Origin of the sequence: Cupriavidus necator N-1, assembly GCF_000219215.1 — a bacterium.
GTDB classification, from domain to species: Bacteria; Pseudomonadota; Gammaproteobacteria; order Burkholderiales; family Burkholderiaceae; genus Cupriavidus; species Cupriavidus necator.
The window spans coordinates 345050-402720 of record NC_015724.1 but is presented as its reverse complement, the minus strand read 5'-3'; the positions used below and the strand labels follow the sequence as shown (position 1 = coordinate 402720).

Below are 57671 nucleotides of genomic sequence, written 5' to 3'. Positions count from 1 at the left end.
GCAGGGCAAGTCGCTGCGCAGACCGCGCAGACGATTCTGAATCGCAATCAGAACATTCGTCCAACGATCACCACCAAGCCCGGCCAGAAGCTACTGGTGCAGGTCAAGCACGATATCGTGCTGGAGCCATATCGTGATTAAGCCTAGTGCTGCCGTCCTGCTGGCACTCGCCATGAGCGGCGCCGGCGCACAGACCATCGAGGCGATGGTGAGCCCTACGGCGCTGGTCGTGAGTGACGCCGCGGGTGCACGCGTTGTGACGCTGACGGGAAAGCCCGTGCTCTTCTGCGGGCTGGACTCGTTCCTCGGCTGGTCCGCACGGTGGATTGGCGCGACGCTTCGCATGGAAGGAGGCCAGGCCCCCGCCGTGGTGGTGCAAGGGCAAGCCGTGCCGCTCACCGCGCTGCTGGCACGAGACGGCTGGCTGCGCCCGGAGCGCCTGGACGACGGTGCACAGGTGGCGCTGGTCGAGCGTCGCGGCGGCTGGGCCTGTGCGCCCAAAACCGAAGCCTTCGCGCAGATGAGCGAGAAGGTCGATCCCCGCATTCTGGCGGGCATCGCCATGAACGAATCGGCCTATCGCGGCCGTCCGTGGCCGTGGACGCTCAACGTCGCCGGCCGCGGCATGTTCTTCGCCACCCGCGAGGATGCGCACGCGACGATCGAACGGCTCCTGGCCGCCAAGCGCTGCGACTTCGACGTCGGGATCATGCAGATCAACTGGTGCTACCACGGCAAGCGCTTCGCGTCGGCGTGGGATGCCCTGAGCCCAGCGACCAATATCCGCGCCGCCGAAGCGATTCTCACGGACAACCTGCAACGCAGCGGCTCCCCGATGAAGGCGGTGGCCTGGTACCACAGCGCCGATCCGGCGCGCGGCGGGCCGTACTTTGCCCGATTCATGACTCACTTCCAGCAACTGAAGGCCCCTCAACCATGATGAAGCCGCTTCTGATCTCCGTGCTGGCCCTGGCGGCGAGCGGCGCTGCCGTCGCGGCGGATACCGATCCGCTCGATTTTGACTATCAGGTGGTGGCGCGCGCCAGCGAGCGCCCTGCGCTGATATTCAACGATGGCCAGTCCACCTACATCCAGCCGCGAGCCGGGCAGCTCGTGACGGCCGATGGCGCGCAGCAGAACGGCCCGTACTGGGTCATCGATGGGGTGCCGGACGTGGTGCGCTACAGCGTGAACGGCCAGAGCGTCATCGCCCGCTGGAAGCGCGCCAACGGCTTCACCGGCGAGCCGGCCAATCCGGTGGGCGACCTGCCCGGGAGCCTCGCCGGCTTCTCGGGACGCATTGCCTTGATCGGCCAGCATGGCGACCTCGCGCTGGTGCGCGCCGGGCGCTCGGTAATGCCGCTGGCCGCGATGGTGAAGTCGCTCGCGCCGGCCGGCTGGTCGGGCACGGCACAAAAGGACATTGCGCTCACCGAAGACGTGTCGCTGCAAAGAGCTGCTGGTGAAAACTGGCTGCAGGCGCTTGGGCGGGTACTCGAGCAGCGCAACCTGTACGCCGAAGTGGACTTCGAGCGCCAGCACGTGACCCTGCGCGCTACCGCGCCCAAGGCGTTTGCGGTGGATAGCCGTCGCCGCGCCGATGCCCCGGCCGCCTCGTCGCTGGCCGCCGCGCCCGCACCGGTGGCCGCCGAACTGGTGTCGACGTCCGTCCCGACATCGGCTACCGCTGCGTCCGCCACAACCCGCGCCGCAGCGCCAGCACCGGCCGTCGGCACTGCCGCCGAGCCGTTGACGCTTGCCACTGCCTTCGACGCCAATGCGATCCGCGATACCAAGACGGGTCGCATCGAGATTCGCTTCGACCAGAAGCCGGGCGAGCTGTTGTTCCACGATGGGGCGGGCAAGCGGCTCTCCACCGAGTGGCGCGACGAGGACAAGGCGCTGTCGCTCGCCACGGTGGACCGCTTCACCGTGCGCGGCGGCGGCAAGGCGGTAGAAGTGGCCCGCGTGCCGGGGATTCACTACCTGTTCGCGCAACAGAACGAGGCGGGCTTGTCGCGTGTGTTTGAGAAAGACGGCGCGACCTACCTGAGCTTCGACAAGTCGATGGGCAGCATTTCGGTGTTCGATGAGAGCCGGCGCGGCAGTGGCGAGCACAAGGATCGCTACTACAAGTTCAACGGCATTTCGACGCGCCTGACGGTCGTCGCAGACGGCAACGTGGTGCAGGTCGATCGTGTGCCGGAAGTGCGCTTCTACGAGCGGGCGGTGACGCAATGATCCGGCGCCTCGCGGCCGGTGTCGCCGCTCTCACGCTGTGCACGGCGGCCTCGGTGCTCGCGAGCGGAAACGCTTACGCCGATTGCCTGGACGACGCCGCAGCCTACCACCGGCTCAGCCCAGTGCTGCTTCGCACCATCGCCCGGCATGAATCGGGCATGCGCGCCAACGCGATCAATCGCAACACCAACGGCACCGAAGACATCGGGCTCATGCAGATCAATTCGGTGCATCTGCCGCGCCTGGCACGCTACGGCATCACGCGCGACAAGCTCTTCGATCCCTGCGTGAGTGCTTACGTAGGCGCGTGGATCCTGCGCGACTGCCTTGACCGCGTCGGCGCGACCTGGGCAGGCGTGGGTTGCTACAACGCCGGCGCCCACGATAAGCGGATGCGGTACGCGAACCGCATCTACCAGACCCTGCTCAGCACGCAGCCTAAGTAACGCGAAGCTTCCCGAATCCAGAAGGTACGACACCATGTTCCAGTCTCTCTTTCCTGCCCGGTTGAGCCGGACCCTCGTCGCGGCGAGCGCGCTGCCCCTCTGTGCCATGGCGCAGGCCGCTGTCCCTGCCAGCACGTCCGCCAGCGCCTCGCCCTTTGGCGTCGATGCCGCTGGCCAATTCGAGCCGGCCGCGCCCCTGGCCGGTGCCGGCTGGCAGTTGCTCGCCGCCAATGCGAAGCGCGTGGCAGACAAGCCGGCGGCCCCGAATGCCGCGCCGAGCGTTGCGGTGCCAGCCACCGACCGTACGGCGATTCCCGTTCCCGCCACGCCAGTTGCCACGGTCGCCGCAACACGCGCGGCCGCACCCGCAGCACCTGCCGCGCTCATCACATGGACGGTCTCGCCAGCCGATGCCAACTTCCGCCAGCTGATCGAGGCGTGGGCGTCGCGCGCCGGTTGGAGCGCCGCGCCGTGGGAGCTGGAGAAGGACGTGCCGATCGTTGGCAGCGACGTGTTCGATGGCGACTTCAAGGCCGCCGTGCGCCGCGTGCTGTCGTCTACCGAGATGACGGACTACATCATCAAGCCGTGCTTCTACTCCAACAACGTCGTCCGGGTCGTGAAGCTGACCACGAAGTGCGACCTCAGCCAGTGAGCCGATATCCCATGAAATTGAACCGACTCTTTCGCCCGACCGCTGGTGCGGTGCTGGTGTGCTCGACTCTGGCCGGTTGCGTGTCGCCGCAGCTACAGCGGGACATCCGCCAGGCCGCAGACGACGCACGCGCCGAACAGATGGCCCGTACCGAGAGTCTGTACGCGCAGATGCGGCGCGATCGCACGGCTGTCGAAGCTGAGCAGGAAGTCTTGAAGCCGTACCTCGTTGGGAAGCCCGTGCCGACCGCGCGCAACGTGACCCTGCCGCTCGCCCTGCGCAATAACGTGGACACCTGGGTCATGTTTCCAGAGCGGGTGATGCCGTTGGCCGTCGCTGCGCAGCGCATCACGATGGCGACCGGCATTCCGGTCAAGATCGAATCCGACGTGTACCTGCCGTCCAATCTACTGATGCCGCGCAGCCTGATGACGCAGGCTGGCGGTCAAGTGCGTAACCAGAATGGCACGGCCGGCGGCAACCCGCTTAGTACGACGGGCCTAGGCCCCGCACCCACCACGAACGGCCCCCTGCCGGGGGCGCTGCTTGCCGGCGGCGCCAACGCAACTGCCGCCAATCAGGCCACTCCGCTGATTGAGACGGCGCTCAACGTCGAGTTCAAGAACAGCGAGAAGATGCCGCTGGCGAACATGCTAGACCTGATCGCGACGCGCCTGGGGATCAACTGGGAGTACAACGCATCCAAGGGCGTAATTCGCTTCTACCGGCTAACCACCAAGATGTGGCAACTGCCGATGAAGGCGGGTACCAGTTCCTTCACCACCGAGTTCAAGCAGAGCGCACAGGGTGGCAGTAACGCCAACGTGGGTGGCGGCGGGCAGGCCACTCAGATCGATGCAGCCGTGAAGTCCGAGGCAAAGGAGCTGGACGACATGGACGGCATCCGCAAGAGCATCGAGCCTGCACTGACGATGGTCGGCCGCGCCGAGCTTAACCCGGCCACCGGCATTCTAACGCTGAAGGACACCAAGGAAGCGGTCGAGGCGGCCGATGAGATCGTACGCAAGCAAATTGCCATCTACTCGCGCATGGTGTACGTGAAGTTCCAGACCATCGACTTTACGGTTACTGACAATGGTGAAGCCGGTGCGGACTGGAACGCGGTGCTCACCAAGGCGCTGGAGCACATTCCGAGCTTCACATTCACGGCGCTCTCGCCCGCATCGCTAGTGTCGTCCAACGCCGGCAGTTTCGGTCTGGGTATCACGTCGGGCGGATGGAATGGCACGCAGGCGATTGTCAACGCGCTCAAGCAGTATGGCACGGTCACGACCTCCGTCACGATCCCGATGGCACTTCGCAATCGCCACGGTGCTCAATACAACAACCGCAGACAGTTCACCTATGTGTCGTCGACAACGCCAGCATCGACGACGGTTGGGGGCACGGGTGGCATTCCCGGCATAACTACTTCGACCGGGACAGTTGGTTTCAAGCTAACCCTGTTCCCAGACGCGACCACCCGCGACGACGTGAACCTCACGCTCGCCTTCGACCAGTCAGCTCTTGATGGTCCGATTGAGACCTTTACGTCTGGCTCGGGCATCAACCAGCAGTCTGTTCAGGTGCCGAAGATTGTGGCGAAGGGGATCCCAGCGCAGGACCTGATCGTGCGCAACGGCCAGACCGTGATCGTGACGGCATTTGATCAGACCGATTCGCAGTTCTCGCACCGCACGCTCGGGGAATACTTGCCGACCATTCTCGGCGGGTCGCTGACGGCCAGCAAGTCGCGCACCTTCACGCTAGTGCTAGCGACCGTGATGGTGCAGGACCAGGGCGAGGCGCAATGATTCTCGACATCCACGGCAAGAAGCTTGTCTTCGGCATGCAGTGGCGCACGCTGACGGGCAGCGATGCCCCGTCGGCGCTCGCGGCGAACATTGCCCGCGAGGTGCGGGCGGCGCGGATCTGGCACGAGGACCAGGCGCTGCACATGGGCTATCTGGATACGGCCGACGCGCAGGCGAAGATCAAGGACAAGCTGTACTCCGGCGCCGCAGCCATCGCGCGCGTGCCGGAACTGGTGCCCAATGCGCTATTCGTGTTCCGGCTCGAAGCACCGGGCCAGGCGCCGGTGTACCTGGTCTGCGGCATCGTGAAGGGGCGCCCCCGTGTGGGCTTTGACCAGGTCGTGCGCGACGAGAAGACGCTCGCCCAGCTGGCGGTGGATTTCCCCGCCAAGTGCGATGGCGAGTTCAAGCTGGTGGGCAACATGCCCGAGCTGCTGCCGTTGCTGCCGCCCGAACGTCATGTCATGCACGTGCCCTACACACTTGACATGCTCGTGGCACATGCCGGGCCGGCTGCGCTCCTTAAAAAACCCCGCACCACGAGCCAGCGCAAGCGCGTCCTGACGCTGGCGGTGCTGGCGGGCTCGGCGGCCGTGAGCTGGCCGTATGGCAAGGCGGAGTACGACGCCTACCAACGCCGCCTGCATCCGCCGCCGCCACAGAAGACACCGGCGGAGCGCTACGCGGACGATCTGGCCGCGCGAGCCGCCAGGCCGGTGGCGCTGACCGGCGTCGCGCTGCCCGCTTGGGCGCAGTGGTTCGCCAACGATGTGCCGCTGCAGGTTGGGGGCTGGTCGCTCGCCAGTATCCAGTGTGCAGATGTGGTGACGCCCAAGGCCAACTGTGCCCTGACCTACGAAATTCGGCAGGGCGCGAAGGGCCTGACCAACCAGACCTTTGTGGCGTCGCTGCCGGATGCCTTCCGAGCCCCGGTGTTTCAGGCCAACGACACCAAGGCGGTGGTGAGTGCGCAGGTCCCTGTGGGCGAGGTGCGCAATCTTGGTGCAGTGCTGGAACAGCCGCCCAAGGCGATGGCGCTGCGGGTGGGCTTCGGCTCTCAGTTGCAGACGCTGCGCCCGGTGGCCACCAAGGCGGAACTGAAGGAACTGTTGATTTTTGGCACGGTGCCGCCTGAAGGTCCAGCCTCGCTCCTTCATCCGGTGCTGTCGGCCACGTGGGAGATCTCCGGGCCGTTGCGCAATGTGACCGAGTTCGCGGCATTCCCCCCGAACGTCACGGTCAAGGCGCTCGACCTCGTGGTGAATCTGGACGCTGCGCCGGATATCAAGCAATCGAAATTCATGTTGACGGTCAAGGGCGATGCGTTCGCTCGCGACTGATAAGGACTCTCCCATGCGTGCAACCCCGTTCCCGCTTTCGTTTCCGTTGCGCCGCGCCGCTGTCGCCGCTTTCGCCTTGCTGGTGGCAGGCCCTGTGCTAGCCGACGATGACAAGTCGCTCACCCAAAAACTGATCGATGCCGACGCCAAAGTGGCGCTGCAAAAGCTCCAGCAGGAACTGGACAAGGGCGCGCCGCCGCCCGCCGTCTCGGCCGCGCCAACTGGCGCCGCGGCCAAGCCTGCGGCCGAGCGTGCGCCGCAGACCATCGCCCTCTACGGCGTGGACGGGCGCAGCGCGGGCGGTGGGATGACGCTGCGCAGCTACGTGCGCTGGGGCGACCAAGTATATCCGGCCAAGGTGGGCGCCAAATGGCGTGGCTATATCGTGTCAGCCATCACCGAGAGCGGTACCACGTTCACGCGCGGCAAGGCCCGTGTGTTTGCGCCGCTGGTACAGGACGACGCGGCGGTGCTGGTAGATACGCCGCAGACGGGTAGCGCCAGCACGGCTGCACGCACCGGCCCGCTGCCGAACCAGGGCATGCCGACCGGACAGGGAACGCCGCCGTTCTTCCCGTTGCCGCCGATAGGCCCCGCGCCGGGCGCCGCCTCGGTGCCCACGCCGCCGCCCACCTTGCCGCCTGTGTCGGTTTCAGCGATGGGTGCGCCGACGGCCCTCGCATCGCCGCCTGCCACGGTAGCCCAACGCTGAGCGCGGGCCATGGGACTCTTCAGCAAACGCGAGAAATCCGACGGCTTCGGTGGCGGCGGCTCCGGCGTCACGGTCGTGACAGGCGGCGCGGCAGCCTTCGTGCCGGGGACGCCCGGCGCGCCGGGCGGTCCGGCGGCTGCAAGACCGGTGCCGCAGGGGAGCGAGATCCGCACCGATGAGATCGCGACGGTCGACGACTTGCCGGAGTTCGTGCGCACGCTCTATGACGAGCTGGACATGGCGCCGTCGCTGCGCCACGTTATCTGCCCGGTGCTGGTCGAGGCTGCAGCCAGCGCCGACGGCCGGGGCCGGTTCGCCTTGATTCTCACGCGGGACATGGCCAATTCGGACGTCACCGAAGAGATCCTGCGCCAGTTGCGCCTGCGCTTCGACCCGGCCGCGCCTGTGATGCACCTGGCCGCGGCACAGGTGATGGTCGCACTCTCGCGCGGCAGTGTCGAGCCGACAGGTGGAAGCGACAAGCTGGCCGTCGGCGCGGGTCGCCGTCCGGCCAGCGCGCTGTGGCAGAACTTTGATGCGGTCGGCCGCTTCGCGCTGCGCGAGGGGGCTTCGGATCTGCATTGGGAGGTCGAGGACCAAGGTGGCTATTCGAAGGTGCGCCTGGCCATCGACGGTTATCTGGTCGATCCGCCCGAATTTCGCATGGAGACGGGGGTGATGCTGGATACGCTCTCCCACGTTTGGCAAAAGGGCAAGGGCGGCTCGCAGGGCGTCTTCAGTCGGGTGCTGCCGCAACAGACCAGCATCCGCGCCAAGATCGACGGCCAGCCGGTGGTGTTCCGCTGGGCCTCGATGCAGAGCGCGACCGGCCATGTGACGGTCATGCGGATGCACCGTGAGGAAGTTGCAACGAAGCGTGTCGACTTTGTGGACGACCTGGGCTACTTCGAGCAACAGGCGCAGCTGCTGGATCGCAACACGATGCAACTGGGCGGCGGGACCGTGCTGGTTGGCGTCGTCGGCTCGGGCAAGACCACCACCGCCCACGCGATCATGCAGCGCCTGCCGGCGTGGATGAACAAGATGGCGATCGAGGATCCAGTGGAGCTGCTGGCCGAGGGCACGCATCACTTCTCGGTGTCGCGCACGCTGGACGGCGCCAACCGCGACGAGGATCCGTTCATTGCTGCCAAGCGCCAAATCAAGCGGATGAACCCACACTTCGTGATGGTCGGCGAGCTGCGCGACCACGAATCGGCGGGGCTCTTCCGCGACGTGGCCGGCGCCGGCCTGCGGGCGCTGACCACGGTGCACGCGCCCAGCGCACTCACGGCGCCTGACCGGCTCTCGGATGGCGAGTTGCGCATCCCACGCAGCGTGCTGGCCACGCCCGGCTTTGTGAACCTCTACGTCTACCAGGCGCTGCTGCCCAAGACGTGCCCCTGCGGGCTGTGCGGCGCGGACATGAAGCGGATGCTCGGCGCCGACAAGCTGCGGCAGATCGAGCGGCTCTTCCAGTTCGACGTGGAAGGCATCCGGCTGCGCAACCCGCAAGGGTGCGACCTGTGCCGTCGGCCCAACCTGCCGGATCTGAACGGGGCGCGCGGGCGCACGGTGGTGGCTGAGATGTTCGAGCCTGACGAGCTGGACCTGAGCTTCATTCGCGACGCCAAGAACATCGAGCTGGCCGCCTACCAGCGCAGCAAGCGCCAAGTGGGCTTCGATGTGTCGGACAGCACCGGCAAGACCGTGTTCGAGGTCGCCATGTACAAGGTGTTCGCCGGCATCGTCGATCCGCGGGAGGCGGAAAAGCTCACGTCGCTGGACGCCTACGAGGCCCGGCGCCAGCGCGAACTGGCGCGTGCTACCAACACAATGGGGATTCACGCATGATGCAGAACCTGATCAAACGCTTCGCTGGCGTGTTCTCGCGCAAGGTGGGCACGCCTGCCCTGCGCGCCGGCGACCGCGTGTTTGCCGACAAGCTCTTTTGGGCCAAGTACCGGTTCCGCAGCATGCGGGCCACGTATTACTACGACCTCGCCAAGCGCATCCAGCACATGCCTGGCGAGCCGATCGCGAACCATTTCGCCAAGGACGCGGCACGCCGCGCTGGCGAGCCATTGGGAATTCTGGCCGCGCACTGGCTTTCGCGCTCCGAGGGCATCGACGGCCAGATGCAGCGCTCGCGCGTGACGGAAATCTTCCGGGGCACCGTCCCCGACGAGGATATCCCGATCCTGGCCGTTGCCGAGGACGGTGGGGACATTCGGGAAGGACTTGAGACGCTGGCGCGCAACCTGACGGCGTTGGGAGAGGCGCGGGCTGGTATTGCCCTGACTCTCGCTGGCGTTTTGATGACATTGGTCATCCTGCACGCCTATCTTGCAGCCATGGCCTTCCTCGTTGGCCCCAAGGTCGATGATTCGTTCCGCACCATGCTGGACGTGAGCCAGTACGGACCGATCGGCAAGACCTTCCACAACACCACGACCTTCCTGCGGCACTGGGGCTGGCTCGTGGTCCTCCTCGAAGTCGTCGCCTGCGTGTGGGTGCTGCGCGCCCTCAAGAGCTACGTCGGCCCTCACCGCGCTTGGCTGGATCGGAAAGTGCTGGTGTTCGACTTTTTCCGCCGCTTCCAAAGCGCCCAGTTCCTGGCGGGGCTGTCGGCCGTCACGAAGCGCTTCGGTGGTGATCTGCGCAGCCTGGCGGACGGCCTCACGTTGATGCGTGCCAACGCCTATCCGTACCTGTCGCACCACATCGAGCGCATGGAGCTCAACCTCGAATACAACCCCAACGAGGGCGGCAAGGTGTTCGACACGGGACTCTTTGACCGCGACACGAGTTACCGGATTCAGGACATTGCCGAGTATGAGAGTGACCTCTCGAAGATGCTGCACACGGTGGCCGATGACCTGCTGGTGACGACTCCCAAGCTGATGCTGCAGCGCGCCGCCCAGTTCAATCGCCGCGCGACGATCGTGCTCATCATCCTGATCACCGGCTTGGCCTTCATGCCTGCGTTTATGGCGCAGGAAATGAAGGTGCGCACGCAACTGGCCGGCATGGCTGGCAAACGGCCTGTGCAGCCTGCGCCGTCTACGCAACCCTGACGTTGGTTCCACCTAACCCTGACAACCCCCCCTTATTACCCCGATACCATCTGGAGAACCTGCAATGACCGACGCAACCAAGACCCTGACCGCCGATCAAGCCGCCCTGCACGTTGCGCCGGCGACCACTGGCCAGCCAGCGCTGATGAATCCCAAGACCGCGCCGGCTGGCCAGCGCAACCGCCGCACACGCAAGCAGTGGGGCGGCGGCGTGCTGGATGAATACGGCTTCTACCTGCTGCTGGCCGGTATCGCGCTGGTGGCGATTCTGGTGCTGTTCTCCCGCAACCAGACCGACTCGCAAGTGCAGCAGCTGACAACGGAGCTAAACGGCGTGGTCGGTAAGGTGAAGACAAGCTATCGCGGCCAGTACAACAAGGTGAGCATCGGGGCGCTCATCAATAACGGTGTGTTCAAGGATCTGACCACGATGACCGAAAGTGGAACCACCGTGATCCTGCAGCCGGGCGGCGGCGCGCTGACCGTCGCGCCGGCCCAGCTGTTGAGTGCTAACGACTCGCTGCAATGGACGATCCCGCAGCAGCCTGACGCCGCCTGCATCTCGATTGTGGCGTCGTACCAAGGCAGCGCCGGCAAGATCCTCGTGAACGGCACGACCATTAAGGCCGTCGGCGGCTCGGTCGATCCGAGCAAGGTGGCCTGCTCGGGCGGCAGCAACACGATTGACCTCTTCATCGCTTGAGTGAGGCTGGATGCCGATCTCCTCAACGAGCCCGCTTCCAGCAAAAGAGATAGCAAACTGCTGAGCTTTCGGTGGTCGGTACCGGCCTGATTTAAGGCAAAGTTCCAGTAAAACCCGCGCCCGGCCTCTGGCTGGGCGTTGCCATATACGGAGGTTACCTTGTTCCTCACGGAAGCCGCGTTCCAGCTCACCATTGCCGCCGCCGGGATGGCGGTGATGATCCACAACACGAACAACCTGGTCGATGACGCGCTGGCGATGGGCACCGGCCAGTACATGGCGAACGTCGCCAGCGCCGTCAACACCTACGTGTTTGACAACATGACGGTGCTTGCGGGCAGCCCGAGCGGGCCGACGACGATCGCGGCCGGCAGTGTGACCGCGACCGTCGCCAACCCGCTGCACCCAACCGTCCAGGATCTGATCAACCTGAAGCTGCTGCCGATTGGCTTCAGCGACGTAAGTCCGCTAGGCCTGACCTTCAGGGTCGATCTGACGCCGACCAACTGCAGCACGGGTCTGACCAATTGCACGATTCCAGGGGCGATGTATTCGACCACGGCATACCGGGACTCGGCCGGTCGCGTGCGCATCGACCAGTTGGCGAGCGTCATTGCCACAGCCGGCGTCGATGCGGGCATGTCCTATGCGGAAAGTCCGGCGGTGATTACCGGCATGGCGGCGAGCTGGTCTGCGCCCAATCCACTGGCCGGCAGCCAGCCGGGCGTGCTGATGATGCGCGTAGGCAATACTTCGTTGCTCGCACAGAGCATGAACCAGTTCTACAAACGCGACGGCTCGCTGAACCTGACCGGCCCCATGGATGCCAACAACCAGGGCATGAATCGGGTGGGGAACTTCCAGTCGAATGGCTCGGTGTCGGCGGCAGGGGATGTGGCTGCAGGCTCAAACGTGAGCGGAAATGGTGTCTATGGCAACTACATGCAGTCGAATGGCGACCTTCGGGCGATCGCCAACGTATCAGCCAATGGCGTGTATGGAAACTACGTGCAGTCGAACGGCTCTGCCTACGTAGCGGGATTGATTTCGTCAGGAAGTCAGATTTCCGCTGGTGGAAACGTGACAAGTGCTGGATCGGTGTTGTCCAGTGGATATCTGTATGCCGCCGGAGCCGTTGTGCCTTCCACCGGCGGCGGGCAGCAGGTCTGGGAAGGCTGGGGATGCGGTGACCCGCAAGGGGCCATTCGTAGCGACCCGAATGGCAAAATCCTTTCCTGCCAGAATGGCGTTTGGCGAAACTCGTCGGGTGGCGCGGGTCTCGTCGACTTTGCTTTCGTCACCGGCTGCGACGCAAATGGAAACTCCGGAGCGCTCTATCGTTTTTACTTCGCGAACGGCGCGACGAAAGACCTGTTTGCGCCGAATGGTGGGACCTGCGGTTCGGGGGGCGGCTGAGCCAGATGTAGAAAGGCCGGCATAGCCGGCCTTCTACTGCATCATTTAGCGCCCCAGAGAACGATGTTCAGAAATTGCTGGAGACCTTTCCTTCCTAGAGAGCAATCTTACTGACACTTCATTACTACGACCCCGGTGACATCGCCGCTGGAGGGAGTCGGCATTGCATAGCCGATTGCCAGATAAGGCTTGTTGGGATCATTGCCCATAACCTGCACGTGATGAAGCACGCCGGAGGCCTGCAGAACTCCAGAGATTGTCGTACCAGTAGCTGTCGATGCCGCATGTGCGTCTGCCCCGATATTGACGTCGATCATGAACGAATCCAGCGCCGGGCCATTGAGGTCGATCGTAGCCGTAGCGCTATTCACACTCCCCGGAGTGAAGTTTCCCGATACAGATGTAGGCCTTGTGCCCGACAGGTAGGTGCATGTCAGCTTAGCGGTAGGACCTGGGGTGCGGACGAGTGCCAGAGGCTTGCCGACCACGTAGTGAGCACCTTGATTGGCGGAAATGCTTCCGATACTGTTCGAACCGTTCGTCCAGCGTCCGATGGCGAAATCCCCATTGCCGGCCACGTCAGCTACGGTGCCACCATTGAGCGTAATGAGGCTGCTCGCGTCGATGCCGAGTTGGGTATAAGCGCCGTCATTCGGTGCCTTTTGGAACTGCGCGGGGAACGCGTTGGACGCGATCGATTGCAGGACAGACCGGGTGGACGTTTCCGTTTGGGGAACGAACACCACTGCTAGCGGATCGGCGCTCACCGCCGGCGCTGAGCCTTGCACAGTGATCGTTGGCGTCGGAGCGGAGGGCGGCGTCGTGGCCGGGGCACCAGCCGGCGTTTCGTCGCCACCGCCGCCGCCACCGCAGGCGGCAAGCGCGAGCAGGGTGGCGAGAGAGATCGCGGACAGACCAAGCTTCAGAGTTGTTTTCATTGTTGTGTTTCCTTCAAAGGATTAGGTTGGCGCGCTCATATCGGAGCGAGTAATTTCATCCTAACGGGCTGCGCGCAAAGTCAAGGGCGAATCGCGGGCGCATTGCCGGCCGTTCGACCACCTGAGAACGCGACAATCAAGGCAGACGGAATTAACGGCTGCGCGAAACGGAACTTGAGCCAGCCGCGTGTCAAGCCCGCTCACCGCACCTCGTTGGCAATGCAAGCACCTGCGTGGCGTTAGCTGTCGTACAGATATGAGCCGCAGTGGTTGCACAAATGCTGGTCTCGATTGGACAGCAGACCGCTGTTGCGCCACATCCTAATGCTCCCTGAATTGCAGTGGGCGCAGGCGATGCCGCGGTTGGTGCGGCAATGCGGGTACTTCGCCAAGTAGTCCTTCAATGACACGCGCTTCTGGCGGGCGACAAACACGAGCACAAAGGGCGTGAGGACAGTCAGCACGTATGCAAGTGCGCCCCAAATTCAGGGATTCCTGCCGCGACGGTGAGCAAGATAGGCCGTGAAGAGCATGCACAGGCCTTGAAAAATCCAAAATCCGTTGTCCAAGTGACCTCACTCTGAATGCTGTGGCGTGCCAAGGCACGCCCGGTGTGCAGGGTGTCAGCGCTTCTTGCGCGGCCGAGTCCGCCCGACCCGCCCCACGTTGGGGGACGAGAGTGTACCGCTACAGCACGGACACAGTACAGAATGAGCCAGGTCACCAATTGCCGTCACGTATGCGGTACCGCAGCTTCGGCATGTGCGTACGTCCAGCTCATGCTCGGTTGCCATCGAGCGCAACAAATGAAATGCGCGCTCTGCTGGGACCTTCGATTCGTCGCCAAACATGTGCTTGGCGATATTGACCGCTGCAATGAACGCTTCGGGAATAGAGGCGTCCGCCGACAAGGCCGAGCGAAACAGCCAAAGGTGGAAGGTCGACTGCAAACGCTTTCCTGCAGAATCCAGGTACCAGGCGCAAGAGGTTGGCGAATGGCCGGACGGAGAGGATTCACCATGGATGCGCAGATACATCTGGCGTACCGTTGTGACGTTCATGTTGAACAACGATGCTACGCCCTTGGCGCGGCACTTGAAGTAGACGAACGCCTCGGCATAGGCTTCCTGCAATGGACGTGCGATCCTTAGACCGCCCCATGCACCGGAGTGTGGAAGCTTGTCAGCTTTAACCGGAGACTGCACCATCAGGTAGTGCGCCATGAGCTCACTGGACATGCGACCACCGCTTGCTTCGGCCCAAAACACTGGATTGGCGAAGCGCCACTTGAACAACGGAATTGCCCGTGATGAGATCGCGAGTTCAACGCGGTGCTGCGGTACCGTGCGCAGGTAATCGGCCAATTCGTTGGAGATGCCGAGGAGCGGTGAGGCCAGTACAGACATATTCAGTACGTCGTACAGGGCGCCAATGTAGAGCCGGTTGTAGTGTTCCAACAGCATTTTGTCCACCGGCGTCAGCTCCGGGGTCATCCTCGCCAGCCTATCAAAGGTCAACGTGGAGGTGGAGCCTTCGGTAAAGCAAGCCCAATCTGCCGGAGTTTCCAACGTAGGCGCGAAGGCGAGAAACGGCGAGCCAAGAACAGTTGAAGACTGCTCTACGCTGTCACGCAAGGCCTGAACATCGTCCTTCTTTGCGCCAAATATCATCTCGAACATTGGCTTGACTGCGAGGGTATTGACCATCGCCGTGGAGAGACGAAGGTTCGCCGACAAAGTGCGATCCTGCACCCACGCGGGATGGAGAAACTGCTCGTGGAACTTCTTGGTGTGGCGTCGTGTCATGCTATGTCTCTCAAGCCGTCTTAGCTGCTGTGAGCAATTCTTGGTGGAAGGTAGCCACCGAAGCGGCCAGCGTCGAGATTGTGTTGCGATGGTCGCGCAGTTCGCGAGCTTGCCGGCACGATTGAAACTTGTCGCGCAGTGCGTCGAAGTCCGCGATGAGGCCATCCAGGCGCAGGCCGATGTGGCGTTCGGCTGGCGGAGTGGTGGATGCCGGAGCAGGCAATTCATTGGCGGCGACGGCCCCGCGTCTATTGGCAAGCTGGGCCTCGGACTCTTGAAGCTCTCTGGTTACTTGTTGCAGCCTGGCCTGGGCATCCTCGATGGCTTGTGTCACGGACGCATAGCGCTCCGGGACTACTGGCACCTCCTTGACCTCGACGCGGATCTTCATTTCCGAGATCTGGCGTTGCAGGTCGGCCTTCTCGCGGTTCACCATCTCGACTGCCGTCTGTAGGGCGTCCACGTTCGCGCTCTGTGAGGCAAGGGCGGTCTGCGCCTCGATCAGTGCCGCTTGCTGGGCTTCGGTGCTCCTTCCGGCGACGGCGATCTGCTCCTTCAAATACTTCAGTTCGAACTGGTTCTGATCCTGCTGCGCCATGCTGGCCGACAGCTCTTCCTCGGTGCCGGCAAGCTGGGTTTCGAGGGTCTCCATCTCTGCGGCCAACGCGCGGTAACGATCAATGAAGGGCAGGATCTCGTTCCGGCTGAACGTCTCGTTTGCCTTCTTGGCCTTGACAACAAGCGCAACTTCATCCGCCGTTATGTCATGCCGCTTGAGAATGTTCAGCTCGCCGACGTTCAGGAACGTCAGTGCGTCATTGTGGTGCATGAAGCGCTCGTAGATTTGCACGTAGCGCTTGGCCGACCACTTGGGGATCTTGAGCGAGTGATCCGCGAAGCGATAGAGCAGCATGCGCGCTTCATTTGCCGCCTGGGCCGGGTCTGAGCGGTGGGCGGTGAGCGACGTGCACATGATTTGCTGAATCTGCGTGAGCCGCGAGCCGATGATGACGTGCTCGGAGAAGATGCGCTCACGCGCAATGGCGATCTCTTCGCCAGCCTGAACGATCCGCGCGATGGCAGTTTGGTCAAAATGCGGCGCCAGTTGCTCGCGTGCCAGGTCCAGAATGGACGGCTGGCGGGGCGGTTCAGTCAGTTCAAATTTGCTGTTTTTGTCCATGTTTTTATTAGCGAAGAAGGCGGGCCAAAATTGAGTGAGCGAGACCCTCCGCCGAGCGGATAGCTGGCGATGTCAAGGCAACGCATAGCGGTGCGGCTGGCAGGGGATGGGAGTGGCAAGAGATTAGCGCCACTTTCCATTCAAATTACCGACGAAAGCTCACGTATTTCGTATCCTTTTCGAAGTCAAGGGGTGAAACGAGGCAGATTTCACCGCTCTTTTATCGGCTCCACGTGTCTAGGGTTAACACCTATACAACTTTAGTGGGGTGTGGCAGTCTGTCGCAGGCCCCAGTATTGAATGCCTTGAAGGTGAACAACATTGGCGCCGCAGCCGCGGGGGGGCGAGCACATGAGTCCACCCTATTAGTGATAAGAGGGTGCTTTTAGGATGCCTTATCGCAAATAGGGTGGACTCACGTGCTCGGGGTGAGGCGGGTCGCCACAACGCATGTCCTTCCCCTGCAAGCCCTTGCTGGCCATTGGGTTTCCGGCTACTATGGGCCCACTTCTCGCGTCCCCGACGCATCGACATCGACAAGCAGTGCCAGGCCCTCCCGGCTCGCTTCGTCTCCCGTATTTCGCTTCCATCGCGAATCCCCTTGCGTAGCGCTTTTGCTCGATGCCCAGGCATCCGGCAAGCGCGTTGCCGCTTCAAGGATTCCTTGCTCTCATGAGCATCGAATAATCGCCCGACCTGTTTGTCGGGAAATCCCATTTACTGTTTTCAAGAGAGAAAACCATGGAATCCTTGGCCAATCTGTTGCGTTCGCCTGTCCGCCTGTTCTTCACGCTGATGGCGATTTACGTGGCATCACAATCGGCTCTTTGCGCATTCTTCCTCGTGATCGTTGCGGGGTCGTGGTGCTATCACAAGCTCATCGGTCGTGGACACACTGTGCCGACGCCCCGAGATGTGGTAATGCCCAAGCCGCAAGCTGCTGTTGCAGAACCTGAGCAATCGAAAGCACCGCAAGTGCCTACGTATGCGAAGTCGCCTGTGGTTGTACCGTTGAAACGTCAGGACGCCGCCCGTCGCGCAGCCTGACCTGTCCCGCCCTCTCTGAGGGCGTCCCTATCCACCTGTCGTGGGAACCTTGTTCCCACCGACAGGTGGGCAATAGGGTTCCCGCTCGGAGAACCCTATGGAAATGAAACCCGCCGCTTGGCAACTCGATTTCTTCGGGGAAGCCGCGCCTGTAGCGAACGATCCCCCAAAGCGCGAACCGCTGCCCGATCCGATGTATTGGAGCGAGGCCGTGCGGGACCAGATGATTGACGCGCTTATCAGCCTGGCCTGCGACAGCCGTCGCGGGGATAACCTGCCCGAGTCCCTGGCGGACTGCGCAGATCTGATGCGTGCGCGCATGCACGACAAAGCTGTGGAGAAGGATGACTTCGACATGACGCTCGGCTGGATCTTTGGCTACTGGGACGGAGCATTGCCTTACGCCTATGTTTGCGCCGTCAGCGGTATCGATCCGGAGGTCCTGCAAGACATCATCCTCAATCACCCCCGCCTGAAGCGCGACCTGGAGGAAGTTCGCCGGATGCGCTGTGGCACGCTGCTGTAGGAGTCGCCATGGCATTCATCCAGCGATTCCTTGGCGCTCTGCAGGACGCTCTGCAGCCACGCCCGGCCGAAACCGCTCCCGCCGGCGCGCAAGCTGTCGGTACCGGTGCGCGCAATGAGGTTCACATCGAGATCGGCGGCGTGCCGAATCTCTTCCGCGACGAAGGCGAGCGAATCGTTCACTTCATTGCAGTCTTCGACCCGCGACCTACACCGACGCGATTCGGCCAGAAGCTGCTGCCTGATCCGGTTCCCTATTGGAGCGTGGCAGGGGAGCATCCCGGCGCAGAACTGTCCGGCGTCATCGCCACGGCAATCCGCGAGCACGCCCCGCCCGCGGTGCGCATGGAGATGCCCGGCGGCAATGGTGCTGCCCAGTCATCTCATGAAGCCCAGCCCGGCGCCCAGCGTGCGCCAGCCGCGACGCCTAAGGTATCGGAACGGCGCGACCACGCCTCCTCCGTGTATCGCGGAACGATCGCCTTCTGGGGCGAGGCAGAGTTCCCTGACCGCAAGCGTATCGGAGGAACCTACACTTCATTCGCACTGAAGCTGGAAACAGCGACAGGGGCGGTTGAAACACTGCAAGGTGAGGGGCTCAAGGACGCCATCGCAGAAGCCGGTTGCCAACTTGGCGACCGCGTCGAAGTGCGGCGGCTAAAGAAAGTAAAGGTTCCGGCCTTCCACCGCAAATCGGGGAAGCCAAAGCTCGATGACAACGGCCAGCAGGTCCTGTGGGACAAGTGGCTGTGGTCGATTGCCCGTTCACATTAACCGTTAATCAACAAGGAGATCTTCATGGCATCCGTCAACAAAGTCATTCTCGTTGGCAACCTCGGCGCCGACCCCGAAGTGCGCTATATGCCCAGCGGTGACGCGGTCGCCAACATTCGCATCGCGACCACCGACCGCTACAAGGACAAGCAGAGCGGCGAGATGAAGGAGGCCACCGAGTGGCACCGAATCTCGTTTTTCGGCAAGCTCGCGGAGATCGCGGGCCAGTACCTAAAGAAGGGCTCGTCGGTCTACATCGAGGGCCGCATCCGTACCCGCAAGTGGCAGGATCAGTCCGGCCAGGACAAGTACAGCACTGAGATCGTCGCCGATCAGATGCAGATGCTCGGGAGCCGCCAGGACGGCAATGCCGGTGATGACGATGGCTATGGCCAACGCTCGACGCGCCAGTCGCAAGGCCAGCAGCCGGCCCGCCAGTCGCAGGGAGAGCAGGGCGGCCAGCAGCGTCAGAGTGCGGCGCCCGGTCAACAGCCCGGATCGTCTGACGGATTCGACGAGGATTCGGACGATATTCCGTTCTAGGAGTTTTCCCGTCTAATCCCCACGCTGAATTGCAACTGCTGCCGGCTTGTGCCGGCGGCAGTGGTCCCTTTCTCTCCCAGCCCGATTCCGGGCCCGCCCATCCCCATCCCTACCGCGATGCGCCATGCTGAAACGACCCTCTGGCTCGGCCGGGGTGTCCTTTGAGCAAGCGAGTTTCCCCGCCTGTCTCAGGCATCGACCAACCTCTCCAACTCGGAGCCATCCCATGACTAGACTGAGTGTAATCGTGAAGCATTGGACGCCCGCTCAATGGGACGCCCTGATCATGCAGTACCTGCCGGCGAATGTCCTCACGGACAAGTTCTGGCGCGGCAGACCTGGTCCGTGCCCCATCTGCGGTGGGCAAGACCGATTTACCTACGACAACAAGCGCGGACGCGGCGACTGGGTCTGCCGTCATTGCAAAGACGGCGAGCCCATGGCCGGCGACGGCCTGGAGCTCATTCGCCGCTTGCGGGGCATGTCGTTCGCCGAACTGGCTAATGAGCTGGAAGGCAATCGGCCGCCGTGCCCGTTGCCGCAAGTAGCGCGGCCGGCTACACCGAAGGCCCCCATGTCGGACGAGGCGAAGGCAAAGCGAATCCAGCGAGTCTGGGCCAACGCCGCGCCGTTGGTGCCGGGCGATGCCGCGATGCGGTATCTCGCCGCTCGTGTGCCGGGACTGGTCGCTCCCCGCCCGAGTGCGTTGCGGCTCGCGACAATGGATTACTACCATGATGGCGAGCTGATGGGACGCTATCCCACAATCGTTGCGCAGTTCACGCTGCCCGATGGCCGCACGGCGACCGTGCATCGCACGGCGCTGGACCCGGCCAAACCGGCCAAGGCGTATATCGTAACCGCGGACGGAGAAATCCTGCCGGCCAAGCGCAATGACGTCTCCGCACTCCCCACCGCAGGCGGGGCAGTACGGCTCATGTCGCCGCGCGATGGGGTTCTGGGTGTGGCTGAGGGTCTGGAAACTGCCTACGCCGCGCACATGCTGTTCGGCGTTCCGACCTGGTATTGCCTGAATCGGGTACTGCTCAACCGCTTCGTGGTGCCGCAAGGCATGGGAATCCATACGCTGCACATCTTTGCTGACTTCGACGAGATTGATCCGAAGACAGGAAAGTCGCCTGGCATGGCGGATGCGTTGGCTCTGGCCAAGCGCGTGCGCAACGAAGGGCTGACCGTTCACCTACATCGTCCGATGGTGCGTGGCACGGACTTCTGCGACCAGTGGCTGACCGCCAACCGATTGCAGGGCATTGCTGGGCAGCGCGCTGCCTGCGCTTGACCCAGTCGCTGTGAATGCTGCCCGTCGGGGCGGTACCTCTTTCTCATTCTGCCCCGCGGGTTCTGCCCGCAGGGGAGAACCCTTGCGGCAGCTCACTCTTGGAGTTCTGCTATGTCGTTCAAAGGGTTCAGTGTCATTGTCGGTCGTCTTCAAATCCGCGCCATGCGACAAATGGCATCCGGCACGGTTCCGGCCTGTCAATCGGATGCCGAGACCTACCATGTCTACCGTCGCAATGCCGATGGCTCCACCCAGCTTCAGCACATGGAAGCGGATTTCGATGCCGCCTTTACGTACTGCGCCGGAAAGCAACGACCGACGTTGCACTGAGCGCACCTGTCCCATCAAGAAAGCCCGGCGATCTGCCGGGTTTTTTTTTGCCGATCACTTTCTTCGGAGAGCATTGACCAGTCTCAGCGCTGCTTCCCACAGGCAGAAGCCAATGCCGAATGCCAGCAAAAACTTGAAGAAGCGAATGATTTCGTATTCCGTCATCTCGTTTGACCCCTCGGGATTCGTTGCAGTGAATTCTACTTTAACCGTGGTGTCGGGAAATCAAGGGCGCGGTGATGCCTAACCAGTTGCCCGGCAGTATGTTTCCCCCCAGCCGACCTGAGCATGAGCAACGAGCGCTGCGGTAGCATTAGCCAGTCCTTCCAGATTGGCTCCCACCATGAGCGGAAGCTTCCCCGATTGTCGGGGAGCTTCCATCAGGCGAGTTGTGCTTACTTGGCTGCCCGCCCTGAAGTAGGCCGGCCCTTCGGCGTTGGCGCAGCAGCTTTGCGCTTGGAAGCGAGGCTGGGGGACATTTTCTTCGAAGTGGCCTTTGGCGCCGTCGTCGTCCGGGTAGTCGTTGGGGCCGCCGCTGGCAGGGAAGAAGCAGGACCAAGCGGATTGATGCCGGCCTCGAGCGCTCGCTCGGTCAGAAGCTTCACCACGAGAGCGCGGTCGCGGGCACCGGGGGCGCATCCAAGTACGCGAGCAGACGCGGCGCCGTGCACCTGGTTGAAATCTTTCGAGCTTCTCCATATTGGCTTCTAGTCCTCGAGTTCAAACAAATCTTTCCATCGCATCGTTCAGCGCGCCGACGTCCAGTACTGCGAACTGATCCGAAGTATCCATGGTTAAGGGACTCGCCTCCGGTGATGCAATGGACGTGTCTGCTAAAGCTGGCACGAGCGGGGCAATCGCGCCTTGCTCGTCTCCCGTGGCGCGAACGTTGCCAACGGTCGCAAGTGGGGTAGTCGCCGGGGGGGAAATTGAGGATAGCAGACCCGCGGGTGCGGGTAGCAATCCGTCGGTACCCGCATTGCCAAGGGATCTCAAACCGCGCTGTGCCAGGAGTCTGAATACGAAAGCGCGCTCGCGAGCGCCAGGTATCTGTCCCAGGTACGCCAGCAGATCGGGCGCGGCTTCGCGGGACAGCGTGAGCGTTATCTGAAGCTTGTCCATACTCAGCAGTATCACGAGGATTTCGACATCTGGCGTGCAGACCCAATCGTGTAGAAGCCACGGACATTGGCGAAGCATGGCGCGTCCATCACCTGGACCGTATTGCGCGGAAAGGCCGCTTTAATAGCCGGGGCATACAAGTTCGCTCCACCGCCGGTCAGGATGATTGCGCGGATGTCCTCAGTACGACCGACGCGCGCCTGGACTTCCTTCACGGATGCCCGAGACACGGCAATAGCCTCCTCAAGGAAGGGGCGCACATCCAGGTCCTTGTTAAAGAAGAGCATAGGTTTTACTTCGCGGATTGCCTTATCGATTCGCTCGATGCTGTCCACGGGTTCGCCCTCCGCTTTTGCGATGAGGCTTGCCACCTGTTGATAAATACTCGACGCACCACCCGGAACCCCGCCGCTTCGCGAATCGTCCATCGTGTATCCGCGTGCGACCACCCAATCGGTTGTGAAATAGCCGACGTCGATCACGAGATAGGAATTATCTGGGTCGTATTGCTTGCCGCTTTGCTGGATGAAAGTGATCAATGTTCCGAGGGGCTGAGGCAGTGGCAGCACGCTACGCACGTGAATAGGACCCCAACCAAACTCCAGCTCGCCGCTAAACCGATCTTTCAGGTAGCCGGCGTACTTCTGGGTGTTGTGCACGGGAAGGCCCAGCACCAAGCGATCAATCTCCGTCGCCTTGGAATAGTGGAGTGCTCCTGCCAGCAGGGCTGCGTAGTTCGCTGTCGTGACAAAGTCCTCGGACAATGACCGGCCGGTGTTCCCACGTGGTGCGCTGAGGGAGACCTCCGGTCCCACCTCGTAACGTGCACCGTCCACCAATACATTGACGACGTCGCGGGAACGGAGGATGGAGCCGCTGTGCGGCGTCAGGGATGTCGTCGAAGCGATAGGCGCCAACGATGGAAACATGTTGGTTGCAATGTCAGAGCCGAGCGGGAACGCCGATTTGGTGTTGCCGTAGCCGACATCAATTGCGACGGTCGAGAGTTTCATGATCAGTACTCCTTGATGACTTCGTGTAGGGGAGGTGCGCGGATGCCACGAGGAAGAAGTACTTCCAGATCGCGACCAACCAAGAAGGAGTTGGGCCGACCAAGTGGCACTTGGGCCGACCAAGTGGCACTTGGGCCGAGCATTGGGCGATCCAACTTGTCTGACTTGATAGGACTTGGTCCGTCTAGCGCTGGTCATGTCCCACTTCGTGGCACGTCGACGGATCAACTCTACAGATAGATTCTCCAAGTCAAGCAGCCGAAAGCTCTCGAATGTCATGCACGTTTCGCGTCTTCGTGGGGTTGCGCAGGGAGGTCGGCCTCGTTATCCTTAACGTACTTCTCGCGTCCCCGACGCATCGACCCTGCCGCCATGTTGGCGGCCATCCCAAAGCACCGACACCGCCTGAAATGGGTCCTCGGTCGCCACGCTGTCCACGCCGCACACTGTCGCGGTATTTTTTTCTTTCGCCACAAGTACATACTGGCCCACACTGAGGACACCGGACACGGCGATGCCGCTTGGTTTAGTGGGTTGTCTGGAAGAATTGGACGTGATGAGGACATGTGGAAACCGGGCACCCGGACACATTGCCGCCTCCGATACCTAACCACGCCTGACAGCGAGATGCGGGGTAGACGAACACTGCGGGCCCAATACACGGCGGTCCAGATGTCGACACCTGGGGGGCGGGGGATTGCATGGCGCAAGGCCATGAACTCTCTGGAACGATACGAGCACGGTGAGCGCGACCGTCACAAGAAACAGCGCAACAAGAGTTACACGGGTGGCGAAGGCGGGTGCGAATGCACTGGTCGGCGTTCATGTCGGGAGCGATCCTGGCAACCGGGTAGCCCGAACTCTGCCGGCCACATTGCGCGCAGCGCGACTGGTGGCGAGGGAGCGGGACGGTCATGACACGGACTTCCACGTGTGGGGCCGACCAGTAAGGGGATCGCTAAAGGATCGGAAGGCAGGACCGTGGCCGACGGCAAACGGCATCACAACACGTGCAAGAGAGGGGATACGCGCAGCGCGTCACGGGGGATGCGGGCGCAGGTTCGGCGCGCAACGCAACGCGAGAAAGAGGAACAACGGGATGCGGCAGGCAATAGCGCTTGACGTACGTGGCTTGCTGGCCAGGTATGACATGCCAACGAGGATGAAGGCTGAGATCGAGGTTGCGGTCGCAGGCAACGTGAAGAGGATCCTCAGCCAAACACGGATCAGCCACAAGAACGCGTCGATCAAGACGCAGGAGCGGCGGATGTACACGGTATGTCGCTCGTTCGTGGAATTGCGCGCATGCGGGTTCCACATTGAGAGCCCGTACTCGCTGCGGCACAAGCATGTGCAGGCGCTGGTGGACTATTGGGTGTCGCAGAAGCAGTCAGGCGGGACGATCGAGAACAAGCTGTCGCACCTGAAGGCCTTCTGTCAGTGGATCGGCAAGCACAACCTGATCCGAACAATTGGCGACTACGTTGATCGCAAGGAACACGGCCTGGTGCGCAGCTACGTGACGACGACTGACAAATCCTGGTCGGGAAACGGCATCGATGCCACGGCCAAGATTGCCGAGATCGGCGCCGAGCACCCTCGCGTCGCAATACAGCTGAAGCTGCAGGCGGCATTCGGCCTGCGCATCGAGGAAAGCTTCTCGCTGAAGGTCAGTACGGCGTTGCGCAACCTGGACACGATGCGTGTCGTCGACGGTACGAAGGGCGGGCGCGCGCGCGAGGTACCGGTGCAGCTGCGGCTCGCGGTACTGGGGGAGGCGGCGGCGCTTGTGGATCCCTCGAGCGGTTCGACAACACCTGCCTCCTACTCCATCAATGAGTGGCGGTCGCACTACAACGGCGTTCTGCGCAAGTACGGAATCTACAAGAAGGGGCTGGGCGTGACCAGCCACGGGCTGCGGCATCAGTGGCTTCAGGAGTACTACAAGACGTTGACCGGTGTGGACGCGCCGGTCAAGGGCGGGAAGGCGCTAGACCTGGAAGCGCACCGGCAGGCGATCCAGGCGGTCGTCGAAGCTGCGGGGCATAGCAAGGCGTCGAAGACCGGCGCTTACCTCTCGACTTTCTCTGCCATGGCGCGAAAGGATAAGCCACAGGTCAATCCGGATCAGGCTAAGGAGGCACTGGTCGCCGCCGGAGGCAACAAGGCTAAGGCCGCGCAGGCCTTGGGCATCTCGCGGCAGGCGCTGTACCGACTGTTGGACCGGCATCAGGCCGGGGGAAAATCGGTGTAACTATGATTGGATGGCAAGCATGCTTATCGACAGAATCTATTCGGACAAAGAGATTAGGGTGATAGTCGAACGTGGTCTCGATGCGGCAGCTGTCGCTGAATGGCCATGGGTAGCACTTCCGGATTACGTTATCGCCGTGGCGCGTGTGAATTGTATGGAGGACAAGCACGATCCATACGTTCAGGAAGACCTGGAGGAGGCGACTCGCTTGCGGCGTGGCCTGCGTACGCACTGGGGACTTTTGGTGGTGGACCAGAAAGAGGATGAAGAAGGGCTGATTACCGCGGTAATCGGGTATCTGGCAGCCGATCCGTATGTGGAGCTTTCGCGGTTGAGGCGCAATGGAGACACGGCCGGCATATTCCTGAGCGACCTTGTGAGCTTTGAGTTCACCAAGGCTGTTGGAGGAGTACTTGATGGCGGAGGGTGGGATTGGGCTGATAACGATGGTACAGGCCAGTTCCTCTCCGTGATGTGGTTTCAGGAAGTCGGGGAGGGGTGGGAAGGCGCGCCGAACGCGTATTCCATGGGCTCTGCAATACTGAGGGCGGACGTTACAGAAATCTCGCTTCGGTGCCAACAGCCCAGGTATCTTGCTGATTTGCGGGATGGAATCGGTGCCGGGCGGCACGTTACACGGGCAGTGCTGAACTGAACGTGATCAGGTCGCAATAGGTCTGGTCGGATCCAACAGGAGGCCGGTAGCCGAGGGGCGCGATCAACCGGTTAAACGCGCTCCTCGGGCATTCAGCGTAGGAAGTTCGGCAGCCACGGATCGTTATCAAAGTGCCCGGTTGCGCCCCACCAGCACAGGAACAGCACAAAGGCGACGACGCCCGCGGTTTGGAGGCGCGCTTCCTTGTCGGTGCGCAGGACGTGGATAATTTGCTTGATGCGATCCATGCTGTTTCCTGGTCAGTTGTGGTTAAGGACGGCGCGGACGAAAGGCAGGACGCTGGAATGCCGCGGCTCCTGCGCAACGGACTGGTCCGGCCTCTCAACGGCAGTGGACGTGAGCGTGGCGAGGCTGACCTTGCGGCCCGTCTTCTCGCCCGGGTGCGGCGTCGGTGCCAACAGCGCCATCGGTGAATCCCGGTAGGACTTATCCAGGCGCGGGAACGGGTCGACGCCTGCGAAGCTGGCCAGCTCGGCGATGCTCAAGACCGAATACTGGGGCGTCGCGTCGTTGCGAGCCACGTAGGCGGCGGCCCCGACGCCGGGCACAAAAACCGCCTTCCACATATAGGTAGAGATAGAAATGCGGCCGTTGAGGCGGGCAGCCTGGGCGGGATCGAAGGCCGGGCCGGTGACCACGAAGGCTTGGCCGTATTCGCGCACCATGCGGCGAGTCGAGGTTTCGATGTGGCTCCACAGTCGACGGTTGCTGGCGGCAGCCTGCGGCACGATATTCGCGAGGCTAAAGCTCTCGGCTTGGGAAGCCAGGTCGGGGAAGTCTCCTGATGGCGAGAGGTGGCCGCGATCGAGGCCGGTACCACGTCCGTAGTCGGAGAGGCGGGCACGGTCGGCCGCGGGGATCTCGGCTTCCTCGTAGAAGTCGCTGCCACGCGGGACGGAACGGGCAGCCAACACCGCCGGGGCGGTGAGATTTTCGGCCGACCACAGCGCGGTTCGGGTAGTGGCCGACGTTTGCACGGCATATCCGCGGAAGCACAGGAACTGGGTGCGGCTGGCTGAGGCACTGCTGGCGACGCGTGGCTTGCCGTTGGTGCCGAAAATGTGCGGACAATCGGTCGCCGGGCCTTTGGCGTAGGCGGCAGTGCTGACCGCGGTGCTGATCGTGCTGCCGACAAAGGTTGCGGCGATGGCTGCGGCAAGGAACAGGGGCTTCTGCATGGTTGCTTTTCTGAGAGGCGATGCACCTATCTTGCCAAGGCTCACCCAAAGTCAAGGCTTCGGCTGCATCCCCTGCGGCGACGCAACGCCCTCGCCGGCGTCCGGCGTGGTATCCAGTACGCGCGCCAAAAACTCCTCCAGGATGATCGTGCCGCCGAACAGCTCCTCGGAGACCGTTGCGGGCAGTGCGTCGATCGGTTCGATGCGAACCCAGGGTCGGCCGTCGATGTGGATCAGCTTGGCGCGGCGCATGAGTTTGCGGTAGCGGCTGGCATCCTTGAGCAAGGCCTCCGCCGGTACAAGCTCCTGCAGGAAGGGTTCGGGCTGCAATAGCTTTTCGGCCATGGCGGCGAAAAGCGGCCCACGCGTCTCCCAGTCATCCTCGTTGCGGGCGATGAGTGCGAGGACGGTGCCAAGGTCGGAGCTGGACAACTCCTTACGCACGATGGCGGATAGCTCGTGCTGCTCGGGTGGCCGTGGGGTCAGGCGGGTATTCCAGATGCCGCGCAGGACGGTGTGAGCCTGGTCGTGGCCAGCCTCAAGGGATTCGGGCGGGGTGGTAATGCCACAGCCGGTACAGGTGATGACGGCCTCGAAACGGTTGGCGATGAAGCGGGGCTGGCTGCCGCAGTGGGCGCAGATGAGAAGGTCGTCGGCCATGGATGGGCGGGTTGGCGGGAATCTGGCGCGCATTATGCCAAGATCCGCGGCCTGGCCCGCCGCCGCAAGGGCGACTCGCTCAGCTGGCGTTGCAAGGAAGCTGCAAATACTGCTCGGTCTTGGCGAGCAAATCGGCGATGGCTCGGTGCATGTCAGAAGTGGCTGTCGGCAGGCATTGGCTCATCCTTAAATCATTCCGGGTAGAGTCCATCGATGTCGCCAGCGGCTCGCTCCAGCGCAGCGACATGGTCTTGCAGGTGCGCTGTGGCGTCGCCGACCAGCCGCTGCAACGGCTCGATCGCCTCGTGCATCGCGTCGGCTGCATTGCGGACGAGGTGGCCGACCTCCCAGAACTCGGAAAGCCATGAGCCATTAGGAGGCCGGGGCCCGCCCTGGCGGCCAATTGCAATGGCGCCGCGGATCGCCAGCATTGTTTCGGGTTGGGGGTAGTCATCGTCGGGAAGGGGATTCATGGTCAGATTGGTTCAGGGGGCGTGCTATTGGCAGCCGCCGGCCTGCAAGTAGTTCTGCAGGGCGTGCTTTTCGCCAAGCGAGCGGATGGTGTCGGGGTCGAGTGGGCCTTTGGCGCTCCGGGCCAGGACCTCGGCGACGAAGCCGTGCAGGGACTTCAACTCGTTGGCCAGCGGTTCGGGTGTGTAGATATAGAGGCCGGACAGCATCGGCCGCACGAACGTGGTTTCACGGGCCATGCGGGCCAGCAGCCGCCGCGCGGCGTCAGAGCCGATGCGTAGGTGACGCTGGACCAGCGGGACAGAGGCCGCGCGATGGGCGTGTACCAGGCTGATAGCCTTGGCATAGGCGGCATCGAACGCCTCGGGCGTCGTCAGCTGGTGGTCGCGTGGCATGGCTTGGCCTTCTATCACTTGGCCTCCTGCGGTGCATCGCTGACTGGCGGCGTGATCGCAGCTGTACGTTGCTCCAGGGCATGGGCAAGGTGTCGGGCGTAGGTGGACACCGCGCGCCAGTAGGCTGCCATCGGACCCTTGCGCCGGTGCCATGCCTGCTCCGCTTCCGTGTTCGCCTGGTCGCGCAGGTCGCGCAGGTCGCGCAGGTCGCGCAGCACGAGGGCAACCGCACGGCGCTGGGGCTCGGATAGTCCCTTGAGTCGCTGGGCCGCTGGGAGGCGCAAAAGTGGATTGATGTATCCCATCATTCGCATCCCGTTTTGGCAGCAGGTGCCGCGAAGCTCGTCTCGGCTTTGGCGAAGGAGCGGGCGGCAGAGGGCGTGGCGAGTCGAGACATATTTCTTGGAGCAGAGTGCTGTTAGGTGCGGCTCCGAGGTGCGATACCTTCCTGAAGCAACTGAACCAGCGTAGCGTCCCAACACGGAAGTCAAGTCGCGCCGCGGTCGCGGCCTACCGCGGGCCTCGAAGCGCGGGCGGCAACGTGAAGTCGTCGAGCGGCTGCGCGCTAGGAACCCATTCAACGAGAGGGATGCCAGCCTGCCGGTAGTAGGCGCGCTTCTCAGCCATGCGCCGGTCGAACTTCGGGTTGCCGTTCAGACCAAGTACCTCGATCACGGTCGACGGCGCGGTGTCCGTGAGCCGGAAATCGGGAGCACAGGCGCGCTATCGACGTGACGCAGCGGCTTCTCGAAGGCACGTTCTCCGGCGATCAGGCGGTCAGCCATCGCCACCTCGTAGGAGGAATCGCAGGGGAGGAACTGCAGTCCTCCCGTCCAATGCCGGCAATCGCCATCTGGTACCTGCGCTGGAACTGCTCGTACAGGTCTTTGGATAGGAAGTACCAGTGACGGGCCTGCCGCAGCTTGAGGCGTCCGCCATGGGGGCTCGGCTGTAGCGAATCGATCTCCCCGATGATGAGACCGCGCTGGTAGCCGTCCTTGCTCGCACTTGCGCGGTCGTGGAACGCCTCGAGTTCGGCGGACTGTTCGGCCGTGCGGGCCTCATCCCACCTTTCCATCACATGAAGGACCTCGCTGCCGGGGCGGCCATTGATCTTGCACTCGGCGAGCTCGGCCACTACCCGCGACCAGCACGCATTCCAGCCGCGCCGGCCATAGCCCGGCCACACGTGCAAGCCGGCCGACTGCCAGGCGTACTGCAGGAACGCCAACAGCGGGGCGGCGCGGCGCTGGCTGCGGGAGGCGGACTCGGGCCGCTCGCGCTTGCTCGTGGTCTGTCCGCCGGCGGCAACCTTCAGAGATACATCAAGCCGCACGTCGTGTGTGCCGTCGGCAGACCGGAACGCGTCGTGCTCGGTGGCGGCGCCGTTTAACCGGCTAAACCGTTCGAGGAAGGGGCACCCTTTGAGGTGTGGGCGCGGATCGTCGGGCCAACGGGCGAGGATGAAGATTTTGCCGTGGCGGCGGATCACCAGCTTCGGGCGCGGCGAGACCATGTTGCAGCCGCATTCGGCGTAGCCTTGGTGAGTCTTGGCGCGGTCCAGCTCGCGGGCGTAGTCCGCGGGTGAATCCAGCACACGATCCAGGTCGTGCTCCTCGCTGCCAATACGAACTTTGAACATCCGGTTTCCTCTCCAATCTGGGTAGTCAGACACGACAGAAGTCATACACAGGAAGGTGTTCTGGCCAGCGCAGGCGGTATGCCTTGACCTTTACCGGGGCGCCAGCGGTAACTGCGGCCAGCGCCTCATATCAGATAGCCAACTGTTCCTGCACTGGCTGCGCGGTGTGCGCGCTGCGCGTGCTGCCGCATCGCGGTCACGGCAGTCTGCAAGGCGGCGTGCCTGATTGCCGCTCTCCACGTCGACCATCCAAGCGAAGTAGGTCGAGGTGGTCGGGCCGACCCAAGCAGACCATTTGGCGCGGATGACTGCGCGCACGGCCTCCGACTGGGCAAAATAGATCCTGCGTGCGTCGCGCCAACTGCGGGCATAGTAGTCGCGCATCCCTTGCTCGAAGGAATCAGCGCGCACCGTGCGCCGTGCAATCTCTTCGTCCACCGAATGCTGCTCGGCGGCCACGTGGTCGGCCAACAACGGATAGCGCTCGCGTTCACGTGCCTGCTTGCGTGCGAAAGCGGCCTGGCGGCGGGCGTTGAAGTCGATCGGGTTGTGGCGTTCGTAGCGGGTGAAACGCATGCTCTGGCTCTATGGGATGCTGAATGAATCCAGCTTACGCGGCCCAGCGCAAAGTCAAGGCAGCAGGCGGACCCATTGCGGCAGTCACCATTTTCGGGGCGAATCGAGCCAACCGACTTGGCGAATGACGTATGATTTCGGCTCTCTTTCGCCGGATGACCGGCAAATCCGTCTCTGAAACGCCATGAAGGAAATCGACCTCGGCAGCCGGCCCCGCGACGAGCGGGCATTCGCCGCTCCCGGTGAGCAGTACTACCGGGAGTTGGCCACCATCGCGGCGCTGGCCTATCGACGGATGTTGGACCGGGTGTTCTGGCACCCGCCGGCAGACGTCCTGCGATTCGAGGTCCGCGCAATCCCGGCCAGTAATGGCACCGAATACACGGTCACCGCGATCCTGGATGGCATTGGGGAGGTCTGGTTCGACTACGATTCCCTCCCCGCGCGTTGGGATTCCATCGCGGTGTTCGAGGTGTCCTGGTCGCTCTCGCAGCTGCATGCCGCAGAGCATGGGATGGAATGCGTGAGTTTTGAGAAGCCCGGCGGCAGGCCAGGCAATGAACTCATGCCGGATTACTCATCCACGCAAGATCCGGCCGAAGCGGCGCGTGATCGCTGGAAAGTACTCAATCGGCTGCGCAAAGCAACCGAAAGGCTGGGGTAGGGCGGGCGCAGTCTTTATCTGCCTCGGCCTTTGCGGTATTTTTAGGCTACTTCCGCGTCTGCTATGAGAAACGTGCGCAACTGTGCGCGCCATTTCCTTCCCGCCCCGAGGCTCCTTGCTGGCCGACCTCGTCCCTGACGGACGTAACTTTCCCGCCTGCGATCGGCGACATGCCTCTCGCAGTGCGATTCGTTGCCGAATCACTCGCCACGGGTAGCGCAGTTTCGGTTGCGAGCCGTTCAAGGTTGATCGCTGCGTTGTGATCGCGGTCATGACTCATGCCGCAGGCCGGGCACACGACGCGACGCTCGCTAAGCGTAAGTTTGTCGAGCTTATGGCCACAGCAGGACATCAGCTTGCTCGACGGAAACCAGCGATCGGCAAACACAAGGTGCGTGCCGTATCGCTTCGCCTTGTATTCCATTTGCCGGCGAAACTCACCCAGCCCCATGTCCGAGAGTGAGCGGGCAAGACGATCATTCCTGAGCATACCGCGGACGTTGAGATCCTCCAGGCCAATCACTTGGTTTTCGCGGCATAGCCTGGTGGTTGCCTTGTGCAGGAAATCCTGCCTGATATTAGCGACGCGGGCGTGCAGGCGCGCCAGCCGTGCGGCACTGTCGATCTGGCCGGAAGACCGCGCCGGTCGTGGTTTAGTGTTCGGACGTCGCGGCCCAACGAAATCTCGGCTGAATGCCGCGCGCCCTGGCTTCGCCATCTCAACCTTCCGGGAAAGGCGTCGAGACCGAATCCGCAGGCGCCGTAGTGCTGCTTTCAACGGCTTGGGGCCCTCGAACGTTTCCCCCGTCGAAAGTGTGACGGCCGAATTGATCCCAAGGTCCACGCCAACCACGCCATTGCCAGTGCGCGGGACGAACGCCACGTCGTCCGCCACCTCTACCTGCACCGAGATGAACCAACGATCAGCTCGTCGGCTCACGGCGGCGCCAATTACTCGCCCGGGGAACCGCAGCGCCTCCCGCATGGCAACCCGTCCAATCAATGGCAGCACAACTGACTGTCCGTCAAACCTTACCTTATCATTGGCGACGTAGAATCCGTCCTTGCATTGACCTTTCTTCTTGAACCTGGGGGCGTGCGCTTTTATCCCCGACTTAATGTCAGAGAAGAATTTCGACCATGCCTTTGATAGATTGGCGAATGGTTGGGCGTGCGCGTCACGATGGATGTCGGCCATCCACGGATACTGCTGATACTTAATGGCGTTAAAGGACTTCTTCAGCGCCATTGCGCTCGGCTTACCGCCTCCTGCGCGTTGGCGGTTCCATTCTGCTAGCGCCCAGTTCCATACGAAACGCGCGCACCCAGCCGCCCTCACGAAGTAATCGACTTCGCGCTGGCTGGTGACAAGTTCAATCGTATCGGCTAGCAGCATTGGCAGCGGCCTTTGTGTTCCATTTCGCGGCTCATAATCATGCACCGGGCGTGGACGATTATGCACTACTATCGAGGCGGTGCAACTTGCGGTCGAGGCGGCTGGATTTGAAGGACCGTCATGGAGGGAGCTCCCATCCGAAGCGCTCCAAGTGGCTCTCATTAACCCGCCGTCTTCAAATCATCTCGAGTCGCCGCTCCTGAAGCCCCCCACAACTGCATCTTCTGGGTTACAGCTTAGCGTCAATGGAAATGAGGTCGCATATAGGGCAATCAAGATCGCCACATGCAGGGATCATCGCCTTGCAGCGCTCCCGTGCCGATTTTGAACTGATTGCCACCCTGGCGAGGACGGCGCGAAGTACGTCTCTCGGTATGTAATCCCGAGCCCCGGCGCCGAAGTAGAAGCGCTTTCCGTAGGGCTGCGCCTGCCAGAATTCGTCGCTATCGGCCCAGCGTTGTAGACAGTCGCGCAGTGCAAGAAGATTTGTTGTTATCGTTGTTTCGGCGTCGGAGGATGGGAGGGGAGTGTTCGCGTCGCTATGCATGGTGGCTTTGTAAGGAGTAGTGGCCCAGGCGGAGGCTGTCTGAGCTAGGTGAAGGCTAAGCGCCATTGCTCGGCGCCAGTTCCACCCTACGCTCAAATTTGTGAATTCAAGGCAGGTCAGGAAAATGCTGGGCCGAGCCGAAAACGACAGCATGCGCACTTTGCGGAGCGACGGTAGGCACGGCGCGGGAAGCTTCAGTAGGCACCGCGTGGCCCCGCACTGAATGACGGCCATCGCGGGCGGCAGTTCGAGGGGCCCGATACAGAACATCCCCGCAACACAACCGGCCGGGTCATCGGTCACGGCGCGTCCTTCAACGGTGCCGCAAGGCGTGTGGGCGCGTGTTCGACCTGCCAGCGAGCGCTTTCCGGCAGGAAGGGCGGAGGGCGCACCTCCATTGCAGTGTTCGCGCGCTTCCGCATGCGAGCCAGCGATTTCGTGCGGCAAACCGTATCGGATCTGACCCAAGCGCTGCCCACGCTGGAGCTGCAGACCGAGGATCGGCTCTATGGCGAGCCGTGGCTCGGCCACCAGTTGCTGGACGACCAAGGTCCGGCCATCACGCGCCCGGTGACCTCGCAGAAACGGGTACGCATCTCGCATGACGGCCGCCGCATCGTGCTTGGATTCGACTGCGGGTTCGTCGAGGCGATGGTGCTCAACCGCTTGCTGGAGCGCCGCATCGTGTCGCTGGAAGGCCAGCGCCTGCCGCGTGGCTTTCGTTACGCAGGCACTGGCCGGCTGGATCTGGAGGCCTATCTGGTCCAGCCCGATCCGATCGGGGCATTGGGCGAGCTCGTCGGTATGGTGAAGGCCGCCGGCGGTGAGCCGGAGTTTGCACAGGGCTTCCTCGAGCACTTCCGCCAACGACTACGTCGGAGCATGCGGCAGGCGTTGCCCTTGCGCCACGCGGTCTGGACGACGGGCGTTTGCGCCGCCGATACCATCGTCGGTACGGCGACGAAAACGCATCTGGTCGATTCGTCGGTATGGGGCGGCCCGGTCATCAAGGCTGGCCAGGCGGTACGCTTCGATCGGCAGTCCGATGGCCGCTACCAGTACCAGGTACGCGACAAGAGCTACGTCGTCTCGTTGGACGAGATCACTACCCGCTACAGCGTCGAGAAATCGGCGCAGGCATGGGAAATCGTGCACGAGGGCCTGGCCACGCGCTATCCCGGGCAGGCCAGCCGGCTGCGCAAGCGGCTGCTCGCGCTGGGGATCGATCGATGGCTGGACTGGGAATTCCAACAGGAGGACCTGGTCGAGTTGCTGCTCAAGCCCAACGGTGCGGTAGCGGCGTGGGAGCAGGGCTGCGGCAAGTCGCGTCTCGCGGCAGGCCTGATCCTGCTGTCCGGCGTCAAGCACGGCCTGATCGTTGTCGAGGCACGCCTGATCGCCGAGATGGGCGCCGAGCTGGAGCAGGTCATGCCAGCGTCGGACGTGCAAGTGATTCAGTCGCCTGAGGACCTGGTGCGGCTCGGTCGCATCAACCTGATCGCCTATGAGCGCTTGCGCATGCCCGTCGACCGGCAGGCTTCGCGCCGCATCACCTACGCGCACCGGCTGCGCCGTCGCATCGGACTGCTGGTGGCCGACGAGGGTGAGCGCCTGTCCAACCCGGCAAGCGACCAGAGCCGCGCGCTCTGGCAGCTATCGGCGAAGCGGCGCTATATCCTGACCGGCAGCCCGATTGCCAACTACCCACGCGACATCTTCGGACTGATCGCGTTTACGGGCGGTGATGGCACGGCGGCCCAGCCGTATGGCTACCGGCGCGGCTATTTGGAAGCGAACTGGCTTGCCTCGGTGCAGCATGCCGAACGCGGCATCGACCGCTTTCGCAGCGACTTCGTGGTCCTGGAGTGGGTGACCTGGGAATTTGCCGAAAGCCTGCAGGATGGGGCCAAGCGCGAAGTGCCCAAGATCGGCAACCTGCCTCGGTACCGGCAGATGCTGGCGCCGCACGTTAAGCGCCGGTTGGTGTGCGAGCCTGATGTGGCGCGCTATATCCGCATCGAGCAGCCCACGGTCGAGATTGTCGAGACGTCCTGGGACCCAGCGCATCTGTCGCTGTACCTCAGCACCGCCGACGAGTTTGCCCAGTGGTACCGGGAGATCCGCAAGGATGGCCGGCCGAACAACCTGATTGCCATTCTGGCCCGTATCCGTGCCGTCCACTTCGCCGCCAACTACCCGCAGCATGGGGTGGATGGTGTCGGCGGGCTGGCGCAACTCACCAGCAAGCAGCGTGCGGTGATCGAGCGGCTGGAGGCTATCGCCGGGGAAGGGAAGCAGGCCATCCTGTTCGCCGAGAACCCGGGTGTCGTCAACCTCATCGCCAGCCAGTTGAAGGCGAAGGGGGTGGAGACAGTGCCGTTCCACGGCGGGATTCCGATTGCGAAACGCGTGGCCGATAAGGACAAGCGGTTCGTGGGCGGTAATGCCACGGGGCTCCTCTGCACCAAGGCGTCAGGCCGGGCGGGCTACAACCTACCAAACGCTGACTATGTCCTCTTCTACGACCGCTCGTGGACGTGGCGGATCGAGTATCAGGCGATGCGGCGCGCGCTGCGGTGGAACCGGAAGGGGCAGTTGAAGGTGGTGTACTTCCACCTGCCGGGCAGTATTGACACCTACCAGGACCAGATGGTTGCGCACAAACGGGACGCCATGGAGGCGGGCCTGGACTGGGCGACACCGGAACTGGAAGACGAAGCGTTCCTGCACATGGACACGCTGTTGGATGAATTTGTGGACGATCTCGCCAAGCTGCATGGCCGCGAGGCCCGGGATCAACGTGAACTGCTCAAGGAGGCAGCATGAAAACTGAAGATTGCACGCTCGCCATTGGCGAGGGCGTGGCCACCGTGAAACGCCGCGGTACCCGCGGCACGACCGTGGCAAACATCCTCGGCACCGTCGAAGCGAACGGCATCGAGGTGATCTGCCTGGATCGGCTTGTCCACGGCATCTTTGAGGACAAGCTGGATGGCTGGTGCGCTGGTGGCGCGGTGACCACGCTGTTGTCGCGCCCAATCGGGCCGCGCCAGCCGACAAGCTGCTAGCCGCCCCCCTGATCGCCACGCGCGGTCGTGGGGGTACCATTGCCGACTGCGGGCCAGAAGCCTGTGTCCTTTCCTGTACTGTCCGCCCTCCGATGTTTGGAGGGCTTTTTTCTTTGGCCCTTTGCCAATCTGCGAGGTGTGAGGGGCCAATGCAGCCCGGGTTACGGTGTGCAGCGTAAGGGTATATCCGACGGCTGAGTTCGGGTGGCGATCACGTTGAGCCGCGACGAGTGTTCATTGAGTCTAATGCGTTCCCACCTTGTCAAACTCGGCTTGGATACTACAGTTCTGTACGGAACCGGAATTCGTGAGACTAGGTGCTTTTCCGTGAGACTAGAAATTTGGAATTAGTGCGACTGGCGCGTGCTTGCCTTGAGTCCAGGCGGGCTGCGCGCTAGGAGCGCGAAACCCGATTCCCTACGTCCCGTACTTGTGGGGAAGCACTGACCGGGGCGCATTGACTGCTGTCGGCCAATTACAGCCGCGGCTTGCGCTCGGCGTTGGACGTCCGAACGTCCGCTTCACCCAAACAACGACCCAAGCGTAGCTACCATCGCCGACACCTCGTCGGCCTTGCGGCTATTGGTCTGCGGGCCTGTCAATGGTCACTACGAGATGAGCAACCGACGTCGGGCGGCTTCGTTAGAATGGCGGCGCTGAGCGCTTTGTGACGGGTGTGAGCAACGCGGCGCGGTTATGAACAATAGCGATTCCGTAGCCGCTGGTCAGTTCCGCCCGCCTGGAAGAACGCCTCATTCCGATTCATCAAATCTATGAGCTATCTCTAGCAGTTGCTCCACTGTAACTTGTGGCGGCGTATTGACTTGGAACGACAATGGGATCGAGAAGCTCAACGGTGCCTTTAACTGATCGGCATGAACGGTTACGTCGGCGTGTGAGAGGCTTGCCGGTGGGTGACTGAAATATAAGTCAACGGTCGTTCGACGGTCCCCCGCATGAATTTTCCCGAGCCAAATTGTCGCAGTGAGGGTGTCCGCATTTGACGAAATCTCGACTGACGGATCTACAGTACCCGACCATCGGTGCGACCTGACCGCGTCCCAATGAGTACGCGGTGTACGCTCGAGATCATCACCAGCCATCAACTGGAATCCCTCTGATGCGGGTACACGAAAGGTTAGTTTAACGTCATCTGCATACGCGTCACCAAGGTTCTCAATCAACAGGCCGAACTTTACTAGACCCTCCCTCTGCCTTATGTACGCAGCAACTTGACGAAAATAATCTTCGTTCATGAAATGGTCCGTAAGGCCGAACCTGCTCGCTGGGCTTGTATCAACGTGATCGGGGATTTCGCTTGCCTCAGGGATCCGCAAATCATTAACCACCGCGGCCAAACTTTCACTTGCCGATACTTCGCCATCTGCGCCAAATATTCTCATCGATAAACGAGGGCGGTGAGCCTGTACAGCGGCAGCTCCCATCTTTGCGATTTCATCAGGTTTAGCTAATGCCGTGGCAGATCCGCGGCGTACGTATACTGCTTCTGCCGCAACTTTGCCGAAGTCTCTAACGGAAAAAAATGGTCGATCCTGCAAAGGGATGGTATAGATACCTATAGTTGTTCCCTTATACAGAAGCGATCGATAGTGGAATCGAATGGGGCGATTTACCTTGCCGTTGATAAACTGCTGAAGCCGAGAGTCGTCAATATCCTTGTCCAATCCCACCACTTCGCGAGCGTCATTTACACCGATGACGATATATGCGGTTGTGTCACGCCACGCGTTTGCGAACGCAAGGATATCTTTGAGTAGCTCGGACTTGTGGTTATCGTCAGCGCCTTCAAACGCATATTGCATTTTTTTGAAATCGAGCGCATCGCCTTCGCCGCGGTAGAGCAGGCTGTCAAGGAGTGCTTCGTCTTCCATAGTCGTCGCCTCGCCTATTTGATCTTGGTTACGTCTATGATTGTAACGGTAAACCGGACCTCGTTCTGCCGACGGTATAGCAGTCTCGACTGGAGAAAGTTGCCATTTGCGAGGACTGACAACCCCGTTGTCGCCTTTGCTATTTGCCGCGTGTTGATCGATCCTCTAATTTAAGCCTGCTAAGGCTGGCCCGTTGCCGGCCGCCGAAATGGGGCGGACGAGCGTTCTTACCGCCAAAGCTGCCGTTGAGTGCGGGCCGGATTGAGGGGCCGAAGCGGGTCGCAAAGAGACAGTGAGCGACCGGTGCGGGGCAGTCCAACGAATTCGCGCTTCAATTCAGGTCAGTCTCGGTATTTCCGGTTCTCATCCGAACGAGCGCGGACCGAATTGGACGCTAAGTCGTTGATTTTTCGGAGAACGCAGTCTCGAGAATTCCGATTCCTCGCAGTTCTGTAGGAAACCGGAATTAGCCGGACTACGTGCGCTTTTGCTGGACTGGAAATCCGGAATTAGGCGGACTGGCGTGAAATCCCGTGACGCTGAGCCCGGACCCAACGGTCAGGTTCACCGTCACCCTTAGGTTGACGTAAGCAGTGGATGGGTCAAGAAATCAGCGAGGCGGCCGTCAATACGGGACTCCCACTTCCTTGTCTGCGCCATGCGTTACATCCCGATCCGAGACCAGCACCTCGCTATCCTAGCCCGCGACCGCGATGCCTGGAGGGATCGGGCGGAACGACGCGTTGACGTCGAAAGTCTCATTTGGGCATGCGTTCCGGATGCCGCCACTTGCGATCCAAGCGTTGTGGCCGACGCGATCCGGGAGTGGTTCGATAGTTTCGATTACGGTCGGCATGGCGTCACGCTGACCCATTGACCTCCCTTCCGAGTGCAGTCGCTATGACGACCGCGTCTTCGCTAACGGAACAGGACTTCTAGTGGCCCGGTGCCATTGCATCCATCTGAGCAGAGAGTAACGACTGGAATTCCTCCGCCAACACCATCGGAACGGCACCTTCCGGCCGCAGGCAGGCGTACTGCGATTGCAGCAGTTCGTCGAGCGGCCTTTGCACCGTGCGCGTATCGCCGTGCGGAGAGGGTGCCCATGCCGATACCAAGCCAATGCCGGCGCCTTCCGCCACCAACGCGCACACCAGAGGCGATGTCGGCGTCTCTGCAACGACGTCCGGCACGATGCTTTGGCGGTTGAAGGCGTCATCAATCTGGTAGCGCAGATAGCTTTGCGGTGATGGCAGCACAAGCCGTTCTCCGGCCAAATCACGCAGGCTGACTTTCTCTCGGGCCGCTAGGCGGTGTTCGAAGGGCAACACCGCCACGATGGGCGAGGGTGGCAAGTTCCGCACGCTTACGCCGGATCTGGACATCGGCAATTCGACAACGCCGAGGTCGAACTGCCTTGTCGCGACTAGTTCGGCGATTTGCGTCGAAGGTAGCGTCTGCACAAAGATGCGAACCTGAGGCCGGGCTTCTAAGAACTTGGCAAGCACCGCCGGGATTAGCCATTGCGCCAGCGCGGGCAGGCTGGCCAGCCGTAGTGCTCCCGCGCGATGGTATCGGATGTCGTAAGCAACCTGCGTTATCCGATCTATGCCCACATAGAGATGCTCAACCTCGCGGTACAACGCCTCTGCCTCCGAGGTGGGCACGAGTCGCCGGCCTTTGCGCTGGAACAACGCATAGCCTAGACGCATCTCGAGCAGCGCAATTGTGCGGCTGACTCCGGGCTGCGTCACGTTGAGCAGCTTGGCGGCTCCCACCACGCTGCCAGAAATCATGACAGCTCGGAAAGCCTCAATGTGGCGCATGTTCATGTCGACTTTCATAAATACCTATTAGGCATAAGCAGACGAAGAATTGTTACTGTATCAGCGCCCCGGCATTCTATAGCATTCACCTCAAATCCCGTGGCCTCAAGGCCTGTAAGACGGCAAAGCCACTTAGAGGAGGTTGACAAAGTTATATGCCAAAAGGTAATGAGCATCAGGCTTCCACAGACATGAAGCCCAGCAACAGCCGTGACATCGGTCTACACTTGGGTCGCTATGTTGCCGATCTGGACGCCCGTACCATCGATGCACGCACCCAGGAGACGGTATTGCGCTGTGTGCTTGACGCGCTAGCGAGCGCGGCGTCCGCGCTAGAGCAGCCCGGGGTGAAGGCGGCGCAGCAAGCGGCACAGACGATGTATGGCGCCGGTGGTTCACCGATGTGGTTCACAGGGCGCACTGCTACTGATGCCGGCGCGCTGTTTGCCAATAGCGCCGCGACCGCCGCACTGGACCTAGATGATGGATACCGCAAGGCCAGGGGCCATCCAGGGGCGGCCACAATTCCTGCGGCGATGGCGCTGGTCCATGCTCGTCCCGATATAGCTGTTCAGGACTTCATGGCCGCAGTGGTGGCGGGATATGAAGTGGGCATCCGGATGGCCATGGCACGCCCCGGCTATGCGCCGTCCGGGACCTGGTCGGGATTCGCGGTTGTGGCGACCTGCGGCAGGATGCTAGGCGCCAGTGCTGAGATCATCGCCCAGGCACTGGCTATCGCCGCCCAGACGGCACCCGCGCTACCCGCACTGGCTGGGCTTGTCGGCTCGGACGTGAAGGAAGGCATAGCTGCAGGCGCTGTCTCTGGCTGGGCCGCTCTAGAATTGGCGATGGCCGGCTATGCCGGTCCTGCCGCCGTACTCGAGGATGGCCGGCTCTTCGACTCGGATACGGCACTGCGTGACCTTGGTGGCCAGCCGCTGATAAACGGCACTTATTTCAAGCCGTTCGGCTGCTGTCGCCATATCCATGCACCGTTGGATGCGCTTCTTCATCTCCAGAGGCTTCATGGCTTGGCGGCGCGCGACATCGAACGCATGGAGGTGCACACGTATCGCGCCACCTTCAACCTGAGCAACAAGCCCGTTCCCGAGACACTGGTGGAGGCACAGTATAGCGTTCCGTACTGCTTGGCCTTGTGCGCGTTGCATGGCGCCGATGCTCTGCTCCCTCTGGATACGCGTCGCCTCTATGACGCGGAGGTGAGTGACCTGGCGAAGCGGATCACGGTGGTGCATGACGCCGCCATTGAATCTCTGTTCCCCGCACGCTCACCAGCGTGGGTCGCCGTGACTTTGTCAAACGGACAGCTGCTTGAGTCGCCGCTGACGGATCCACGCGGCGATCCCGATCACCCTTTGTCTTGGGAGGATCTCGAACGCAAGCTTCAGGTCGCGACCCGGGCCACCCTATCGCCAGCGAGCCAGCAAGGTGTGCTTGAGGGCATGGCCGGACTGCGAGCGGGCGCATGGGATCCGCTGCTGCTTGCCCTGAGCGCTCCGGCGCGCACGACATGAGGCCGTCTGCGTCGATCGCCATTAGGAGGCATTCGACGTGGCGGTGGCCGGCGCCGTCGGCATAGATGAGCAGCTTCTTTATGTTGCTTCTCCTGCGGCTTTACTCCCGTAGGAAGAAGGCTCTGCAGACCTCAATGCTTAATAGATAGAGGGCTGTGTTTCTGTACTAGGTATCGAGGCCTAAATCATGAACTTAATGGCAATTCACTCCAAATTGAGCCGGCGGGCTTTACTGTCCGCAGCAGTTTTAGCGACCGCTGTGTTGGCGACGGGATCCGTCTTGGCTGAGACCTTCCCGGCCAAGCCGATCAGGCTCATCATTCCCGCGCCGCCAGGCGGAGGAACCGACGGAATGGCGCGTTTGACGGCCAACGCCTTGACGGAATCCGTCAATTGGGCGTTCGTGCCGGAGAACCTTCCGGGCGCCGGCGGCAATATCGGCTTCGACCAGACATTCAAGGCGCCGCGCGACGGGTATACGTTGGCGATGGGTGAGTCAAGCAATATGGTGGTAAACCAGTTCCTATACCGACGCATTCCCTTCGATATCGAGAAGGATATGCTGCCCATCGCGCTAATTGCCAAGGTCCCCCTGGTGTTGATCGTCTCCGCCAGTGGTCCCCATGCCAATGTCGGCACACTGGTGGCCGCGGGTAAGAAGGCTTCGCTTTCCTTTGCCTCCTCGGGCAACGGCACTCTGGCTCATTTGGTTGGAGAGATGTGGAAGCGCAAGGCCGGAATCAATATGCAGCACATCCCCTACCGCGGTGCGGCCCAAGCGATGACGGACCTGATAGGCGGTCAGGTTGACCTGTTCTTCGCATCGATCCCGGTAGCACTTCCGATGATCCAAGGTGGCAAGGTGCGGGCCCTTGCAGTAACGGCGGACAAGCGCGTGCCGGTGCTCAAGGACGTGCCGACCATGGCCGAGGTAGGCTACAAGGATATAGAGGCAAGTGTGGTGTTCGGTCTGGTTGGACCGGCGGGGATTCCCAGCACAGTCGTTAGCCGGATCAATGCGGAGGTCAACAAGGCGCTAGTGCGGCCAGCGGTGGCGCAGCAACTCGCAGCCATGGGCGTGGAGCGGACGGCCGGCTCCTTCGGAGGCAACCCCGAGTCGCTCGGCAGGCTGCTGCGCGAAGAGCGGGCAAAGTGGGCGCCAGTCATCAAAACATCCGGCGCCACGGTCGACTAGCAAGGAATCCGCGAAGGCGATGCTACCGGGAGTCACTACGACTGCCCCGCAGCGCTTCACATTATCGTAATGGACCACTAGCCATGCATCCCCAGCTATCTAATCATTCCGCTCACCGTAAGCCTTATCAGCGCGCCCGAACGATCCTGATTGCGGCCTTGATCGCAGCACCTTCATGGGCCGGCGCAGGCATGCCGGCCGATAAGATCCTGGATATGGGCCTTGCCGAATTGCGATCGGCACTGGACAGCGGCGCAATTACTTCTGCTGAACTGGTCGGCGCCTACTTGAAGCAGATCGAGACCTACGACCGTCCTGCCGACGGCATCCATGCGGTGCTGGCCATTAACGAAAAGGCTATGGAACAGGCGACTGCGTGGGATGCCCGGCGGGCCCAACATGGCGCGAACCAGCGTAACGCGCCACTGGCCGGCATACCGTTCCTTGCGAAGGACAATTTTGACGTAGCGGGAATGCCCAACACTGGCGGCTCGCTCGCACTCAATGGCTCGATACCGGCTACCAATGCCTTCGTCGTGCAGAAGCTCCTGGATCAGGGTGCCATCTTGCTTGGCAAGACCAATATGTCGGAGTTGGCAGCATCCTACGGGTGGTACGGTTACAGCTCAGTGGGTGGACAGACGCTCAATCCGTTCAATCCCTTGCGGACAGCAGACGGCTCCAGCAGCGGCTCGGCAGCCGCTGTAGCGGCCAAGTTTGCGCCTTTTGCTCTGGGCACCGATACCACGGGCTCCATTCGTTCCCCGGCCAGCGTTACCGGCACTGTAGGCATGCGGACGACTCTCGGGCTGGTCAGCCGCTCGGGAATCATACCGATGTCGCTAACCGCCGATGTTGCTGGCGCCATCACGCGGACCGTTGAGGACCAGGCCATTGTTCTCGATGTCATTCAGGGCCAGGATAAGAGCGATGCTGCAACCGAAGACGTGGCGCGCCCGCAAGAATCGCTGACGACGGGATTGGGCATTGAAAGTCTCGCCGGCAAGACCATCGCGGTAGTTGACAACTTCGACGGCGCGAACCACGAGGTCGACGACATTAAGCGGCGCTCCGTGGCGGCAATGGAGAAGGCAGGGGCACGCATCGTCCATGTCCGTTTGCCTCAAGTGTATGAAACGCTGCAGCCCGCCCTTCTTGGCCCCATCGGTGCTGCCGAGTTCCGGCCTCAATTTGAGGCGTACTTAGCCGGCCTGCCGGGTGGCCAGCCGCGGGATCTGCGGGAGTTCATGCGCCGGCTCGACGGTTACACGGACAAGGGTACCCGAACGATCAACCCCGGCCGATACAAAGGTTTGGTTGAGAACCTGGAGACGGGGGCGACCAATTCGCCTGCGTACATACGGATGTTGAGTGTTGTCATTCCGTCGTTGAGGCGGGAACTGGTGGAACTGATGGCCCAGGGGCGCTATGACGCTCTCTTCTTTCCGACGATTGGTTGCAGCGCTCCGGTCGTACCTGGCAAGACCGACCCGACCTTTGTCTGCAAGTCATACGCTTACGCCGCTGCGAAGATCGCCTCAGCCACCGGTTTCTCGGAGATCACCGTAAACGGTGGTAGATCAGCCAGCAACATTCCGGTAGGCGTGTCATTTCTCGGCAAGGCAGGAGACGATGCAAAGATTCTGAAGATCGGAGCTGCTTTTGAGCGGATCCGCCGAAGCGAAAGGAAGCATTGATATACGTGTCCCTTTGAAAAGGAGGCAAGCCTGAGACATCCGTTTGCACGACCCGTTCGTCAACATAGGAGGAATGTTCACATCACCAAGCGCCGTATGGACAAGCTTATCGGCTGCAGCGCGGCACCCCGGAAAACCGTGAAGTGAAGCGAGCCAAAGAGCGCGAGGACAGCAATCCGCGATGCCGCCGTGCGTCCTCCGCAAGGTGGCGTAACAGTGCGGTAGCATCAGCGATTGCAAGCATGCAGTGTGTTGAGGGGGACTGGGTCGACTCGCCTGGTCACACGCATGCGAAATCTGCCTTCATCTACGCGACCGTGCTTGAAGGGGAGATTCGTAGCCAGGTCAACGACGGGCCGGTAACGACCTACAAGACTGGACAGAACTTCTCCGAACTGCCGGGCGATCGCCATAAGGTCAGCGCCAATGGCAGCGAGACGAAACCGGCCAAGCTCTTGGCGGTGTTCGTGGTTGACACGAACGAGACGGACCTGACGACCCCATTCGGAAACTGATATTTTCGCCTTTCGTGCGGAGATATTGGCGCTCGCAAAGGGCAAGGTGCTATCGTCGCTTCGACGTCCGGATTTCTTCCCTTAGATCCTTTGCGAAGGCCTCTGCCAATAACAGACGAGCGCCTGGGTAGGGAAAAATAATCGCTGATCGCGAGGTCAATTCATCCCTTACTGGCCGTACCACCACGTCAGCTGTCGAAAAGGCCTCCGCAGCCCATCTAGAGACCAGTGTTATGCCTGCGCCCGCGGCAACTAGTCCACATGCGACCAACGAATGAGGCGTCTCAAGCATCGCATCAGCAGATACACCATACTTCGAGAACGCATCGTCAATTTGGTGGCGTAAGAAGCTATGTTGCGAAAGCAGGATCATCCGCTCACCAGCCAAATCCCTGATCGAAACGTGTCGCTTAGCCGCAAGACGGTGACCAACCGGAATTACGGCCATAGCTGGGGTCGGCTCCAACGGTTCGATGGAAATAGCGGGGCGCGACAACGGCAACTCGATGAGTCCGATATCGAACTGCCGCGTAGCAACTAAGTCCGCAATCTGCCGTGATGGCAGGCTTTGCACATACACGGACACCTTCGGTCGAGTTGATAGAAACCGCGCTATTGCTCTTGGCAGAAGCGACTGCGAGACAGATGGTAGGGTCGCAATACGGAGCGCACCCGCTCGCTGGTGCCGAATGTCCTCTGCCACCAGGGCGATGCGATCCAGACTGCCGTAGACCGGCTCAACCTCTCGGTAAAGTGCATCGCCTTCTGGGGTGGCCACCAGCTTGCGCCCTCGACGCTCGAAGAGCTTATAACCGACTCGGATTTCCAATAACCCTATAGCTCTGCTAACGGCTGGCTGCGTAACGTTCATTAGTTGGGCTGCCCCAACAACCGTGCCTGTACGCATCACCGCGTAGAACGACTCAATCTGCCTAAGGTTCAGCTTTGGTTTCATACATAACATCCATGCATAAGAAGCCTGCTTGTTTTGATTTGTTGTACAGAAGGTGTAGGCCTAATATCAACGTGCTCGCCACCAAACGCCCCAACCTCTGAGGTGAGGGGCTGGTAAGGCAGCGAGGGCCGCAGATAACATTTGAACATAACAACGTCCGAAAAGTGATCGAACGTCGGGACCGATCGGGGTTACAAACTTCCCGTGTAGCGGCGCGGCGCCCCCTGTACCAATGAGGATTGAACAAATGAGACGAACACTGCCTGCCGAGCGTTCCTGGACGTGGCCTTTTTCTGTGGTCGCAGAACTACGCAGCAAGCGCGTACTTCGATTGGCTCGCTCACTTGCCGTAGCTGGCTTCACTGTAAGCGCAGTACTCGGAGCGACTTGCGTCAATGCGGAGCCCCACTCCTATCCTACTCGTCCTATCAAACTGGTCGTCGGATTTCCTCCAGGTGGATCTTCCGATGCCACAGCAAGGTTACTAGCCGCCGCACTCAGCGTGAAGCTAGGCCAGCAAGTCGTGGTCGAGAATAAGGCAGGAGCTAATTCGATCATTGCGACACAGTATGTACGCAGCCAGGCGGCGGACGGATATACCCTCCTCTCCGTCTCCTCCTCATTTGCCATCAACCCTGCGCTACAAAAGCTCAACTACAACATCTACAAAGACTTCGCTCCCGTGGCACTGCTCGGTGTCATCCCCTTATGGCTGGTGACGCCCAATACGGTGCCGGTGAAATCTGTGCAGGACCTGGTGTCGCTGGCGAAGGCTCAGCCCGGCAAGCTGCCATATGCTAGTTACGGTCCCGGCAGTGCAGGACATCTGGCGTCTGAACTTCTCTTGTCCCTGACAGGAACTAGCATGGTTCATGTGCCATACAAAGGTTCGGGCCCAGCGTTGGTCGACGTAATGAGCGGTCAGGTCACGATGATGATGCCAACAGTAGCCTCGTCTATTAGCTTGGTAAGGGAAGGAAAGCTGCGAGCGATCGCCGTCTCAAGCAAGAACCGAGTCGCTGCCGTCCCTGACATCCCGACGATATCCGAGTCCGGCGTTCCCGGCTTCGAACTGGTTGCTTGGGAGTCAATCCAGGCTCCTGCGGGAACCCCGACGGAGATCGTCGCCAAGCTCAATACTGCGATACGCGACATCATTGCGACGCCGACGTTTCGAGAAAAGCTGATCAAACTTGGCATCGAACCCCAATCTTCAAAAGATCCAGCCGAAGTAGCGAAGTTCATCCGCGGTGAGGCAGAGAAGTTCGCCAAGATCGTTCGTGAACGCGACATTAAGCCGGAGTGATGAGAGTGGGCGTGCATTGTTTCGAGGCCGCTGTGACGAGCGGCAAAACTTCGCGAGCGTCAATCTTGCAGGTTGATAGCACTCATGACATTCCTCGGCTGGGAAACAAAGAAATGACGAGTCGCCATATTGATACCCTGGTGATCGGTGGAGGCGTGGTGGGCATGTCCGTCGCCTACGGCTTCGCGAGGGCCGGCGACTCGGTCTGTGTGCTTGATGGAAGCGACGACGCCTTCAGGGCTTCGCGCGGCAATTTTGGCTTGGTCTGGGTCCAGAACAAGGGACTCGGCCGCCCAGCGTATGCACGTTGGACCATGTTGGCGGCTCGCATGTGGCCGTCTTTGGCCACCGAGTTGGCAGAGCTAACCGGTGTTGATGTCGAACTCCATCAGCCCGGCGGGCTGAGCATGAGCTTCGACGAAAAGACCCTGACCGCGTCCAGCGAAAAGCTGAATGCGCTGGCAAAGGATCTAGGCATCACCTATCCCTACGAAGTGCTGGACGCCTCTGGTCTGCGCAAGTTGACTCCGCAGATCGGCCCTGAGGTTGTGGGGGCAATCTACTGCGAGCTGGACGGCCATGTTAGCCCACTACGAACCCTGCGGGCTTTAGTACATGGCTTCAAGGCGCGGGGCGGGCAGCTCGTTTCCAACGTCAGCGTCGACAAGATCGAGCACAAACTCGGTGAGTTTCGCGTGACAGTCGGAGCTGAGACTTTTACTTCGGGGCGCGTCGTATTGGCCGCTGGCTTAGGAAATGGCGAGTTAGCCCCGCAGGTAGGCTTGGCGGCGCCTGTACGACCGATACGGGGCCAGATCCTAGTGACTGAACGCGTTGAGCCGTTTCTTCGCTACCCGTGCCACTTCGTCCGGCAGACTGGTGAGGGCACTGTGCAGATCGGTGACTCAAAGGAAGACGTCGGCATGGATGACGGCACTACCCTCCCTGAACTCGCGCGCATTGCGGCGCGCGCGGTGCGTTGCTTTCCGATGCTGGCAGATGTCAACCTCGTGCGCACATGGGGCGCGCTGCGAGTGATGAGCCCCGACGGCTATCCGATCTACGACGCCTCGACAGAGTGTCCCGGCGCATTCGTCGTGACGTGCCACAGCGGCATCACGCTCGCCCCTGCTCACGCCGGCCCTTTGGTCGACTGGATGCGTACCGGCATTGAGCCGGCGGATCTCCTGGATTTCAAAGCGAAACGTTTTCATGTTCAAGCAAATTAGTCTTCCCCGTGCAGATCAGCCGCAGACCGTCCTCATCAACGTGGACGGGCGCGAGATCAGCGTGACTGTTGGCCAATCTCTCGCGATGGCGCTGCTGGGGGCAGGGATTAGTCCATTTCGCCACACAGCTGTGTCAGGCGCTCCCCGGGCTCCGCTTTGTCTGATGGGGGTGTGTTTCGACTGCCTGGTCGAAGTCGATGGATCGCAAAACGTCCAGTCCTGCATGGTCGAGGTTCGCGAAGGCATGCGTGTGCGACTCCCTTCGGGTTCGCGACGCGTGGGAGCCCAAACATGAAAGCACCTCGCAACGTTGATCACACCGCGGGCGCGAATGTGGGTGGTGGCTTTACCCATGACCTCGTCATCATTGGCGCAGGCCCGGCCGGTATGACAGCGGCCGCCACGGCGTCCGCTTACGGCCTCCGAACCGTGTTGCTCGATGAGCAGCGACGTCCTGGTGGCCAAATTTACCGGAACGTTACCGCTGCACCGGCCGCGGTTGCTGAGCTACTGGGGCCGGACTACCGTCATGGCACCAAACTCGCGCAGCGCTTCGCTGCGTCTGGTGTCGAGGTACATCACAACACGCTCGTCTGGGATGTGGAGAACGATCTGACGGTGTACGCCCAGCAGTCCGGTCGATCTTTCCATGTTCGTGCACCTCAGCTGTTGGTGGCGACCGGCGCAATGGAGCGGCCTTCGCCTATGCCGGGCTGGACCTTGCCGGGAGTGCTGAACGCAGGAGCAGCGCAAATCGCCCTTAAAACGTCGGCGCAGGTGCCTGACGGAAATGTCATGCTTGTCGGCGGCGGCCCGCTGCTTCTGCTCGTAGCGTGCCAGTTGCTGCAGGCCGGAGCAAAGATCGCCGGGATCGTGGATACCACGCCCGCCTCCAACCGCACCCGGGCATTGCCCCATCTTGTGGGCGCACTTGGAGCGCCGAAGATGCTGGGTAAGGGATTGCGCATGTTGTGGAACCTGCGCCGTGCTCGCATTCCAGTCTGGAAGCAGTGCACTGGTGTCCGCATCGAAGGCGATGAGCGTGTACAAGCCGTATCGTTCACTGTGGGCAGTGCGACTTGCCGTATAGCCGCGGATACTGTGCTCTTGCACCACGGCGTGGTCCCAAACACGCAGATCAGCCGACTATTGCGGGTGAAACACGACTGGAGCGACGAGCAGCTTGCATGGCAACCCGTTCTGGATGACTGGGGACAGACCTCGTTGCCAGGCTTCCGCATGGCCGGCGATGGCGCGGCGATTGCCGGCGCATTGGCCGCCGAGGCAAGCGGCGCCATCGCCGCGATCGGCGCTGCAGCCGCGCTGGGCAAATTCGACATGACCCGAGCCGAGCACCTGGCGGGGCCGTGGCGCGCCCGCCTCGCGAGCCAAAGGCCCATTCGACCTTTCCTCGACGCTCTTTATCGGCCACCAGAATGGTTGACTGATTGCGCCGATGAAACGGTGGTGTGCCGGTGCGAAGAGGTCACGGCCGGTAACGTGCGGGAGATGGCGCGTCTCGGATGCGAAGGTCCGAACCAGACAAAGTTCTTCAGCCGATGTGGCATGGGACCGTGCCAGGGCCGCATGTGCGGCATCACTGTGACCCAGGTCTTGGCCAAGGCGTTGAATCGCACGCCAGTTGAGGTAGGCGCCTACCGCATTCGTGCTCCGCTCAAACCAGTCAGTCTTGGCTCCGTGGCCGCGTTAGCCCAGCCCACCAAACCTGTAGATTCCACATCGAAACAATGACGAGCGCCGTGACACACATCCAGCGACACCATACCAACGCCCGGCTCAGCAAGATCGTGCGCCATGGCGGACTGATATACCTGTGTGGGCAGACCGCAAGGGGTAGCCCCGTCGCGACGGGAGACATTGGTACGCAAACGGCCGAAGTGTTATCTCGAGTTGACGCCTTGCTTAGTGAAGTTGGCAGTGATCGTACGCGATTGATCGCCGTCACGATCTATCTGCGCGACATGGCCGATTTTGTGGGAATGAACGAAGCTTGGGAGGCATGGCTTGCGGGAAAGCAAGCGGAAGCACCGGCGCGGACTACGGTCGAGGCCGCACTAGCTACGGAAGGTTTGCGAGTCGAAATGACCGTAGTCGCTGCCGAGGCCTAACGACAACCGGCAGCATCAACGATGGGCGATCTCCTCGAGGCCGACCAGTTTCTTGAGTAGATAAGCAGAATTCGTGCTGGAGGAAAAAGGATGTCTCTGTGTGCCCTTTGCCTGTCGCAACGGGACCGTCCTGGCCATTTCCCCCCGCATCCGAAGTTGATGAAGTCGGCGACGCTGCGCACCGCAAGCGGCGAAAATGCCTTCGCGTATCGCTGCCTGCAATGCGGCGAGACGCTGTTGCTAGCAGCGGCCGAAGCTGACGCGCCAGACCGCTGGACTTGCCTAGATGCGGAGGATTGATTTATGCCCCCTACGTCGATATCACTTCCGTCGTGAGCGAGCTAATTCCCGCTTCTCGCCATGGGCGGTCCTTGTATTCGCATTGCTAGCGATCAAACCGCCCCGATGACTTATCAAAGCTGGGGAAGGCCGTGGTGCGTGGCAAGGAACATCGCAGCCTTAAGCCTGAACATCTGCGGCCCGCCTTTGCCGGTCGCGATTCGAACCGATCTCGATAAGTCAACTGTTAAGGTATTGTGAACAGACGAACCCTTTTAACTTGCGTCCTTACCGGTACGCTCGCTTTCTTCGGCCAGAATGCTGTACTGGCCGCACAGCCTTATCCTACCCGTGGACCGATCCGGCTCGTGGTCCCGTTCGCGCCCGGTGGCACCACCGACATCATCGCCCGCCTGCTTGCCAACAAGCTGAGCACTGAGTTGAAGCAGACTGTAGTGGTGGACAACCGCTCTGGCGGGGGCGGCGTCATTGGTGCCAACGAGGTGGTGCGCGCCGCGCCGGACGGCTACACGCTAGGCATGGCAACGGCATCGACCGTGGCGGCGAATCCGGCTATCAATCCCAAAGTACCCTACAACCCCCTGACGGATTTCACACCGATTAGCAATGTGGCGGCCACCCCGAATGTCGTGGCGGTGACAGCGTCGTTCCCGGCGCGGAGCTTCCAGACCTTCGTGGCCGAGGTGAAGAAGCATCCCGGCAAGTACAGCCATGCTAGCGCTGGCGTCGGCGGTCAAGGCCATCTGATGATGGAGATGCTAAAGAGTGCGGCACACCTGGAGATTACCCACGTGCCATACCGTGGTTCCGGGCCGGCTATCAGCGATACCGTCGCCGGCCAAACTCAGGTGATCTACGACAACATTCCTTCGATCCTGCCGTTCATTCGTGATGGCAAGCTGGTGCCAATCGCGGTTGCAGCACCCAAGCGCGTCGCGGCGCTGCCGAACGTTCCGACCTTTGATGAATTGGGCTTGAGGCAGGTTAATCGTATGGCCTTCTACGGGCTGGTCGGGCCTAAGGGGCTACCGCAAGACGTGGTAGCTAAGCTGAGCAGCGCCGTGGCCCGGGTCATCGCCTCACCCGATTTCGCCAAGCGCATTGAGGAGACCGGGTCGGTCACGATCGGCAATACACCGCAGCAGTTCGCCGTCCAGATCGATGCTGAATATAAGGCCCTACGCAAGCTGGTCGTTGAGCAGAATCTGAAGCCCGATTGAGATCTGGCCCGGCGGGATACGCGTCGGCCCGGCACGGGCACCGTGCCCAGAAGGGGGCGCGTCGAAATGTCTGGGCCCCAGGGGAAGGCGGTGCGCAGTTGCTACGAGGCCGGCCGCGATGGCTTCTGGCTGCACCGCTGGTTGATCGGACAAGGCATCATCCAGAATGCGCCAGCGTACGCAAACCGGACACGCGGTTCTGCTCGGATAACAGAGTGTCTCCAGCCCAAGGGCAGTGATGGCCCATCTGGGATTTCGCGTCCCTGCCTTACGATGGCAAGGGACGCCTTTTTTATATGGTTGCCTCTGGTGCTCTTGCTAGGGCAGAGGTCTTCTCGCTAGCTATGGCCATCGCAACAGGATGAATGTGCGCAAAAGGGCGCCTGCGGAGCAGTCCAGCTAATTCGCGCATGTTTTCACTGCAGTCCGGCTATTTCCGGTTCTTAGAGGGCCGAGCGGCGATGGAATTAGCTGTTAAGTGATTGATTATTCGGAAAGCGCAGTCCGGAGAATTCGGGTTCCTCACACCTCCTGTAGGAAACCGGAATTAGCTGGACTACGAGCGCTTTTGCTGGACTAGAAATCCGGAATTAGCTGGACTGCCGTGCACTTTCGATGCGCACTGAGGACCAAGCCTGCCGACCATGGTCTGAATCCCCGATTCGGTACCTGGATTGCTGAGCTTCGAGGCGCGCGGGGCTGCTGTTTTAAGGTAGCCTGGCGGGCAACGCGCTGAAGATCACGTACTGCAAAGAGTACAGCTTCACACACTCAAACCGTCAGGTACAAAACCAGTTGGAAACAGCTGAGATGGTGGCTCGAGCGAGCAAAAGCCGGAACCCTGACCGCGACTACTGATCTGCTCCCGAGGGGATCCCCCACGCCAATTTGAAAAGCCGCGATCCCACAAGGAATCGCGGCTTTTTGCTTCTGGAAGTGGTCTATAAGTGACCGAAATTCGCTATAGGGGGTCCGAATGCGGCGATCCAGCAGCAGTTCGGGGATGACCGCTCATTGGTTTTCGGCACGGTAGCGCAAGGTTGCGTCGGCTAGGCTAGCAAATAGACGATGATCCCAATTAGTAACGCCGTACGCCGGTTGGACAAGTCCTGCTCGGCACGCAAGTCCCAACAACAGCAGAGAACCGCGGCGGTCCCGCGATTGACATCGCCACGTAGGCCGCAGGCCGCTCGACCACCAACAGGCACCTGGCAGTCCTCGCGGAGCAATTTGAGGCGGTATTCCAGTTCGATCCGCAATGGCCTCAGTAAACCGGTCCACCTCGGCGCCGAAAGCACACCGCCGCTCACTCAGCAAGGCCGACGCGTCCGCAACGTCAATGGCTGCCATGGCTGCGCTGTCGTCGTGGTTCAGGACCGCACCAGATCAGGGTTGGCCAAGATCAAGCACCGCTGGCACACCGCTGTTGTTGGATGTTCGGCAGTACTCCTATTTTGGGCTCCGGCATGTCGCAATCCCCTCAGGCCGCAAGCCAACCTGCCCTCCACGCTTGTGCCGGTCGGGAATTCGCTCCATCGCGTTATTCCTTGGCCGCCGGAACCTGCCCACATCACACCCACTGTGGTGCGGGTTTTCCCTATGTCGGCACGAAACGACTTTTCCTTGACACCAAGTGTATTCAGTTTATTATTCAACCCGGAATGCACATGTGTGCGCACGCGAAACAGCACGTGGTCGGCCGCTTGCCGATCCCATCCACCGGAGTGATCGTGCAAACAAAAATGGAAAATCTTCGTAAAGTGATTCGAAATGCAGCCGTGCTGCGCACTGGCCATTTGATCGATGGCGACTGGTACGAAAACATCGAGCGCAATGAGTTCGAGGTTTGCAATCCAGCCAACGGTGAGGTCTTGGCGACGTTGCCATCTGCAACGAATGCCCAGGCAACTGCCGCCGTTTCGGCTGCACATCGGGCGCAGCCTCTATGGGCCAGCAAGACCGCCAAGGAGCGCGCGGCTATCCTGATGAAGTGGTATGAGCTGATCCTCGCAAATCGTGAGGACCTGGCCATCCTCATGACTCTGGAACAAGGCAAGCCTCTTGCCGAAGCGCGAGGCGAAGTCCTCTTCGGCGCCAGCTTTGTATCGTGGTACGCGGAAGAAGCAAAGCGAATTCAAGGCGAAGTCCTGCAGACGTACAGCGCAGATCGGCGAGTATTGATTCTGCGGCAGCCGATCGGCGTGGTCGTTGCAATCACCCCTTGGAACTTTCCGAGCGCAATGATTACCCGGAAATGTGCTCCAGCGCTCGCAGCCGGTTGCTCCATTGTGTTGAAGCCCTCCGAAGAAACGCCGCTCTCCGCGATCGCGCTGTGCGCGCTGGCACGTGAAGCTGGTATTCCGCCGGGCGTTATCAATTTGGTAATGGCAGGCCGGGACGATGCCGCGGCTCTCGGGCGCGTATTGCTCTCTGATGACCGGGTCCGCAAGCTGTCTTTCACAGGTTCTACGGCCACGGGCAAGCATCTGATGCGACTGGCCGCTGACAACGTGCTGAAGCTTAGCCTTGAACTTGGGGGTAACGCACCACTCATCGTATTCGATGATGCGGACCTCGACCGCGCTGCGGAAGGCGCGCTCGCCAGTAAGTTTCGCAATATGGGGCAAACCTGTACCTGTGCAAACCGGATCTTGGTACAGCGAGGTGTGTACCAGGCATTCGCTGAGAAGCTCGTCGAGAAGGTTCGCAAGCTCCGCCTCGGCCCGGGAACCGAGGAGAACGTTACACAAGGTCCCCTAATCAATTCACGTGCAGTAGAAAAGGTTCGTGCGCATATTGAGGACGCCGTTGCTAAGGGCGCCCGAGTCATCCAGGGTGGCCACGTTTCAGCCAAGGGTCCACTCTTTTTCGAGCCTACGGTCCTGGCCGACGTCAATCCAGAAATGCAGATCTGCAGCGACGAGACTTTCGGCCCAGTCGCACCACTGCTGGCTTTCGACACGGAAGAGGAGGCCCTGACGCTCGCCAATGCCACGCAATACGGTCTGGCTGGCTACTTCTACACACGCGACCTTTCGCGCGCTTTCCGCATGGCTGAGCGCCTCGAGTTGGGTGCCATTGGTATTAACGAGGCGGTCATTTCATCCGAAGCGGTTCCGATCGGTGGCGTCAAGCAGTCCGGCATCGGTAGAGAGGGTGCCCACCATGGCATCGAGGATTTCCTGGAAATCAAGCAGGTAACGATTGGCGGTCTGTAAGACGCCTAGGCGGTTCGGTAAAGAAGCAGCAGGTTCTGAGGCAGTTTGTTGAGCAACGTGATCCACGAAGGAGATTGAGATGTTGACCGAAGAGCAAATAAAGTTCTATGACGAAAACGGTTTTCTGGTGCTGCGTGATGTTTTCACGCCGGAGGAGCTTCGTGCGCTCCAGCAGGATGCCGTAGTACTACGCAGCGACAAGCGTGGCCATCCGGACGCCAACGTGCTCGAGAAGGATGGGGAAACCGTACGGGCAGCTTGGGCTGTCGAACTCGACTCGGAAGCATGCGCGCGGGCCTATCGTCTTCCTCGCGTGCTGGGTGCCATCAAGCAGTTGCTTGGCGAAACCTACCTTCATCAGTCGCGGTTGAACTACAAGGCTGCGGGCAAAGGTGACATCTTCCAATGGCATCAGGACTACGCCAGTTGGATTCACGATGGTGTTCCGCATGGCGGTCATCGCGACATGCTTACCGTACTCATTACGCTTGACGACTCCACGCCCGACAACGGACCGCTGCGCTTCATCCCCGGTTCGCACAAACACGGACTCATCGAGCCGTTCTATGACACAACGACGACCAGCTACCCCCTGCATATCGTGCCGGACGAGTACATGGAAAAGCATTTTTCGCAGAGCCCTATCTACGAATGCGTCTTTCCTGCTGGCACCATGGTGTTTTTCTGCGGCAACCTCGTGCACAGCTCGAAGGAGAACCACTCCAACGATGGCCGGCGCAACCTCTATTTCGCATACAGCCGTGACGGAAATCGCCCAACGGGCGCGGCGACGCGCAAGCACAAGAACAACTACATCATGAACCCGTCGCCGTTCACGCTGCAGGAAGTCGATGATGACAGTCTGGCCAGGTATGCGGCCGGCGTAGTAGCAGCATAACGTTTCGCGAGCTGCGCGGAGATTGGAGGAAAACATGAACACACTAGAAGCACCGGCGCAAGCGAGCGCCACGGCAGCGCAATCCAGCGAAATGCGGAAGGTAATTCTCGGTTCGTCGTTGGGCACTGCTTTCGAGTGGTACGATTTTTTCATATATGGTGCGCTTGCCACGGCTCTGGGCCCGTTGTTTTTTCCTCCGTCTCTGGGACAAACGGCCGCGTTTCTCGCTAGCCTTGCGACCTTTGGCGTCGGTCTTGTACTGCGTCCATTCGGCTCGCTAATATTCGGTCGACTGGGCGATATCGTCGGTCGCAAGTACACATTCTTGGTAACCATCATCATGATGGGCATTTCCACCGTCGGCGTGGGGTTGCTGCCAACGTACGCCACCGCCGGCGCACTCGCGCCATTCCTTCTGGTGCTGCTTCGCTGTATCCAGGGGCTTGCACTCGGTGGAGAATACGGTGGTGCAGCCACCTACGTCGCTGAACATGCGAGGCCGGACGATCGAGGGCGTGCGACCGGGTGGATTCAACTGACAGCAACGGCGGGGTTCGTGCTCTCTCTTGTGGTGGTAACGACTACGCAGTCGCTTACAACCGCGGAGCAGTTCGCGTCTTGGGGGTGGCGTGTGCCGTTCCTGTTCTCGATCTTTCTCCTGGCTTTGTCGATTTTCATTCGCTCTCGTCTTAACGAGTCGCCGGTCTTCCTCCAGATGAAGGCTGAGGGCAAGTTGTCCAAGAAGCCGATCCGAGACGCCTTTGGCAACTGGGCTAACCTGAAGTACGTGCTGCTGGCACTGTTCGGAACGGTGGCAGGTGTAACGGTGATTTGGTACACGGGCCAGTTCTTCGCACTGATCTTCCTCATGCGCTGGCTGAAGGTGGATCCGACGACAGCGTACTGGATGGTGTCGATCGCGCTGATATTGGGGTCGCCGTTCTTCGTTCTCTCAGGGCGACTGTCTGATCGTTTCGGCCGGAAGAAGGTGATCCTCTTTGGCTTCATTAGCGCGGTTGCGTTGATCTTTCCGATATTCAAGGGTGTCACGCATTTTGCCAATCCCGCGCTCGAGCGCGCGAGTGCCGAAGCCCCAGTCACCATCCATTCTTCCGAATGCCGCCTGCGTCCCTTCTCCGGGCCAGAGACGTCCTGCGAGAAGGCCAGGGAAATTCTGAACAACGCTGGTGTTCCCTACACGGTGGTACCTTCAAGCGAGTCGGGCGCTGTGGTGCGCGTAAAGGA

The 57671-nt window shown here is 61.3% G+C and carries 52 protein-coding genes (2 of these 52 running past the window's edge); 36 read left to right on the top strand and 16 right to left on the bottom strand.

What is annotated here, in order from left to right; all coding sequences use genetic code 11:
* From CNE_RS38500 to CNE_RS38445, 12 genes are all read left to right on the top strand, one after another.
* A protein-coding gene (locus CNE_RS38500) for a TrbI/VirB10 family protein (RefSeq protein ID WP_238553253.1) crosses the window boundary here: on the top strand, window positions 1-141 show its final stretch. It extends 975 nt beyond the left edge of the window; 141 of the gene's 1116 nt are visible here — the last part of the coding sequence; its start codon lies beyond the left edge, outside the window; it ends in the stop codon at window positions 139-141.
* A gap of 31 nt (window positions 142-172) precedes the next feature.
* Window positions 173-940: a transglycosylase SLT domain-containing protein gene (locus CNE_RS38495; protein ID WP_148271847.1), complete on the top strand. Its 768-nt coding sequence runs from the start codon at window positions 173-175 to the stop codon at window positions 938-940.
* Window positions 937-2241: a protein PilL gene (locus CNE_RS38490; protein WP_013954466.1), complete on the top strand. Its 1305-nt coding sequence runs from the start codon at window positions 937-939 to the stop codon at window positions 2239-2241. Before CNE_RS38495 ends, CNE_RS38490 begins: the two co-directional genes overlap by 4 nt.
* Complete coding sequence (locus tag CNE_RS38485) at window positions 2238-2687, top strand: lytic transglycosylase domain-containing protein (RefSeq protein WP_013954465.1); 450 nt, start codon at window positions 2238-2240, stop codon at window positions 2685-2687. Before CNE_RS38490 ends, CNE_RS38485 begins: the two co-directional genes overlap by 4 nt.
* Window positions 2688-2721: 34 nt before the next feature.
* Window positions 2722-3342: a toxin co-regulated pilus biosynthesis Q family protein gene (locus tag CNE_RS38480; RefSeq protein WP_013954464.1), complete on the top strand. Its 621-nt coding sequence runs from the start codon at window positions 2722-2724 to the stop codon at window positions 3340-3342.
* A gap of 11 nt (window positions 3343-3353) precedes the next feature.
* Window positions 3354-5156, top strand: a complete 1803-nt coding sequence (locus tag CNE_RS38475) for a pilus assembly protein PilN (protein WP_013954463.1) — start codon at window positions 3354-3356, stop codon at window positions 5154-5156.
* A complete protein-coding gene (locus CNE_RS38470; protein WP_013954462.1) occupies window positions 5153-6496 on the top strand; it encodes a type 4b pilus protein PilO2 in 1344 nt (447 codons plus the stop codon). Before CNE_RS38475 ends, CNE_RS38470 begins: the two co-directional genes overlap by 4 nt.
* A gap of 13 nt (window positions 6497-6509) precedes the next feature.
* Window positions 6510-7208, top strand: coding sequence for a hypothetical protein (locus CNE_RS38465; RefSeq protein ID WP_013954461.1), 699 nt, complete (start codon window positions 6510-6512; stop codon window positions 7206-7208).
* Window positions 7209-7217: 9 nt separating this feature from the next.
* Window positions 7218-9062, top strand: a complete 1845-nt coding sequence (locus CNE_RS38460; protein ID WP_013954460.1) for an ATPase, T2SS/T4P/T4SS family — start codon at window positions 7218-7220, stop codon at window positions 9060-9062.
* Window positions 9059-10285, top strand: a complete 1227-nt coding sequence (locus tag CNE_RS38455; RefSeq protein WP_013954459.1) for a type II secretion system F family protein — start codon at window positions 9059-9061, stop codon at window positions 10283-10285. The genes CNE_RS38460 and CNE_RS38455 overlap by 4 nt, the downstream gene beginning before the upstream one ends.
* Before the next feature lie 64 nt (window positions 10286-10349).
* Window positions 10350-10988 carry a type 4 pilus major pilin gene (locus CNE_RS38450; RefSeq protein WP_013954458.1) on the top strand — a complete coding sequence of 213 codons (639 nt, stop codon included), beginning with the start codon at window positions 10350-10352 and terminating at the stop codon, window positions 10986-10988.
* Window positions 10989-11147: 159 nt separating this feature from the next.
* Window positions 11148-12404, top strand: a complete 1257-nt coding sequence (locus tag CNE_RS38445) for an adhesin (RefSeq protein WP_013954457.1) — start codon at window positions 11148-11150, stop codon at window positions 12402-12404.
* Window positions 12405-12511: 107 nt separating this feature from the next.
* On the opposite strand, the gene CNE_RS38440 is transcribed toward CNE_RS38445, so the two are convergent.
* From CNE_RS38440 to CNE_RS38425, 3 genes are all read right to left on the bottom strand, one after another.
* Entirely contained in the window at window positions 12512-13342 is an 831-nt protein-coding gene (locus CNE_RS38440; protein WP_013954456.1) for a hypothetical protein, read from the bottom strand.
* Window positions 13343-13965: 623 nt separating this feature from the next.
* Window positions 13966-15147, bottom strand: a complete 1182-nt coding sequence (locus CNE_RS38430) for a FlhC family transcriptional regulator (protein WP_013954454.1) — start codon at window positions 15145-15147, stop codon at window positions 13966-13968.
* Window positions 15148-15157: 10 nt separating this feature from the next.
* Window positions 15158-16327, bottom strand: coding sequence for a hypothetical protein (locus CNE_RS38425; RefSeq protein WP_013954453.1), 1170 nt, complete (start codon window positions 16325-16327; stop codon window positions 15158-15160).
* A 741-nt stretch (window positions 16328-17068) separates the two neighbouring features.
* On the opposite strand from CNE_RS38425, the gene CNE_RS40615 reads away from it, so the two are divergent.
* The 6 genes from CNE_RS40615 to CNE_RS38400 all read left to right on the top strand — a co-directional run bounded on the left by CNE_RS40615 (window position 17069) and on the right by CNE_RS38400 (window position 20846).
* Entirely contained in the window at window positions 17069-17374 is a 306-nt protein-coding gene (locus CNE_RS40615; protein WP_013954452.1) for a hypothetical protein, read from the top strand.
* A gap of 97 nt (window positions 17375-17471) precedes the next feature.
* Entirely contained in the window at window positions 17472-17900 is a 429-nt protein-coding gene (locus CNE_RS38420; protein WP_013954451.1) for a hypothetical protein, read from the top strand.
* Between the two features lie 8 nt (window positions 17901-17908).
* Window positions 17909-18673 (top strand): hypothetical protein, encoded by a 765-nt coding sequence (locus CNE_RS38415; RefSeq protein ID WP_013954450.1) that lies wholly within the window; start codon window positions 17909-17911, stop codon window positions 18671-18673.
* A gap of 24 nt (window positions 18674-18697) precedes the next feature.
* Window positions 18698-19216, top strand: a complete 519-nt coding sequence (locus CNE_RS38410; RefSeq protein ID WP_013954449.1) for a single-stranded DNA-binding protein — start codon at window positions 18698-18700, stop codon at window positions 19214-19216.
* A gap of 226 nt (window positions 19217-19442) precedes the next feature.
* Window positions 19443-20516 (top strand): DUF7146 domain-containing protein, encoded by a 1074-nt coding sequence (locus tag CNE_RS38405; protein ID WP_013954448.1) that lies wholly within the window; start codon window positions 19443-19445, stop codon window positions 20514-20516.
* Between the two features lie 111 nt (window positions 20517-20627).
* Window positions 20628-20846 (top strand): hypothetical protein, encoded by a 219-nt coding sequence (locus tag CNE_RS38400; RefSeq protein ID WP_013954447.1) that lies wholly within the window; start codon window positions 20628-20630, stop codon window positions 20844-20846.
* Window positions 20847-21979: 1133 nt separating this feature from the next.
* On the opposite strand, the gene CNE_RS38390 is transcribed toward CNE_RS38400, so the two are convergent.
* Complete coding sequence (locus CNE_RS38390) at window positions 21980-22981, bottom strand: PRTRC system protein D (protein WP_013954446.1); 1002 nt, start codon at window positions 22979-22981, stop codon at window positions 21980-21982.
* A gap of 1099 nt (window positions 22982-24080) precedes the next feature.
* Here CNE_RS38390 and CNE_RS38385 point away from each other — a divergent pair.
* Window positions 24081-25235, top strand: a complete 1155-nt coding sequence (locus tag CNE_RS38385) for an integrase domain-containing protein (RefSeq protein WP_013954445.1) — start codon at window positions 24081-24083, stop codon at window positions 25233-25235.
* Window positions 25236-25254: 19 nt separating this feature from the next.
* A complete protein-coding gene (locus CNE_RS38380) occupies window positions 25255-25890 on the top strand; it encodes a hypothetical protein (RefSeq protein WP_041229416.1) in 636 nt (211 codons plus the stop codon).
* Window positions 25891-25982: 92 nt separating this feature from the next.
* On the opposite strand, the gene CNE_RS41655 is transcribed toward CNE_RS38380, so the two are convergent.
* From CNE_RS41655 to CNE_RS38345, 8 genes are all read right to left on the bottom strand, one after another.
* Entirely contained in the window at window positions 25983-26138 is a 156-nt protein-coding gene (locus CNE_RS41655; protein ID WP_013954444.1) for a hypothetical protein, read from the bottom strand.
* A gap of 12 nt (window positions 26139-26150) precedes the next feature.
* Window positions 26151-27089, bottom strand: a complete 939-nt coding sequence (locus CNE_RS38375) for a DNA/RNA non-specific endonuclease (RefSeq protein WP_013954443.1) — start codon at window positions 27087-27089, stop codon at window positions 26151-26153.
* 51 nt (window positions 27090-27140) lie between these two features.
* Window positions 27141-27749 (bottom strand): hypothetical protein, encoded by a 609-nt coding sequence (locus CNE_RS38370; protein ID WP_049800779.1) that lies wholly within the window; start codon window positions 27747-27749, stop codon window positions 27141-27143.
* Between the two features lie 191 nt (window positions 27750-27940).
* Window positions 27941-28222: a hypothetical protein gene (locus CNE_RS40610; protein WP_080569704.1), complete on the bottom strand. Its 282-nt coding sequence runs from the start codon at window positions 28220-28222 to the stop codon at window positions 27941-27943.
* 24 nt (window positions 28223-28246) lie between these two features.
* Window positions 28247-28615, bottom strand: a complete 369-nt coding sequence (locus CNE_RS38360) for a DNA translocase FtsK (protein ID WP_049800778.1) — start codon at window positions 28613-28615, stop codon at window positions 28247-28249.
* 14 nt (window positions 28616-28629) lie between these two features.
* Window positions 28630-28899, bottom strand: coding sequence for a hypothetical protein (locus CNE_RS38355; protein ID WP_238553251.1), 270 nt, complete (start codon window positions 28897-28899; stop codon window positions 28630-28632).
* 485 nt (window positions 28900-29384) lie between these two features.
* A complete protein-coding gene (locus tag CNE_RS38350) occupies window positions 29385-30257 on the bottom strand; it encodes a DUF1173 family protein (protein WP_049800777.1) in 873 nt (290 codons plus the stop codon).
* A gap of 90 nt (window positions 30258-30347) precedes the next feature.
* Window positions 30348-30833, bottom strand: coding sequence for a hypothetical protein (locus tag CNE_RS38345; RefSeq protein WP_013954440.1), 486 nt, complete (start codon window positions 30831-30833; stop codon window positions 30348-30350).
* Between the two features lie 184 nt (window positions 30834-31017).
* Here CNE_RS38345 and CNE_RS38340 point away from each other — a divergent pair, with 184 nt between their 5' ends.
* Window positions 31018-31497, top strand: coding sequence for a hypothetical protein (locus CNE_RS38340; RefSeq protein ID WP_013954439.1), 480 nt, complete (start codon window positions 31018-31020; stop codon window positions 31495-31497).
* Window positions 31498-31558: 61 nt separating this feature from the next.
* On the opposite strand, the gene CNE_RS38335 is transcribed toward CNE_RS38340, so the two are convergent.
* The gene (locus tag CNE_RS38335; protein WP_041229414.1) at window positions 31559-32893 is read right to left on the bottom strand and encodes an RNA-guided endonuclease InsQ/TnpB family protein; all 1335 of its coding nucleotides are present in this window, start codon (window positions 32891-32893) and stop codon (window positions 31559-31561) included.
* A 949-nt stretch (window positions 32894-33842) separates the two neighbouring features.
* Between CNE_RS38335 and CNE_RS38330 the strand changes: the two genes are divergently transcribed.
* Window positions 33843-36266 (top strand): SNF2-related protein, encoded by a 2424-nt coding sequence (locus CNE_RS38330; RefSeq protein WP_238553250.1) that lies wholly within the window; start codon window positions 33843-33845, stop codon window positions 36264-36266.
* On the top strand, window positions 36263-36508 hold the full coding sequence (locus tag CNE_RS38325; RefSeq protein ID WP_013954436.1) for a hypothetical protein: 246 nt from the start codon (window positions 36263-36265) through the stop codon (window positions 36506-36508). The genes CNE_RS38330 and CNE_RS38325 overlap by 4 nt, the downstream gene beginning before the upstream one ends.
* Before the next feature lie 752 nt (window positions 36509-37260).
* On the opposite strand, the gene CNE_RS40605 is transcribed toward CNE_RS38325, so the two are convergent.
* The gene (locus tag CNE_RS40605) at window positions 37261-38400 is read right to left on the bottom strand and encodes an AlbA family DNA-binding domain-containing protein (protein ID WP_013954435.1); all 1140 of its coding nucleotides are present in this window, start codon (window positions 38398-38400) and stop codon (window positions 37261-37263) included.
* Between the two features lie 935 nt (window positions 38401-39335).
* The gene (locus tag CNE_RS38315) at window positions 39336-40232 is read right to left on the bottom strand and encodes a LysR family transcriptional regulator (protein WP_041229412.1); all 897 of its coding nucleotides are present in this window, start codon (window positions 40230-40232) and stop codon (window positions 39336-39338) included.
* A gap of 149 nt (window positions 40233-40381) precedes the next feature.
* On the opposite strand from CNE_RS38315, the gene CNE_RS38310 reads away from it, so the two are divergent.
* The 4 genes from CNE_RS38310 (at window position 40382) to CNE_RS38295 (ending at window position 45171) form a co-directional block, all read left to right on the top strand.
* Window positions 40382-41764: an MmgE/PrpD family protein gene (locus tag CNE_RS38310; protein WP_013954433.1), complete on the top strand. Its 1383-nt coding sequence runs from the start codon at window positions 40382-40384 to the stop codon at window positions 41762-41764.
* 280 nt (window positions 41765-42044) lie between these two features.
* Window positions 42045-42959 carry a Bug family tripartite tricarboxylate transporter substrate binding protein gene (locus tag CNE_RS38305; protein ID WP_238553249.1) on the top strand — a complete coding sequence of 305 codons (915 nt, stop codon included), beginning with the start codon at window positions 42045-42047 and terminating at the stop codon, window positions 42957-42959.
* 83 nt (window positions 42960-43042) lie between these two features.
* Window positions 43043-44656, top strand: coding sequence for an amidase (locus CNE_RS38300; RefSeq protein WP_013954431.1), 1614 nt, complete (start codon window positions 43043-43045; stop codon window positions 44654-44656).
* A 143-nt stretch (window positions 44657-44799) separates the two neighbouring features.
* Entirely contained in the window at window positions 44800-45171 is a 372-nt protein-coding gene (locus CNE_RS38295; RefSeq protein WP_238553248.1) for a cupin domain-containing protein, read from the top strand.
* Window positions 45172-45220: 49 nt separating this feature from the next.
* Here the strand turns inward: CNE_RS38295 and CNE_RS40595 are convergent, their stop codons facing one another.
* The gene (locus tag CNE_RS40595; RefSeq protein WP_238553247.1) at window positions 45221-46126 is read right to left on the bottom strand and encodes a LysR family transcriptional regulator; all 906 of its coding nucleotides are present in this window, start codon (window positions 46124-46126) and stop codon (window positions 45221-45223) included.
* 247 nt (window positions 46127-46373) lie between these two features.
* Between CNE_RS40595 and CNE_RS38290 the strand changes: the two genes are divergently transcribed.
* From CNE_RS38290 to CNE_RS38250, 9 genes are all read left to right on the top strand, one after another.
* Window positions 46374-47432 (top strand): tripartite tricarboxylate transporter substrate binding protein, encoded by a 1059-nt coding sequence (locus tag CNE_RS38290; protein ID WP_013954429.1) that lies wholly within the window; start codon window positions 46374-46376, stop codon window positions 47430-47432.
* Between the two features lie 113 nt (window positions 47433-47545).
* Window positions 47546-48661, top strand: a complete 1116-nt coding sequence (locus tag CNE_RS38285; RefSeq protein WP_013954428.1) for an NAD(P)/FAD-dependent oxidoreductase — start codon at window positions 47546-47548, stop codon at window positions 48659-48661.
* Entirely contained in the window at window positions 48645-48956 is a 312-nt protein-coding gene (locus CNE_RS40590; RefSeq protein WP_013954427.1) for a (2Fe-2S)-binding protein, read from the top strand. The genes CNE_RS38285 and CNE_RS40590 overlap by 17 nt, the downstream gene beginning before the upstream one ends.
* Window positions 48953-50413 (top strand): NAD(P)/FAD-dependent oxidoreductase, encoded by a 1461-nt coding sequence (locus CNE_RS38280; protein ID WP_013954426.1) that lies wholly within the window; start codon window positions 48953-48955, stop codon window positions 50411-50413. Before CNE_RS40590 ends, CNE_RS38280 begins: the two co-directional genes overlap by 4 nt.
* Window positions 50410-50790, top strand: a complete 381-nt coding sequence (locus CNE_RS38275; protein ID WP_013954425.1) for a RidA family protein — start codon at window positions 50410-50412, stop codon at window positions 50788-50790. The genes CNE_RS38280 and CNE_RS38275 overlap by 4 nt, the downstream gene beginning before the upstream one ends.
* Window positions 50791-51326: 536 nt before the next feature.
* A complete protein-coding gene (locus tag CNE_RS38265; RefSeq protein ID WP_013954423.1) occupies window positions 51327-52310 on the top strand; it encodes a Bug family tripartite tricarboxylate transporter substrate binding protein in 984 nt (327 codons plus the stop codon).
* 1742 nt (window positions 52311-54052) lie between these two features.
* A complete protein-coding gene (locus CNE_RS38260; protein WP_041229482.1) occupies window positions 54053-55528 on the top strand; it encodes an NAD-dependent succinate-semialdehyde dehydrogenase in 1476 nt (491 codons plus the stop codon).
* Between the two features lie 79 nt (window positions 55529-55607).
* Window positions 55608-56426, top strand: a complete 819-nt coding sequence (locus CNE_RS38255; protein ID WP_013954421.1) for a phytanoyl-CoA dioxygenase family protein — start codon at window positions 55608-55610, stop codon at window positions 56424-56426.
* A gap of 34 nt (window positions 56427-56460) precedes the next feature.
* A protein-coding gene (locus CNE_RS38250; protein ID WP_013954420.1) for an MFS transporter crosses the window boundary here: on the top strand, window positions 56461-57671 show its 5' portion. The gene runs 394 nt beyond the window's last position; the window shows 1211 of its 1605 coding nt (coding positions 1-1211); it begins with the start codon at window positions 56461-56463; its stop codon lies off the right edge, out of view.

Excerpts from the sequence above, each read along its gene's own strand:
- CNE_RS38495 (WP_148271847.1), top strand. The coding sequence starts at position 173 with ATGAGCGGCGCCGGCGCACAGACCATCGAGGCGATGGTGAGCCCTACG.
- CNE_RS38490 (WP_013954466.1), top strand. The coding sequence starts at position 937 with ATGATGAAGCCGCTTCTGATCTCCGTGCTGGCCCTGGCGGCGAGCGGC.
- CNE_RS38485 (WP_013954465.1), top strand. The coding sequence starts at position 2,238 with ATGATCCGGCGCCTCGCGGCCGGTGTCGCCGCTCTCACGCTGTGCACG.
- CNE_RS38480 (WP_013954464.1), top strand. The coding sequence starts at position 2,722 with ATGTTCCAGTCTCTCTTTCCTGCCCGGTTGAGCCGGACCCTCGTCGCG.
- CNE_RS38475 (WP_013954463.1), top strand. The coding sequence starts at position 3,354 with ATGAAATTGAACCGACTCTTTCGCCCGACCGCTGGTGCGGTGCTGGTG.
- CNE_RS38470 (WP_013954462.1), top strand. The coding sequence starts at position 5,153 with ATGATTCTCGACATCCACGGCAAGAAGCTTGTCTTCGGCATGCAGTGG.
- CNE_RS38465 (WP_013954461.1), top strand. The coding sequence starts at position 6,510 with ATGCGTGCAACCCCGTTCCCGCTTTCGTTTCCGTTGCGCCGCGCCGCT.
- CNE_RS38460 (WP_013954460.1), top strand. The coding sequence starts at position 7,218 with ATGGGACTCTTCAGCAAACGCGAGAAATCCGACGGCTTCGGTGGCGGC.
- CNE_RS38455 (WP_013954459.1), top strand. The coding sequence starts at position 9,059 with ATGATGCAGAACCTGATCAAACGCTTCGCTGGCGTGTTCTCGCGCAAG.
- CNE_RS38450 (WP_013954458.1), top strand. The coding sequence starts at position 10,350 with ATGACCGACGCAACCAAGACCCTGACCGCCGATCAAGCCGCCCTGCAC.
- CNE_RS38440 (WP_013954456.1), bottom strand. The coding sequence starts at position 13,342 with ATGAAAACAACTCTGAAGCTTGGTCTGTCCGCGATCTCTCTCGCCACC.
- CNE_RS38430 (WP_013954454.1), bottom strand. The coding sequence starts at position 15,147 with ATGACACGACGCCACACCAAGAAGTTCCACGAGCAGTTTCTCCATCCC.
- CNE_RS38425 (WP_013954453.1), bottom strand. The coding sequence starts at position 16,327 with ATGGACAAAAACAGCAAATTTGAACTGACTGAACCGCCCCGCCAGCCG.
- CNE_RS40615 (WP_013954452.1), top strand. The coding sequence starts at position 17,069 with ATGGAATCCTTGGCCAATCTGTTGCGTTCGCCTGTCCGCCTGTTCTTC.
- CNE_RS38420 (WP_013954451.1), top strand. The coding sequence starts at position 17,472 with ATGGAAATGAAACCCGCCGCTTGGCAACTCGATTTCTTCGGGGAAGCC.
- CNE_RS38415 (WP_013954450.1), top strand. The coding sequence starts at position 17,909 with ATGGCATTCATCCAGCGATTCCTTGGCGCTCTGCAGGACGCTCTGCAG.
- CNE_RS38410 (WP_013954449.1), top strand. The coding sequence starts at position 18,698 with ATGGCATCCGTCAACAAAGTCATTCTCGTTGGCAACCTCGGCGCCGAC.
- CNE_RS38405 (WP_013954448.1), top strand. The coding sequence starts at position 19,443 with ATGACTAGACTGAGTGTAATCGTGAAGCATTGGACGCCCGCTCAATGG.
- CNE_RS38400 (WP_013954447.1), top strand. The coding sequence starts at position 20,628 with ATGTCGTTCAAAGGGTTCAGTGTCATTGTCGGTCGTCTTCAAATCCGC.
- CNE_RS38390 (WP_013954446.1), bottom strand. The coding sequence starts at position 22,981 with ATGAAACTCTCGACCGTCGCAATTGATGTCGGCTACGGCAACACCAAA.
- CNE_RS38385 (WP_013954445.1), top strand. The coding sequence starts at position 24,081 with ATGCGGCAGGCAATAGCGCTTGACGTACGTGGCTTGCTGGCCAGGTAT.
- CNE_RS38380 (WP_041229416.1), top strand. The coding sequence starts at position 25,255 with ATGCTTATCGACAGAATCTATTCGGACAAAGAGATTAGGGTGATAGTC.
- CNE_RS41655 (WP_013954444.1), bottom strand. The coding sequence starts at position 26,138 with ATGGATCGCATCAAGCAAATTATCCACGTCCTGCGCACCGACAAGGAA.
- CNE_RS38375 (WP_013954443.1), bottom strand. The coding sequence starts at position 27,089 with ATGCAGAAGCCCCTGTTCCTTGCCGCAGCCATCGCCGCAACCTTTGTC.
- CNE_RS38370 (WP_049800779.1), bottom strand. The coding sequence starts at position 27,749 with ATGGCCGACGACCTTCTCATCTGCGCCCACTGCGGCAGCCAGCCCCGC.
- CNE_RS40610 (WP_080569704.1), bottom strand. The coding sequence starts at position 28,222 with ATGAATCCCCTTCCCGACGATGACTACCCCCAACCCGAAACAATGCTG.
- CNE_RS38360 (WP_049800778.1), bottom strand. The coding sequence starts at position 28,615 with ATGCCACGCGACCACCAGCTGACGACGCCCGAGGCGTTCGATGCCGCC.
- CNE_RS38350 (WP_049800777.1), bottom strand. The coding sequence starts at position 30,257 with ATGTTCAAAGTTCGTATTGGCAGCGAGGAGCACGACCTGGATCGTGTG.
- CNE_RS38345 (WP_013954440.1), bottom strand. The coding sequence starts at position 30,833 with ATGCGTTTCACCCGCTACGAACGCCACAACCCGATCGACTTCAACGCC.
- CNE_RS38340 (WP_013954439.1), top strand. The coding sequence starts at position 31,018 with ATGAAGGAAATCGACCTCGGCAGCCGGCCCCGCGACGAGCGGGCATTC.
- CNE_RS38335 (WP_041229414.1), bottom strand. The coding sequence starts at position 32,893 with ATGCTGCTAGCCGATACGATTGAACTTGTCACCAGCCAGCGCGAAGTC.
- CNE_RS38325 (WP_013954436.1), top strand. The coding sequence starts at position 36,263 with ATGAAAACTGAAGATTGCACGCTCGCCATTGGCGAGGGCGTGGCCACC.
- CNE_RS40605 (WP_013954435.1), bottom strand. The coding sequence starts at position 38,400 with ATGGAAGACGAAGCACTCCTTGACAGCCTGCTCTACCGCGGCGAAGGC.
- CNE_RS38315 (WP_041229412.1), bottom strand. The coding sequence starts at position 40,232 with ATGAACATGCGCCACATTGAGGCTTTCCGAGCTGTCATGATTTCTGGC.
- CNE_RS38310 (WP_013954433.1), top strand. The coding sequence starts at position 40,382 with ATGCCAAAAGGTAATGAGCATCAGGCTTCCACAGACATGAAGCCCAGC.
- CNE_RS38300 (WP_013954431.1), top strand. The coding sequence starts at position 43,043 with ATGCATCCCCAGCTATCTAATCATTCCGCTCACCGTAAGCCTTATCAG.
- CNE_RS40595 (WP_238553247.1), bottom strand. The coding sequence starts at position 46,126 with ATGAAACCAAAGCTGAACCTTAGGCAGATTGAGTCGTTCTACGCGGTG.
- CNE_RS38290 (WP_013954429.1), top strand. The coding sequence starts at position 46,374 with ATGAGACGAACACTGCCTGCCGAGCGTTCCTGGACGTGGCCTTTTTCT.
- CNE_RS38285 (WP_013954428.1), top strand. The coding sequence starts at position 47,546 with ATGACGAGTCGCCATATTGATACCCTGGTGATCGGTGGAGGCGTGGTG.
- CNE_RS40590 (WP_013954427.1), top strand. The coding sequence starts at position 48,645 with ATGTTCAAGCAAATTAGTCTTCCCCGTGCAGATCAGCCGCAGACCGTC.
- CNE_RS38280 (WP_013954426.1), top strand. The coding sequence starts at position 48,953 with ATGAAAGCACCTCGCAACGTTGATCACACCGCGGGCGCGAATGTGGGT.
- CNE_RS38275 (WP_013954425.1), top strand. The coding sequence starts at position 50,410 with ATGACGAGCGCCGTGACACACATCCAGCGACACCATACCAACGCCCGG.
- CNE_RS38260 (WP_041229482.1), top strand. The coding sequence starts at position 54,053 with ATGGAAAATCTTCGTAAAGTGATTCGAAATGCAGCCGTGCTGCGCACT.
- CNE_RS38255 (WP_013954421.1), top strand. The coding sequence starts at position 55,608 with ATGTTGACCGAAGAGCAAATAAAGTTCTATGACGAAAACGGTTTTCTG.